This window comes from Burkholderia sp. MSMB1459WGS (assembly GCF_001534535.1).
Lineage (GTDB): Bacteria > Pseudomonadota > Gammaproteobacteria > Burkholderiales > Burkholderiaceae > Burkholderia.
The window spans coordinates 1-54,891 of the sequence record NZ_LPMU01000064.1; the positions used below are offsets into that span (position 1 = coordinate 1).

Annotated in this window: 57 protein-coding genes and 1 tRNA gene (1 of these 58 only partly in view); 22 read left to right on the top strand and 36 right to left on the bottom strand. The window is 67.6% G+C overall.

All coding sequences use genetic code 11. From position 1 onward, the window contains the following. Window positions 1-134: 134 nt before the first annotated feature. The 9 genes from urtE to hemN form a co-directional block, all read right to left on the bottom strand. The gene (urtE, locus tag WT97_RS24740) at window positions 135-827 is read right to left on the bottom strand and encodes an urea ABC transporter ATP-binding subunit UrtE (protein WP_034206609.1); all 693 of its coding nucleotides are present in this window, start codon (window positions 825-827) and stop codon (window positions 135-137) included. A gap of 4 nt (window positions 828-831) precedes the next feature. Beyond that, on the bottom strand, window positions 832-1,689 hold the full coding sequence (urtD, locus tag WT97_RS24745) for an urea ABC transporter ATP-binding protein UrtD (protein WP_034206610.1): 858 nt from the start codon (window positions 1,687-1,689) through the stop codon (window positions 832-834). Continuing rightward, window positions 1,686-2,873: an urea ABC transporter permease subunit UrtC gene (urtC, locus tag WT97_RS24750; protein WP_059791637.1), complete on the bottom strand. Its 1,188-nt coding sequence runs from the start codon at window positions 2,871-2,873 to the stop codon at window positions 1,686-1,688. Before urtC ends, urtD begins: the two co-directional genes overlap by 4 nt. 1 nt (window position 2,874) lies before the next feature. Further along, window positions 2,875-4,494, bottom strand: coding sequence for an urea ABC transporter permease subunit UrtB (gene urtB / locus WT97_RS24755; RefSeq protein ID WP_059791635.1), 1,620 nt, complete (start codon window positions 4,492-4,494; stop codon window positions 2,875-2,877). Between the two features lie 148 nt (window positions 4,495-4,642). Next, window positions 4,643-5,950, bottom strand: coding sequence for an urea ABC transporter substrate-binding protein (gene urtA, locus WT97_RS24760; protein ID WP_034206613.1), 1,308 nt, complete (start codon window positions 5,948-5,950; stop codon window positions 4,643-4,645). A 347-nt stretch (window positions 5,951-6,297) separates the two neighbouring features. After that, window positions 6,298-6,621 carry a rhodanese-like domain-containing protein gene (locus WT97_RS24765; protein WP_006476692.1) on the bottom strand — a complete coding sequence of 108 codons (324 nt, stop codon included), beginning with the start codon at window positions 6,619-6,621 and terminating at the stop codon, window positions 6,298-6,300. A 14-nt stretch (window positions 6,622-6,635) separates the two neighbouring features. Continuing rightward, window positions 6,636-7,292, bottom strand: a complete 657-nt coding sequence (locus WT97_RS24770; RefSeq protein ID WP_059499871.1) for a protein-L-isoaspartate O-methyltransferase — start codon at window positions 7,290-7,292, stop codon at window positions 6,636-6,638. A gap of 104 nt (window positions 7,293-7,396) precedes the next feature. Next, window positions 7,397-7,654 (bottom strand): hypothetical protein, encoded by a 258-nt coding sequence (locus tag WT97_RS24775; protein WP_059499872.1) that lies wholly within the window; start codon window positions 7,652-7,654, stop codon window positions 7,397-7,399. A 97-nt stretch (window positions 7,655-7,751) separates the two neighbouring features. Continuing rightward, entirely contained in the window at window positions 7,752-9,143 is a 1,392-nt protein-coding gene (hemN, locus tag WT97_RS24780) for an oxygen-independent coproporphyrinogen III oxidase (protein WP_059791633.1), read from the bottom strand. A 172-nt stretch (window positions 9,144-9,315) separates the two neighbouring features. Between hemN and WT97_RS24785 the strand changes: the two genes are divergently transcribed. From WT97_RS24785 to WT97_RS24795, 3 genes are all read left to right on the top strand, one after another. After that, window positions 9,316-9,636: a YkgJ family cysteine cluster protein gene (locus tag WT97_RS24785; protein WP_059791950.1), complete on the top strand. Its 321-nt coding sequence runs from the start codon at window positions 9,316-9,318 to the stop codon at window positions 9,634-9,636. Then, window positions 9,633-10,214, top strand: a complete 582-nt coding sequence (locus WT97_RS24790) for a DUF1439 domain-containing protein (RefSeq protein WP_059791631.1) — start codon at window positions 9,633-9,635, stop codon at window positions 10,212-10,214. The genes WT97_RS24785 and WT97_RS24790 overlap by 4 nt, the downstream gene beginning before the upstream one ends. A gap of 79 nt (window positions 10,215-10,293) precedes the next feature. Continuing rightward, window positions 10,294-11,124, top strand: coding sequence for an undecaprenyl-diphosphate phosphatase (locus tag WT97_RS24795; RefSeq protein ID WP_059791629.1), 831 nt, complete (start codon window positions 10,294-10,296; stop codon window positions 11,122-11,124). Between the two features lie 126 nt (window positions 11,125-11,250). Here WT97_RS24795 and trmB read toward each other — a convergent pair whose 3' ends face one another. The 3 genes from trmB to WT97_RS24810 all read right to left on the bottom strand — a co-directional run bounded on the left by trmB (window position 11,251) and on the right by WT97_RS24810 (window position 12,915). Then, window positions 11,251-12,018, bottom strand: coding sequence for a tRNA (guanosine(46)-N7)-methyltransferase TrmB (gene trmB, locus WT97_RS24800; protein ID WP_059791627.1), 768 nt, complete (start codon window positions 12,016-12,018; stop codon window positions 11,251-11,253). 132 nt (window positions 12,019-12,150) lie between these two features. Beyond that, window positions 12,151-12,225, bottom strand: a tRNA-Gly gene (locus WT97_RS24805). A 177-nt stretch (window positions 12,226-12,402) separates the two neighbouring features. Beyond that, window positions 12,403-12,915: a GNAT family N-acetyltransferase gene (locus WT97_RS24810; RefSeq protein WP_059499877.1), complete on the bottom strand. Its 513-nt coding sequence runs from the start codon at window positions 12,913-12,915 to the stop codon at window positions 12,403-12,405. 228 nt (window positions 12,916-13,143) lie between these two features. Between WT97_RS24810 and WT97_RS34320 the strand changes: the two genes are divergently transcribed. Beyond that, the gene (locus tag WT97_RS34320; protein WP_156440323.1) at window positions 13,144-13,308 is read left to right on the top strand and encodes a hypothetical protein; all 165 of its coding nucleotides are present in this window, start codon (window positions 13,144-13,146) and stop codon (window positions 13,306-13,308) included. A 47-nt stretch (window positions 13,309-13,355) separates the two neighbouring features. Here the strand turns inward: WT97_RS34320 and WT97_RS24820 are convergent, their stop codons facing one another. Continuing rightward, entirely contained in the window at window positions 13,356-14,285 is a 930-nt protein-coding gene (locus WT97_RS24820; RefSeq protein ID WP_059791626.1) for a LysR family transcriptional regulator, read from the bottom strand. A 105-nt stretch (window positions 14,286-14,390) separates the two neighbouring features. On the opposite strand from WT97_RS24820, the gene WT97_RS24825 reads away from it, so the two are divergent. The 3 genes from WT97_RS24825 to WT97_RS24835 all read left to right on the top strand — a co-directional run bounded on the left by WT97_RS24825 (window position 14,391) and on the right by WT97_RS24835 (window position 17,276). Next, window positions 14,391-15,260, top strand: a complete 870-nt coding sequence (locus tag WT97_RS24825) for an oxidoreductase (RefSeq protein ID WP_218919462.1) — start codon at window positions 14,391-14,393, stop codon at window positions 15,258-15,260. A 153-nt stretch (window positions 15,261-15,413) separates the two neighbouring features. Then, entirely contained in the window at window positions 15,414-15,758 is a 345-nt protein-coding gene (locus WT97_RS24830; protein ID WP_059448122.1) for a cupin domain-containing protein, read from the top strand. A gap of 345 nt (window positions 15,759-16,103) precedes the next feature. Beyond that, on the top strand, window positions 16,104-17,276 hold the full coding sequence (locus tag WT97_RS24835) for an enolase C-terminal domain-like protein (protein WP_059791624.1): 1,173 nt from the start codon (window positions 16,104-16,106) through the stop codon (window positions 17,274-17,276). Here the strand turns inward: WT97_RS24835 and WT97_RS24840 are convergent. The 3 genes from WT97_RS24840 to WT97_RS24850 all read right to left on the bottom strand — a co-directional run bounded on the left by WT97_RS24840 (window position 17,273) and on the right by WT97_RS24850 (window position 19,391). After that, window positions 17,273-17,899, bottom strand: coding sequence for a LysE/ArgO family amino acid transporter (locus WT97_RS24840; RefSeq protein ID WP_059791623.1), 627 nt, complete (start codon window positions 17,897-17,899; stop codon window positions 17,273-17,275). The genes WT97_RS24835 and WT97_RS24840 overlap by 4 nt on opposite strands. Window positions 17,900-18,008: 109 nt before the next feature. After that, complete coding sequence (locus tag WT97_RS24845; RefSeq protein ID WP_059791622.1) at window positions 18,009-18,350, bottom strand: multidrug efflux SMR transporter; 342 nt, start codon at window positions 18,348-18,350, stop codon at window positions 18,009-18,011. Between the two features lie 111 nt (window positions 18,351-18,461). Further along, entirely contained in the window at window positions 18,462-19,391 is a 930-nt protein-coding gene (locus WT97_RS24850) for a LysR substrate-binding domain-containing protein (protein ID WP_060354595.1), read from the bottom strand. 181 nt (window positions 19,392-19,572) lie between these two features. Between WT97_RS24850 and WT97_RS24855 the strand changes: the two genes are divergently transcribed. The 3 genes from WT97_RS24855 (at window position 19,573) to scpB (ending at window position 22,986) form a co-directional block, all read left to right on the top strand. Continuing rightward, window positions 19,573-20,895 carry an MFS transporter gene (locus WT97_RS24855; protein WP_059791945.1) on the top strand — a complete coding sequence of 441 codons (1,323 nt, stop codon included), beginning with the start codon at window positions 19,573-19,575 and terminating at the stop codon, window positions 20,893-20,895. 61 nt (window positions 20,896-20,956) lie between these two features. After that, the gene (locus WT97_RS24860) at window positions 20,957-22,180 is read left to right on the top strand and encodes a CaiB/BaiF CoA-transferase family protein (protein WP_060354596.1); all 1,224 of its coding nucleotides are present in this window, start codon (window positions 20,957-20,959) and stop codon (window positions 22,178-22,180) included. After that, the gene (gene scpB / locus WT97_RS24865) at window positions 22,177-22,986 is read left to right on the top strand and encodes a methylmalonyl-CoA decarboxylase (RefSeq protein WP_060354597.1); all 810 of its coding nucleotides are present in this window, start codon (window positions 22,177-22,179) and stop codon (window positions 22,984-22,986) included. The genes WT97_RS24860 and scpB overlap by 4 nt, the downstream gene beginning before the upstream one ends. A gap of 38 nt (window positions 22,987-23,024) precedes the next feature. On the opposite strand, the gene WT97_RS24870 is transcribed toward scpB, so the two are convergent. The 3 genes from WT97_RS24870 to WT97_RS24880 all read right to left on the bottom strand — a co-directional run bounded on the left by WT97_RS24870 (window position 23,025) and on the right by WT97_RS24880 (window position 25,058). Then, a complete protein-coding gene (locus WT97_RS24870; RefSeq protein WP_059499884.1) occupies window positions 23,025-23,567 on the bottom strand; it encodes a chromate transporter in 543 nt (180 codons plus the stop codon). Beyond that, window positions 23,564-24,172, bottom strand: a complete 609-nt coding sequence (locus WT97_RS24875) for a chromate transporter (RefSeq protein ID WP_059791618.1) — start codon at window positions 24,170-24,172, stop codon at window positions 23,564-23,566. Before WT97_RS24875 ends, WT97_RS24870 begins: the two co-directional genes overlap by 4 nt. Before the next feature lie 130 nt (window positions 24,173-24,302). Continuing rightward, on the bottom strand, window positions 24,303-25,058 hold the full coding sequence (locus WT97_RS24880; RefSeq protein ID WP_060354598.1) for a DeoR/GlpR family DNA-binding transcription regulator: 756 nt from the start codon (window positions 25,056-25,058) through the stop codon (window positions 24,303-24,305). Window positions 25,059-25,139: 81 nt separating this feature from the next. Here WT97_RS24880 and WT97_RS24885 point away from each other — a divergent pair, with 81 nt between their 5' ends. The 3 genes from WT97_RS24885 (at window position 25,140) to WT97_RS24895 (ending at window position 27,169) form a co-directional block, all read left to right on the top strand. Continuing rightward, window positions 25,140-25,739, top strand: a complete 600-nt coding sequence (locus WT97_RS24885; RefSeq protein ID WP_059499887.1) for an NUDIX domain-containing protein — start codon at window positions 25,140-25,142, stop codon at window positions 25,737-25,739. After that, window positions 25,736-26,116: a hypothetical protein gene (locus WT97_RS24890; RefSeq protein ID WP_059791616.1), complete on the top strand. Its 381-nt coding sequence runs from the start codon at window positions 25,736-25,738 to the stop codon at window positions 26,114-26,116. The genes WT97_RS24885 and WT97_RS24890 overlap by 4 nt, the downstream gene beginning before the upstream one ends. A 183-nt stretch (window positions 26,117-26,299) precedes the next feature. Next, a complete protein-coding gene (locus WT97_RS24895) occupies window positions 26,300-27,169 on the top strand; it encodes a Sir2 family NAD-dependent protein deacetylase (RefSeq protein ID WP_060354599.1) in 870 nt (289 codons plus the stop codon). A 30-nt stretch (window positions 27,170-27,199) separates the two neighbouring features. Here WT97_RS24895 and WT97_RS24900 read toward each other — a convergent pair whose 3' ends face one another. Further along, window positions 27,200-28,411, bottom strand: a complete 1,212-nt coding sequence (locus WT97_RS24900) for a S53 family peptidase (protein ID WP_060354600.1) — start codon at window positions 28,409-28,411, stop codon at window positions 27,200-27,202. A 403-nt stretch (window positions 28,412-28,814) separates the two neighbouring features. Between WT97_RS24900 and crcB the strand changes: the two genes are divergently transcribed. Continuing rightward, window positions 28,815-29,201, top strand: a complete 387-nt coding sequence (gene crcB / locus WT97_RS24905) for a fluoride efflux transporter CrcB (protein ID WP_059791612.1) — start codon at window positions 28,815-28,817, stop codon at window positions 29,199-29,201. Between the two features lie 23 nt (window positions 29,202-29,224). After that, on the top strand, window positions 29,225-29,575 hold the full coding sequence (locus WT97_RS24910; protein WP_059499891.1) for a DUF190 domain-containing protein: 351 nt from the start codon (window positions 29,225-29,227) through the stop codon (window positions 29,573-29,575). Between the two features lie 14 nt (window positions 29,576-29,589). Here the strand turns inward: WT97_RS24910 and WT97_RS24915 are convergent, their stop codons facing one another. Then, entirely contained in the window at window positions 29,590-30,153 is a 564-nt protein-coding gene (locus WT97_RS24915; RefSeq protein ID WP_034206634.1) for a YggT family protein, read from the bottom strand. A 75-nt stretch (window positions 30,154-30,228) separates the two neighbouring features. Further along, window positions 30,229-31,158, bottom strand: a complete 930-nt coding sequence (locus tag WT97_RS24920) for a Rossmann-like and DUF2520 domain-containing protein (protein ID WP_060354601.1) — start codon at window positions 31,156-31,158, stop codon at window positions 30,229-30,231. A 515-nt stretch (window positions 31,159-31,673) separates the two neighbouring features. Here WT97_RS24920 and WT97_RS24925 point away from each other — a divergent pair. Next, on the top strand, window positions 31,674-31,970 hold the full coding sequence (locus tag WT97_RS24925; RefSeq protein WP_006488565.1) for a hypothetical protein: 297 nt from the start codon (window positions 31,674-31,676) through the stop codon (window positions 31,968-31,970). Between the two features lie 117 nt (window positions 31,971-32,087). On the opposite strand, the gene WT97_RS24930 is transcribed toward WT97_RS24925, so the two are convergent. Together WT97_RS24930 and WT97_RS24935 are read right to left on the bottom strand one after the other, a co-directional pair. After that, window positions 32,088-32,756: a LysE family translocator gene (locus tag WT97_RS24930; RefSeq protein ID WP_060354602.1), complete on the bottom strand. Its 669-nt coding sequence runs from the start codon at window positions 32,754-32,756 to the stop codon at window positions 32,088-32,090. 58 nt (window positions 32,757-32,814) lie between these two features. Then, on the bottom strand, window positions 32,815-34,371 hold the full coding sequence (locus WT97_RS24935) for a UbiD family decarboxylase (RefSeq protein WP_059791608.1): 1,557 nt from the start codon (window positions 34,369-34,371) through the stop codon (window positions 32,815-32,817). Between the two features lie 596 nt (window positions 34,372-34,967). Between WT97_RS24935 and WT97_RS24940 the strand changes: the two genes are divergently transcribed. Then, window positions 34,968-36,095, top strand: coding sequence for a transglycosylase SLT domain-containing protein (locus tag WT97_RS24940; protein ID WP_060354603.1), 1,128 nt, complete (start codon window positions 34,968-34,970; stop codon window positions 36,093-36,095). A 107-nt stretch (window positions 36,096-36,202) separates the two neighbouring features. On the opposite strand, the gene WT97_RS24945 is transcribed toward WT97_RS24940, so the two are convergent. From WT97_RS24945 to WT97_RS24985, 9 genes are all read right to left on the bottom strand, one after another. Then, the gene (locus tag WT97_RS24945; protein WP_060354604.1) at window positions 36,203-37,399 is read right to left on the bottom strand and encodes a pyridoxal phosphate-dependent aminotransferase; all 1,197 of its coding nucleotides are present in this window, start codon (window positions 37,397-37,399) and stop codon (window positions 36,203-36,205) included. A 69-nt stretch (window positions 37,400-37,468) separates the two neighbouring features. Then, window positions 37,469-37,906, bottom strand: coding sequence for a transcription antitermination factor NusB (nusB, locus tag WT97_RS24950; protein WP_006476662.1), 438 nt, complete (start codon window positions 37,904-37,906; stop codon window positions 37,469-37,471). Further along, window positions 37,903-38,418, bottom strand: a complete 516-nt coding sequence (ribH, locus tag WT97_RS24955; RefSeq protein WP_006476661.1) for a 6,7-dimethyl-8-ribityllumazine synthase — start codon at window positions 38,416-38,418, stop codon at window positions 37,903-37,905. The genes nusB and ribH overlap by 4 nt, the downstream gene beginning before the upstream one ends. A 53-nt stretch (window positions 38,419-38,471) precedes the next feature. Continuing rightward, a complete protein-coding gene (gene ribBA / locus WT97_RS24960) occupies window positions 38,472-39,614 on the bottom strand; it encodes a bifunctional 3,4-dihydroxy-2-butanone-4-phosphate synthase/GTP cyclohydrolase II (protein WP_059499898.1) in 1,143 nt (380 codons plus the stop codon). 157 nt (window positions 39,615-39,771) lie between these two features. After that, window positions 39,772-40,290 carry a DUF1993 family protein gene (locus tag WT97_RS24965; RefSeq protein WP_059499899.1) on the bottom strand — a complete coding sequence of 173 codons (519 nt, stop codon included), beginning with the start codon at window positions 40,288-40,290 and terminating at the stop codon, window positions 39,772-39,774. Between the two features lie 369 nt (window positions 40,291-40,659). Next, window positions 40,660-41,289, bottom strand: coding sequence for a riboflavin synthase (locus WT97_RS24970; protein ID WP_059499900.1), 630 nt, complete (start codon window positions 41,287-41,289; stop codon window positions 40,660-40,662). 14 nt (window positions 41,290-41,303) lie between these two features. Beyond that, window positions 41,304-42,425, bottom strand: a complete 1,122-nt coding sequence (ribD, locus tag WT97_RS24975; protein WP_060354605.1) for a bifunctional diaminohydroxyphosphoribosylaminopyrimidine deaminase/5-amino-6-(5-phosphoribosylamino)uracil reductase RibD — start codon at window positions 42,423-42,425, stop codon at window positions 41,304-41,306. A 15-nt stretch (window positions 42,426-42,440) separates the two neighbouring features. Continuing rightward, the gene (hemL, locus tag WT97_RS24980) at window positions 42,441-43,724 is read right to left on the bottom strand and encodes a glutamate-1-semialdehyde 2,1-aminomutase (RefSeq protein ID WP_060354606.1); all 1,284 of its coding nucleotides are present in this window, start codon (window positions 43,722-43,724) and stop codon (window positions 42,441-42,443) included. A gap of 178 nt (window positions 43,725-43,902) precedes the next feature. Then, complete coding sequence (locus tag WT97_RS24985) at window positions 43,903-44,355, bottom strand: hypothetical protein (RefSeq protein ID WP_059499903.1); 453 nt, start codon at window positions 44,353-44,355, stop codon at window positions 43,903-43,905. Between the two features lie 247 nt (window positions 44,356-44,602). Between WT97_RS24985 and WT97_RS24990 the strand changes: the two genes are divergently transcribed. After that, on the top strand, window positions 44,603-45,820 hold the full coding sequence (locus tag WT97_RS24990; RefSeq protein ID WP_059499904.1) for a Bcr/CflA family multidrug efflux MFS transporter: 1,218 nt from the start codon (window positions 44,603-44,605) through the stop codon (window positions 45,818-45,820). 104 nt (window positions 45,821-45,924) lie between these two features. On the opposite strand, the gene WT97_RS24995 is transcribed toward WT97_RS24990, so the two are convergent. The 3 genes from WT97_RS24995 to zwf all read right to left on the bottom strand — a co-directional run bounded on the left by WT97_RS24995 (window position 45,925) and on the right by zwf (window position 50,069). Continuing rightward, a complete protein-coding gene (locus WT97_RS24995; RefSeq protein ID WP_059499905.1) occupies window positions 45,925-47,853 on the bottom strand; it encodes a bifunctional transcriptional regulator/glucokinase in 1,929 nt (642 codons plus the stop codon). Continuing rightward, the gene (gene pgl / locus WT97_RS25000) at window positions 47,831-48,511 is read right to left on the bottom strand and encodes a 6-phosphogluconolactonase (RefSeq protein ID WP_059791594.1); all 681 of its coding nucleotides are present in this window, start codon (window positions 48,509-48,511) and stop codon (window positions 47,831-47,833) included. Before pgl ends, WT97_RS24995 begins: the two co-directional genes overlap by 23 nt. A gap of 88 nt (window positions 48,512-48,599) precedes the next feature. Continuing rightward, window positions 48,600-50,069: a glucose-6-phosphate dehydrogenase gene (zwf, locus tag WT97_RS25005; RefSeq protein ID WP_059499907.1), complete on the bottom strand. Its 1,470-nt coding sequence runs from the start codon at window positions 50,067-50,069 to the stop codon at window positions 48,600-48,602. A gap of 427 nt (window positions 50,070-50,496) precedes the next feature. On the opposite strand from zwf, the gene WT97_RS25010 reads away from it, so the two are divergent. The 4 genes from WT97_RS25010 to WT97_RS25025 all read left to right on the top strand — a co-directional run. Continuing rightward, on the top strand, window positions 50,497-51,744 hold the full coding sequence (locus tag WT97_RS25010; RefSeq protein WP_059499908.1) for an ABC transporter substrate-binding protein: 1,248 nt from the start codon (window positions 50,497-50,499) through the stop codon (window positions 51,742-51,744). A 138-nt stretch (window positions 51,745-51,882) separates the two neighbouring features. After that, the gene (locus WT97_RS25015; RefSeq protein ID WP_059499909.1) at window positions 51,883-52,821 is read left to right on the top strand and encodes a carbohydrate ABC transporter permease; all 939 of its coding nucleotides are present in this window, start codon (window positions 51,883-51,885) and stop codon (window positions 52,819-52,821) included. Next, a complete protein-coding gene (locus tag WT97_RS25020) occupies window positions 52,811-53,668 on the top strand; it encodes a carbohydrate ABC transporter permease (protein ID WP_011544828.1) in 858 nt (285 codons plus the stop codon). Before WT97_RS25015 ends, WT97_RS25020 begins: the two co-directional genes overlap by 11 nt. A 112-nt stretch (window positions 53,669-53,780) precedes the next feature. Continuing rightward, window positions 53,781-54,891: the 5' portion of an ABC transporter ATP-binding protein gene (locus WT97_RS25025; protein WP_059499910.1), read on the top strand. Its footprint extends 8 nt past the window's final position; the window shows 1,111 of its 1,119 coding nt (coding positions 1-1,111); its start codon is at window positions 53,781-53,783; the stop codon falls past the right edge of the window.

Sequence of the window (54,891 nt, forward strand, 5' to 3'; positions counted from 1 at the left end):
AACGCCAACCGCCAAACGCCGAACGCCAAACGCCAAACGCCAAACGCCAAACGCCAAACGCCAAACGCCAAACGCCAAACGCCAAACGCCAAACGCCACTCACCGCCATCGCGCGGCCCCTACCGCGTTGCCCGCTACACCGCGATCAGCTCCCGCACGCCGTTCGTCTCCATATCGCGCGCATCGCCCCCCGCGACGATCTCGCCGCGGCTCATCACCCAGTAGCGATCGGCGATCGATCGCGCGAAATCGTAATACTGTTCGACGAGCAGCACGGTCATCTTCGATTCGTCGACGAGCTGGCGCAGCGTGCGACCGATGTCCTGGATGATCGACGGCTGGATGCCCTCGGTCGGCTCGTCGAGGATCAGCAACTGCGGCTCGCTCATCAGCGCGCGGCCGATCGCGAGTTGTTGCTGCTGGCCGCCCGACAGGTCGCCGCCGCGCCGCGCGCGCATGTCCTTCAGCACCGGGAACAGGTCGTAGATGCGATCGGGCACCTTCGAGGGCGCCTTGCGGCTCGCCGCGCCGACGAGCAGGTTCTCCTCGACGGTGAGCCGCGGAAAGATGTCGCGGCCCTGCGGCACGTACGCGAGCCCGGCTGCGACGCGCGCATACGGCGGCAGTGCGCCGAGCGCGGTGCCGCGCCACGACACGCTGCCGCTCTTCGCGGCGACCACGCCCATCAGGCAGCGCAGCAGCGTGCTCTTGCCGACGCCGTTGCGGCCGAGCAGCACGGTGAGCTTGCCGTCGTCGGCGGCGAGGTTCACGTTGCGCAGGATATGGCTGCCGCCGTAGTACTGGTTCAGCGCTTCGATTTTCAGCATCGCATCATCGTCCGAGGTAAGACTCGATCACCGCGTCGTCGCGCTTGACCTGGTCGAGCGTGCCGTGCGCGAGCACCGCGCCTTCGGCCATCACCGTCACGCGCCCCGTGTCGCCCGCGAGCGCCGCGACGAATTCCATGTCGTGCTCGACGACCATCATCGAGCAGGTGCCGCGCAGCGTGTTCAGCAGCTCGGCGAGCTCCATCGTCTCGTGGTCGGTCATCCCGGCCGCCGGCTCGTCGAGCAGCAGCAGCGCGGGGCGCTGCATCAGCAGCATGCCGATTTCGAGCCGTTGCTTCTGCCCGTGCGACAGCTCGCCGGCGGCGCGATACGCGTGGCTTTCGAGTCCGATCAGCGCGAGCGTCTCCTCGATCTTCGCCTGCGCGGTGCGGTCGAGCCGCGCGCGCAGCGACGCGAGCCAGCCCTTGTCGGTCTGCATCGCGAGTTCGAGGTTTTCCCACACCGGGTGCTGTTCGAACACCGTCGGCTTCTGAAACTTGCGGCCGATGCCCGCACGCGCGATCTCGGGCTCGTTCATCCGTGCGAGGTCGATCGTCTGGCCGAGAAACACCTTGCCCGCATCGGGCCGCGTCTTGCCGGTGATCACGTCCATCATCGTCGTCTTGCCCGCGCCGTTCGGGCCGATCACGCAGCGCAGCTCGCCCGCGTCGATCGCGAGCGACAGCTTCTTCAGCGCGCGAAAACCGTCGAAGCTCACCTCGATATCCTCGAGATACAGGATCGTGCCGTGCGACGTGTCGATGCCGGGCGGCACGACGCGCCCCATCGACGCGCTGCCGCTGACGGCGAGCAGCTCGTCCTCGGGCGGCGGCGTGAACTGGTAGAGCGCCGTTCCGTTCATGCGCGTTTCCCCTTTGCGAGCACGGTTTCGACGAGGCCCATGATTCCGCGCGGCAGCAACAGCGGCACGAGCACGAAGATCAGGCCGAGGAAGAACAGCCAGTATTCGGCGAAGTACGCGGTGAAGAAACTCTTCGCGCCGTTCACCGCGAACGCGCCGACGATCGGCCCGATCAGCGTGCCGCGCCCGCCCACCGCGACCCAGATCGCCATTTCGATCGAGTTGCCCGGCGACATCTCGCCGGGATTGATGATGCCGACCTGCGGCACGTACAGCGCGCCGGCGATGCCGCACAGCACGGCCGACACGGTCCACACGAACAGCTTGTACGCGAGCGGGCTGTAGCCGAGGAACATCAGCCGCGTCTCGCCGTCGCGCACCGCGGTCACCACGCGCCCGAGCTTGCTCGTGACGATCGCGCGCGCGGCGATGAACGCGAGCACGAGCGTCGCGAACGTCAGCAGCAACAGCACCGTGCGCGTGCCCGGCGACGTGATCGCGAAGCCGGCGATGCGCTTGAAATCCGTGAAGCCGTTGTTGCCGCCGAAGCCCGTCTCGTTGCGATAGAACAGCAGCATCGCGGCGAACGTCAGCGCCTGCGTGATGATCGACAGGTACACGCCTTTCACGCGCGAGCGGAACGTGAAGAAGCCGAACACCCACGCGAGCACGGCCGGCACGAGCACGACGAGCGCGAGCGCCCATGCGAGATGCTGCGTGCCGCTCCAGTACCACGGCAACTGGTGCCAGTCGAGAAACACCATGAAGTCGGGCAGGTCGCTGCCGTACTTGCCGTCGCGGCCGATCTCGCGCATCAGGTACATGCCGATCGCATAGCCGCCGAGCGCGAAGAACAACCCGTGGCCGAGGCTCAGGATCCCGCAGTAGCCCCACACGAGATCGAGCGCGAGCGCGGCGATCGCGTAGCACATCAGCTTGCCGGCGAGCGTCATCGTGTACGCGGACAGATGGAGCGCGCTGGCTTCCGGCACGACGAGCGCGGCGAGCGGCACGCCGATGCCGATCGCCACGCACAGCGCGACGAGCGCGAGCCATGCGCGGCGCGACAGCAGCGCAGGGCGGGGCGGCAGGCCGAGCGCGAAGCCGTCCGCCGCGCGCGCGGCGGCGGCGGACTGGGACGTACCGGCGACCGGGTTCGGTATCGAATCGGTGAATGAAGTCACGTCAAGCCTCCGCGCTGCGGCCCTTCGGCGCGAACATGCCCTGCGGGCGTTTCTGGATGAACAGCACGATCATCACGAGCACCGCGATCTTCGCGAGCACGGCGCCCCAGAACGGCTCGATCGCCTTGCTCGCGAGGCCGAGCCCGAAGCCGCCGAGCACGGTGCCGGCGATCTGCCCCACGCCGCCGAGCACGACGGCCATGAACGAATCGATGATGTAGTTCTGGCCGAGATCGGGGCCCACGTTGCCGATCTGCGACAGCGCGCAACCGCCGAGGCCCGCGATGCCCGCGCCGAATGCGAACGCATACGCGTCGACGCGTGCGGTCTTCACGCCGACGCAGGCGGCCATCCGGCGGTTCTGCGTGACCGCGCGCACGAACAGGCCGAGCCGCGTCTTCGTCAGCACGGCCCACGCTACGAACACCACCGCGAGCGCGAACGCGAGGATCGCGAGCCGGTTGTACGGCAGGATCAGGTTCTGCATCACCGTCACGCCGCCGCTCATCCACGACGGGTTCACGACCTGCACGTTCTGCGCACCGAACAGCATGCGCGTCGCCTGGATCAGGATCAGGCTCACGCCGAAGGTCGCGAGCAGCGTTTCGAGCGGGCGGCCGTACAGGTGCCGCAGCACGAGCCGCTCGAGCACGATGCCGACGAGCGCGGCCGCCGCGAACGACACGGGCACGGCGACGAGCGGATACCAGTCGAATGCGCCGGGCGCGTAGCGCTGGATCAGCGTCTGCACGACATAGGTTGCGTACGCACCGATCATCAGGAATTCGCCGTGCGCCATGTTGATCACGCCGATCAGCCCGTACGTGATCGCGAGACCGAGCGCGGCGAGCAGCAGCACGCTGCCGAGCGACAGGCCGGCGAACAGCGTGCCGGCGATTTCGCCGCGGCGCTGCAGCGCGTCGAGCGCGTCGAGTCCCTGTTGCGCGGCGGCGCGGACCTGCGCATCGGGTTCCGCGTAGCTGCCGTCGGCGTTCTTCGCGACCAGCGGGCGCAGTTGTTCGATCATGTCGAGATCGCTGCGCGCGGCCACCACCTGCACGGCTTCGAGGCGCCTGGCCGGATCGGCGTCGTGCAGCGCGGCGATCGCCCACAGCGCGTCGAGCCGACGTTTCAATGCCGGATCGGTTTCCTTTGCACGGGCGCGGTCGATCATCGGCTTGAGCGCCGGGTCGGGCGATTTCAGCAGCGCGTCGATCGCGTCGCGGCGCGCGGCGACGTCGGGCGACGCGAGCGCGAGGCCCGACAGCGCGCCGGCGATCTTCGTGCGCAGCAGGTTGTTCAGCATCACCGGCTGCGCGTCGCCGGCCGGCGTCGCGGCCTGCGTGAGCGCGTCGTGCGCGGTGTCGCCTGCCTGGATCAGCAGGCGGCCGTCGCCGGTCGCGAGTGCATCGCCGCTCGACAACGCATTGAGCACCGCAACGGCGCGCGGATCGGTGTCGACGGCGAGCCGTTCGATCGCGGCCGTCTTCGCGTCGAAGTCGTCGCCGGCGAGCGCGGCGGTATCGGCCGCCGTCAGCGCGAACGCGGCGTGCGGCAGCATGCCCGCGAGGGCGGCGCATGCCGCGATCGCGCGGGCGGCTCGGCGAAAGCGTGTAGGCATCGGGAAGTCCTGTCGGGCGTGGGGAAGCGCAGTGGTGCGGCGGCGCGGCGCCGGCGCGGGCGGTTCGTCACGGCAAGCGCGTGCCGGCGCATCGGCAGCGGGCGTGCGGGCGGCACGCCGCACACGAAGCACGACGTGCCGCACCGCATCAGGCCAGCGCCGCGCGTTGCCGGCGCAGGAACGCCGGAATCGAGCTGACGACGTCCGGCTTGCCCTGGTTGCCCGCGATGAACGGGCTCCACGGCTGCGCGCGCACGGCCGTCTTCGTCTTCCACACGACGTTGAACTGCCCGTCGCCGCGGATCTCGCCGATCATCACCGGCTTGTGCAGGTGATGGTTGCCGTCCATCGCGAGCGTGAAGCCCGACGGCGCGGCCACCGTCTGGCCGATCATCGCGACGCGCACCTTGTCGACATCGGTGCTCTTCGCTTTCTCGACGGCCTGCTTCCACATATGGATGCCGACGTAGGTGGCTTCCATCGGATCGTTGGTCACGCGTTTCGCGCCGCCCGGCAGGTTGTTCGCCTTCACCCACGCGGCGAACTGGTCCTTGAACTTCGTGTTGGTCGGGTTCTTCACCGACATGAAGTAGTTCCACGCGGCGAGGTGGCCGACGAGCGGCTTCGTGTCGATCCCGCGCAGCTCTTCCTCGCCGACCGAGAACGCGACGACCGGCACATCGGTCGCCTTGATCCCCTGGTTGCCCAGCTCCTTGTAGAACGGCACGTTCGAGTCGCCGTTGATCGTCGAGACCACGGTCGTCTTGCCGCCTTGCGAGAAGGTCTTGATGTTCGCGACGATGGTCTGGTAATCGCTGTGGCCGAACGGCGTGTAGACCTCCTGAATGTCGGCGTCCTTCACGCCCTTCGATTTCAGGAACGCGCGCAGGATCTTGTTGGTCGTGCGCGGATACACGTAGTCGGTGCCGAGCAGGAAGAAGCGCTTCGCGCCGCCGCCTTCCGCGCTCATCAGGTACTCGACGGCCGGAATGGCCTGCTGGTTCGGCGCGGCGCCCGTGTAGAACACGTTGCGCGACATTTCCTCGCCTTCGTACTGCACCGGGTAGTAGAGCAGCCCGTTCAGTTCCTCGAACACCGGCAGCACGGACTTGCGCGACACCGACGTCCAGCAGCCGAACACGCACGCGACCTTGTCCTGCGTGAGCAGCTGGCGCGCCTTCTCCGCGAACAGCGGCCAGTTCGACGCGGGATCGACCACCACCGGTTCGAGCTTGCGGCCCATCACGCCGCCGCTCTTGTTGATGTCGGCGATCGTCATCAGTGCGGTGTCCTTCAGCGACGTCTCCGAGATCGCCATCGTGCCCGACAGCGAATGCAGGATGCCGACCTTGATCGGGCCGGTGCCCGCATCGGCCGCGTGCGCGAACGGGCTCTTGCCCGCCAGCGCGAGTGCGCCGGCCATCGAACCGAACTTCAACAGACTGCGACGTTTCATCGGGATCCCCTTGTCGTGTTGGATGTGCGTGCGCCGTGGCGGCGCCGGCCATCGTGTAACGCAAGGCATGTGCCAGTCGTGCGGATGCACGCCCGGCGTGCCTGCGAGGGGTGCGGGCGAGCATCGGGACGGTGCGGATGACGCGCCGTGCAGCATGCACGGTCCGTTGCGGTGCAGACGCGCGAGCGCAAATGGTGCACGGCGGTGCTGCGGCGTCGCCACGCAGGAAACGGAGGAGCGGAAAAGAGAAACGGGCGCGCAGTGCGCGCCCGTTCGGCGATTTCGTGTGGCCGGCGGCAGGGTGCCGGGCGGCGCGGCGGCGCACGATGCGCCGCCGGGAGGATCGATCAGTAGCGCGGCACCGACGGATCGACGTCGCGCGACCACGCGTCGATCCCGCCTTGCAGGTTGTACAGCTTCGTGAAGCCGCGCGATTCGAGGAACATCGCGACCTGTGCGCTGCGCATCCCGTGATGGCACACGCAGACGATTTCCGCTTCGTCGTCGAGCTCTTCGCTGCGCGCGGGAATCTGCTGCATCGGAATCGCCACGCTGCCGGCGATCTGCGCGGTCGCGATTTCCCACGGCTCGCGCACGTCGAGCACGACCGGCGCGGGGCGCGCCGTGTCGCCGAGCCATTCCGCGAGCATCGCGGGCGTCAGGATCTGCATGGAGGCTCCGCCGCTCAGAATTTGAAGCGCGACGGCTCGATCGCGTTGACGAGGTGATCGATGTACGTTTCGAACACGTCGGCGACGCGGTACTGCTTGTCGTCGATCCGCGTGATGATCTGCGCCTTCATCACCGGACGGCCGCCGACGAACGCCGACAGGCGGCCGCCGATCTTGAGCTGTTCGAGCATTTCCTGCGGCACGACCGGCAGGCCGCCCGCGACGCAGATCACGTCGTACGGCGCCTTCGCGGCCCAGCCGCGCGAACCGTCGCCGAGCACGACTTCGGCGTTGGTCACGCCGTCGTTGCGCAGGTTGTCTTCCGCGAACTTCGCGATCGTCGGATCGATCTCGACGGCCGTCACATGCTGCGCGCGGTGCGCGAACAGCGCGGCCAGGTAACCCGAACCCGCGCCGATCAGGAGCACGTTCTCGTGCTTCTTGACAGCCAGTTCCTGCAGCACGCGTGCTTCGACGCGCGGGAACAGCATCTTGCTGGCGCCGCCGGGCAGCGGGAGTTCGAGATCGGCGAACGCGAGATCGCGGTATTCGGCCGGCACGTAGTTTTCACGCTTGACGATCGACAGCAGGCCCAGGACATCCAGATCCAGCACGTCCCACGGACGGATCTGCTGTTCGATCATGTTGAAACGCGCGTTTTCGATATTCATGGTGTGGTCACGCAGCCTGGTCGGCCATCAGCGGGGATAGAGAAACTTCGTGATTGTACCAAACGGCACGGCAGCGAAGCCTTCAGGCGGCCTGCAACAGACCTTTACCCTTTGCTCTTCTTGATCTGCGCCTCGAAGGCGAGGTCGAGCTTGCTCGCCTTGCGCGGCTTTTTGGGGCCGAATTCGTCGACGAACTTGACGAACGCGTCGAGCGGCAGCGGCTCGCAGCACTTCTCGGCGGTGCCGCCCGAGCGGTCGACGAGATAGAACAGGCCGCCCGCCATCGCGACGGCCGCGAATTGCGGGTTGCCGGAGCGGGTCTTCAGGCGTTCGACCGCGTGGGTCGCTTTGGTGGTGCGCATCTTGGGGGGCTGGCGAAGCGGATGTAAGCCTCACACTCTATCAAACCGGCCGCCCGTGTGCGGCGGGCGCCCGCGAGGCACCCGCGCGAACCGCACCCTAGACCGTGCGCGAGTAGCGCTGCCGCGGCGTCTGGTCGAGGTACGCATCGAACGCCATCGCGATGTTGCGCACGACCATCCGGCCGGCCGGATGGATCGTCAGCCGATCGCGTGCGATCGTCAGCAGGCCGTCGCGCTCGAACGGGCGCAACGCGTCGAGCTCGCGCGCGAAATGATCGGCGAAGCGGATGCCGTGCGCGGCCTCGACATGCGAGAACGGCAGTTCGAGGTTGCACATCAGTTGCGTGATCACGTCGCGGCGTAGCCGGTCGTCCGGTGTGAGCCTTACGCCGCGCGCGATCGGCAGCCGGCCCGCGTCGAGCGCGGCGCCGTATGCGGGCAGGTCCTTCGCGTTCTGCGCGTAGACGTCGCCGACCTTGCCGATCGACGACACGCCGAAGCCGATCAGGTCGGTATCCGCGCGCGTGCTGTAGCCCTGGAAATTGCGCTGCAGCGTGCTGTTGCGCTGCGCGCGCACGAGTTCGTCGGACGGCCGCGCGAAGTGGTCCATCCCGATGTACACGTAGCCGGCCGACGTCAGCATGTCGATCGCGAGGCCGAGCAGCGCGATGCGCGTTTCCGGCGGCGGCAGCGCCGCATCGTCGATCTGCCGCTGCATCTTGAACAGGTGCGGCATGTGCGCGTAGCCGAACACCGACAGGCGGTCGGGCGCCAGCTCGATCATCGTCTCGAGCGTGCGCGCGAACCCGGCGACCGTCTGGTGCGGCAGCCCGTAGATCAGGTCGACGCTCACCGAATGGAAGCCGGTCGCCCGTGCGGCGGCGAGCAGGTCGGCGGTCATCGCGCGCGGCTGGATGCGGTTGATCGCCTGCTGCACGATCGGATCGAAATCCTGCACGCCGAGGCTCAGCCGGTTGAAGCCGATCGTGCGCAGGTGGACGAGCGTCGCCGGCGTGACGGTGCGCGGATCGATCTCGATCGAGAACTCGGCGTCGGCGTCCGGCGCCAGCACGAAATGCTCGCGCGTGGCCGCCATCAGCTCGGCCGTTTCGTCGTCGGACAGGAAGGTCGGCGTGCCGCCGCCCCAGTGCAGTTGCGTGACGGGGCGGGACGGATCGAACAGCGCGGCCTGCAGCGCCATGTCGCGCTTGAGCTGGTCGAGATACGGGCGCGCGCGGCGGTGGTTGTTGGTCGCGATCTTGTTGCAGCCGCAGTAGAAGCACGCGGTGTTGCAGAACGGGATGTGGAAGTACAGCGACAGGTCGCTCGACGATGCGCCGGGGTCGCCGGCTGCGCGTACGTAGTCGGCCGGATCGAAATCGTCGCGAAATTGCAGCGCGGTCGGGTACGACGTGTAGCGCGGCCCGTTCGCGCCGTATTTCGCGAGTAAATCGGGACGGAACATCGTGTCGGCAGAACCAGAACGCATGACGGTCTCGCGTTTTTTAGATGCTTTCGAGTATATGAACGCCCGATCGGGCTGCATTGTGTAATAACGTCGCAGCCGGCGATGGCACAATGCGGGGTGGGGCTGCCGGATGCCGCGTCCGGTTGCCGCACCGTTTTTCGTTGTTCGTCGAGAGAGCCGAGTGTCCGTCGAAATGCCTGTTGTTCGCCCGGCGCCCGCCGAAGTCCCGCCGCCGCACGCGTGCCGCGAGGGCTGCGGCGCGTGCTGCATCGCGCCGTCGATTTCCAGCCCGATTCCGGGCATGCCCGACGGCAAGCCGGCCGGCGTGCGCTGCGCGCAGCTCGGCGACGACCTCCGCTGCATGATTTTCGGCCGGCCCGAGCGTCCTGCGTGCTGTTCCGGGCTGCAGCCGTCCGCCGACATGTGCGGCGCGTCGCGCGACGACGCGCTCGCGTGGCTCACGCGCCTCGAGGTCGCGACGCGGCCGGCGCATCCAGGAGAGAGTTCAGCATGACCGTCCCTCGCGCGCCCGGCCGGCGCCGTTTTCTCGCTGCCGCTGTCGGCGCCATCGGTGTGTGCGTATCGCTTGCCGCGTGCGCATCGACGTTCCCGTTCATTCCCGATCACTACACGTTCTCGCGCGGCGACGTGCAGAAGGCCGTCGCGCGCAAGTTTCCGTACCAGAAGACGGTCGCGCAGGTGGTCGACGTGTCGCTCGCGAACCCGGCCGTCAACCTGCTGCCCGACCAGAACCGCGTCGCCGTGCAGCTCGATGCCCATTTCGCGAGCCCGTTCCTGCGCGAGCCCGTCAGCGGCAAGTTCACCGTGTCGGGCCAGCTCGCGTACGACGCGCCGAGCCGCTCGGTCGTGCTGAAGGCGCCGGCCGTCGACAGCCTCGTGCTCGACGGCGACGCGCAGATGTACGCGCAGCAGGTCGGCGCGGCCGCCGGCCTGCTCGCGACGCAGCTGCTGACCAACTATCCGATCTACACGTTCAAGCCGGAACAACTCCAATTTGCCGGGGTGAACTACGAACCCGGTACAATTACGATCCTTACAAACGGCATACGCGTGGCGATCGTCGAGAAGTGACGACGGGGCGCGCACGGCCGGGCGGGCCGCGCGCGCAAGAGTGGCCTTTTCTTTCGACCATTTCGGAGTTGGGCCACGGATGGACTGGATCCTGATCTGCAAGGCATTGATCCTCGGCGTCGTCGAGGGGCTGACGGAATTCCTGCCGGTGTCGAGCACCGGTCACCTGATCGTCGCGGGCAGCTTCCTGAATTTCAACGATTCGCACGCGAAGACGTTCGACGTCGTGATCCAGTTCGGCGCGATCCTCGCCGTCTGCTGGGAATACCGGCAACGGATCGTGTCCGTCGTGTCCGGGCTGCCGAGCCGGCCGGACGCGCAGCGCTTCACGCTCAACGTCGTGATCGCGACGATTCCCGCGATCGCGCTTGGCCTCCTGTTCGAGAAGAAGATCAAGGCCGTGCTGTTCTCGCCGGTGCCCGTCGCGTTCGCGCTCGTCGTCGGCGGTGCGATCATCCTGTGGGCCGAGGCGCGGCAGCGCGAACGCAGCGAGCCGCCGCGCGTGATGTCGGTCGATGCGCTGACGCCGCTCGACGCGCTCAAGGTCGGCATCGCGCAGTGCTTCGCGCTCGTGCCCGGCATGTCGCGTTCGGGCTCGACGATCATCGGCGGGATGCTGTTCGGTCTCGACCGGCGCGTGGCCACCGAATTCTCGTTTTTTCTCGCGATTCCGATCATCTTCGGCGCGACGCTCTACGAAACTGTCAAGGACTGGCAGGCGTTCACCGTCGATTCGTTCGGGCTGTTCGCGCTCGGGCTCGTCTCGGCATTCGTCAGCGCGTTCGTGTGCGTGCGCTGGCTGCTGCGCTACGTCGCGACGCACGACTTCACGGTGTTCGCGTGGTACCGGATCGCGTTTGGGCTGTTCGTGCTGCTGGTGGGATACAGCGGGTGGCTGAACTGGGCGTGATGCCGGGCGGACACGCCGGTCGGGTCCGGCGCGCATCGCGGGCGTCATGAAAAACGGCCTGATCGGCAATTGCCGATCAGGCCGTTTCATTTGGCGGGGTCGCCGGGTAGTGCGCCGGCCGGGCGCTCAGCCTGCGCGCTTGCGGAACACCAGATCCCACACGCCGTGGCCGAGCCGCAGCCCGCGCCGCTCGAACTTCGTCACAGGGCGGTAGTCGGGGCGCGGCGCGTAGTCGGCGGCCGTGTTTTCGAGCGTCGGTTCCGCGCCGAGCACTTCCAGCATCTGTTCCGCGTAGTTCTGCCAGTCGGTCGCGCAGTGAATGTACGCGCCGGGCTTCAGGCGCGACGCGAGATGCGCGACGAGCGGCGGCTGGATCAGCCGGCGCTTGTGGTGACGCGCCTTGTGCCACGGATCGGGGAAGAAGATGTGCACGCCGTCGAGGCTTTCCGGCGCGATCATGTGCTCGAGCACCTCGACCGCGTCGTGCTGGATGATGCGGATGTTCGTCAGATCCTGCTCGCCGATCAGCTTCAGCAGCGCGCCGACGCCCGGCTCGTGCACCTCGACGCCGAGGAAATCGTCGCCCGGGCGGTTTGCGGCGATTTCTGCGGTCGATGCGCCCATCCCGAAGCCGATCTCGAGGATGCGCGGCGCGCTGCGGCCGAAGATCGCGTCCCAGTCGGGCAGTGCCGGCGCATACGGGACGACGAAGCGCGGGCCGAATTCGTCGAGCGCACGGCGCTGGCCGGTCGACACGCGGCCGGCGCGCGTCACGAAGCTGCGGATGCGGCGGTGGTGCAGCGGGTTGACTGCGTCGGCGCCTTCGGGCGCTTCGTCGGAAATGGCGTCGTCGCGTGGCGGCAGGCCGGCTTCGTTCGGATCGTCGTGCATCATCGGTACAGAGAATGGCGTTGTTGCGGGCTTGGGGCCCGTTGCGCGCAGCAGTGCGCCGGGAACCGGCACATGGTACAAAAAAGCCGCCTTCGACGAGGCGGCTTTTGCGCAGGCTGCCGTGCAGCCGGAAAGTGGAGCGGGCGATGGGAATCGAACCCACGTCATCAGCTTGGGAAGCTGAGGTAATGGCCATTATACGACGCCCGCAGAACGGGTGATTGTACAGGGGTTGGGGTAGAGATGGCAAGCGAGGCGTTTTGGCCGCTGGCATCGAAACGGGCACTGCTCGATGCTGGAGCGGTGGTGTCGCCGGCAGTGGTTGTCGGAAATCGGCCAATCGCGGTCTCATTCTGCGGCGCCGTGGGCGGTCGTTCGATGCTCGAGTCAAGCAGCACGTGTAACCAACTCGCGTTCCATCACGATCGCCAGTCCAGAGTAATCTATCGCCGGCTTGCGAAGTAGTTCGATGAACCCCTCGCGCTTCCAGAATTGGAGCGCTCGCGGGTTTGTGTCGATGACGGCAATACGCAATGCGCGGCATTGCCAATCCGTGCAGATTGCTTCAGCTAGTTGCAGAACCTGTGGACCGAATCCGCGGCCCTGCGATTCTTCCCGGAACAACAAGAGACCGATGAACGCGATGTCGGTTTCCGGGTAGCCTCTCACCATCTCAAGACATCCGACCGCCTCGCCGTCGTGGGCGATTTCGTAAACGAACTTGTCCACGTAGTCCTTATCTGGCGGTAGCGCATCAAGCACCTCAATCGCAGCGCCAGGTCCGGGCAATTTTCCTTCGACGGCCAGACTATAACCGGGGGCACCCTCTAACACGGTTTGCAATCGTTCTATGTCGCTCGAAAGCTGACGGTCGATGAGGCGTAGCGTAGGCGTGGACATGATCTTGGTGATTCGGACAAGGCGTGTGGCATCGATTGTCGACTACCGAAGTGCCGATGTCGAATGGCCGCTACGGTTTGCGTCGATCGTCGAACTTCAGCGGTTTGCCGCCGTTGTGCGTGCGGTGGGATGGCAGGGATAGTCGCCGCACGGACGACACTCAACACCGCAACGAATTTCCGCCACTGACCGCCGACCAGATACCGGCACTGGTGGAATTCATTCAAGATGGCTACGCCAAACCTGATCCGCAGTCCGCAACGCGATTCGATCGCGGGGCTGTGCGGTGCTGGTCACGACCTGCGGATGATCCTGAGGAAGCTGCGGCTTTTTCACGCCCTTATTCTCGTCGCTTGGCTCACCCGCCCGGTTGAAGCTGTCTCGGCGGCATAACGTCGAGCGGCCGGCAAAACGAATTGTTCAGGGTGACTGATTAGCGTTCAGGTACGGAGCCTGTGGGGCGGTATCGCTGAAGCAGGAGACGCTTCCCGAACGGCAGCCAGAAATGCGGCGAGCACCGGCCGCATCTGTCGTCGCGATGCGTAATACACGAAGAAGCCGGGAAAAGGCGGCGTCCAGTCGGGCAAGATCCGCTTCAATCTTCCCGCTTCGACGTAGGGTGCCGCTTCGCGTTCCAGGACATAGGCGATGCCGAGGCCGTCGAGCGCGCATTCAAGCATCAAGTCGGGATCGTTGAAAGTGAGGGGCCCCGGCGCGCGTACTTCCAGACGGCTGCCGTCGCGCTCGAATTCCCATGCATAGATTGTTCCTGCCGTGACCATCCGGTAATTGATGCAACGGTGCCGCGTGAGTTCGTGCGGATGAAGCGGTGTGCCGTGGCGCGCGAGATACGCGGGTGTGGCGACCACCGACATACGCAGATCCGGGCCGACCTTCGCCGCAATCATGTCCCGCTCGATTTTCTCACCGAGGCGAATGCCCGCGTCGAATCGATCGGCGACGATGTCGCGGAACGCATATTCGATCAGCACTTCGACCGTCGCGTCGGGGTGCGCTTCGGTGAACGCCGGCAGTACCGGGCGAATGATCATGTCGTAGGCCTGGCGGGTGGCCGTCAGACGGAGCGTCCCCGACACGCTGTCGCTGCCTCGCTGAAGCGCGTCGAGCGCGCCGTCTATGCTCTCGAGAGCGGGGTCGAGCGTCGCGAGCAGCGCTTCGCCCGCTGCGCTGAGCGACACACTGCGGCTATTGCGCTGGAGCAGTTGCACACCGAGGCGCGTCTCCAGCCGCCTGATCGTGTGGCTGAGGTTCGACGTCGAGGTGTCGAGTGCGGCCGCGGCGCGCGTGAAACTACGCAAGCGCGCCACGCACGCGAAAGCGGCAAGGTCGTCGAGGTTTCCTCGTGTCATCGTTCGATCCTGTTCAACGGCCCTTCCAATGTATCGGTCTTGTTGTGCGGTCGTACCGACGCAAGAATCTTCCCTATCGACATTAGAGATAGGTTGGGAGCGTGAATGATGATTGGGAAAAACGATGTCTGGTTCATCACGGGCTGTTCGAGAGGGCTCGGCCGCGCGCTGGCCGTGCAGGCGCTGCGCTCCGGCTACCGTGTCGTGGCGACCGCCCGGCGCAAGGATGATCTCGCCGATCTCGCCGACGGGCAAGGCAAGCTGCTTGCGGTTGAGCTCGATGTTACCAAGCCGGACGAGATAGCGGCGGCCATCGCGGCGGCCGAGGAGCGTTTCGGCAGCGTCGATGTGCTTGTCAACAATGCCGGCTATGGCTACTTCGCGTCGATCGAGGAAGGCGTGGACGCCGAGGTTCGCGATCTGATGGAAACCGATGTGTTTGGCCCGCTGAACCTCGTCAAGGCCGTATTGCCGGGAATGCGCGAGCGCGGTCACGGATACGTCATCAACATCAGCTCGATCGGCGGTTTCGTCACCTTTCCGTCGGTCGGCTACTATCACATGGCCAAGTTCGCGCTCGAGGGCATGACGGAAACGCTGGCGAAGGAAGTCAGGCCATTCGGGATCGGCGTCACCATCGTGGCGCCCGGCGCATTCCGGACAGACTTTCGCAGACTCGAGTCGGCCAAGCAGTCGTCCGTACGGATTCCCGCCTATGCGGAAACCGCAGGCAAGGCCCGCGGCGGAATTTTTGCCGCCCACGGCCAGCAACGGGGTGATCCGATGCGCGGCGCCCGCGCGATCATCGCCGCGGTAGAAGCGGAGGATCCTCCGACGCGCTTCATCATAGGCGGCGATGCGCTCGATCAGGCGCGCGAGAAAATCGCGCAATTGCAGCGCGAATTCGACGCGTGGGAAGCGCTCAGCCGCGACACCGACTTTCAAGATCGCACGCAAACTGACCATGCGGGTTGATCTGGCAACGGACGAACTAATCGCGACGGCAGCGTGCCTGCCCACCAGCCGATGTCGAAAATTGACGAGTCGGTGTCGGACGCATACAAGTCGCGACAACGCTTTCGAACTAACGTGACAGGCCTCTCATACGATCGTTAGCCTGGAGCCGACATGTCCGATTTCATCACCGTTCTGCGCAAAACCTGCCCGACGCCCGTCGTTGACGCGACCAAATGGAAGCGCATTGGCGGCGATCCGCACACCGTGAACCTCAACGCGTACGTCTCGAAGGACGGCAGCAAGATCATGGGCACGTGGATCTGCACGCCGGGAAAGTTCGAGGTGAATTACGAAAAATGGGAGTACTGCCACTTCCTCGACGGTTACTGCATCATCACGCCGGAAGGCGAGGAGCCGGTGCACCTGAAAGCCGGCGACGTGTTCGTGATCGAGCCCGGCATGAAGGGGACGTGGGAAGTGGTGGAGACGGTGCGCAAGTACTTCGTGTTCGCCTGAGCGGGCGATCGATTCGACCCAATCCGCGTCAGGCATACCCTCATCGACCACATCCTTCCGGTTCACGAAGCCAGGAGGGGCAAACGAGGATTCCGGTTCGATAAAAGTCGACCGGTTCGGAAACAGCGCGCCGAGCGTGGTGACAGGCTCGGCGCGCTCCGCTATCCGACTGCAACCCGCGACATAACGTATGCGACACGCGGTTGTCCGGCGACGACACGATGACGCGCGCCGTCGGTCCTGCACGCTGCCGCGCAAACCCCTAAGATGCAGCGATCCGCCCATCGTTTCCGCTGCAGCGCACGACCCTTCCGCCTGCGCCGGACACCCCTCCGGAGCCCGACCATGCGCATCACCGCGATTCACGAACGTGCGATTCCCGTGTCCCGCTATGCCGATCCGGCGATTGCGTCCGGTGGCCTGACGACGAGCGTCGTCGCGGTCGTCACCGACGTCGTGCGCGACGGCCGCCCGGTGACGGGCTACGGCTACGCGTCGATCGGCCGCTTCGCGCAGGGCGGCCTGATCCGCGAACGGTTCGCGCCGCGCCTGGTGGCCGCTGCCGACACGCTCGCCGACGAAGCCGGCACGAACCTCGACCCGTTCCGCGCATGGCGCGCGATGATGGCCGGCGAGAAGCCGGGCGGACATGGCGAACGTTGCGTCGCGGTCGGCACGATCGACATGGCGATCTGGGACGCCGCCGCGAAGATCGCCGGCCTGCCGCTGCACGGCTTTCTCGCCGACCGCCTCCAGCGGGCGACAGCACCACGCGTGCGCGTGTACGCGGGCGGCGGCTATCGCTATCCGCATGACGATCTCGCGCGCCTGTCGGACGAGATGCGCCGGATCGTCGATCTCGGCTACACGCACGCGAAGATCAAGATCGGCGGCGCGAATCTCGATCAGGACCGGCGCCGCATCGAAGCCGCGGCCGCGCATCTTGCCGGTTCATCGCACCTCGCGGTCGACGCGATGAACACGTACGACGCGACGACCGCTTGCCAGGCCGTCGACATGCTCGCGCCGTTCGGTCTCTGGTGGTTCGAGGACATCTGCGACCCGCTCGACCTGCCGCTCCAGGCAGACGTCGCTACGCGGTACGCACCGCCGATCGCGGCCGGCGAAGCGCTGTTCTCGCTTGCGGAGGCGAAGCTGCTCGACCGTTACGGCGGCCTGCGCGCCGACCGCGACGTGCTGGTGTTCGATCCGGTGCACAGCTACGGGCTGCCGGGCTATTTGCAGATCGTCGATCACTTCGTGTCGCGCGGCTGGCGGCGCGACGCGTTCTGGCCGCATGGCGGCCATCTGTTCTCGCTGCACGTCGTCGCGGCGCTCGGGCTCGGCGGCGCGGAAGTCAGCCCGTTCGCATTCCATCCGTTCAGCGGCCTCGCCGACGGCGAAATCGTCGACGCGGGATACGCGCGCGTGCCGCAGGCGCCGGGCATCGGCTTTGAACTGCATGCCCACGCGCACGACGCATTCCGCACGGTTTCAGCGTCGGCCGCTGACGCCTAAAGCGCGTCGATCGCGAGACGCACCGCGAAGCCGAGCATCATCACCGCGACGAAACCATCGAGCACGCGCCATGCGAGCGTCTGAGCGAACCACGCACGGCACGCGCGTGCGCCGTACGCGAGCATCAGGAACCACGCCAGCGAAGCAGTCATCGCGCCGATCGCAAACGGCTCGCGCGCGGACGGCGTGTGGCTCGCGATCACGGTTCCGAGCAGCAGCACCGTATCGATCCATGCATACGGATTGAGCAGCGAAACCGCGGCGGCCGCGAGCACCGTGCGCGACCGAGTGGGTTCGCTGCGAGCGGGAGCGCCGTCGACGTGCGCGGGCTGCCGCCCGACGATCGCCGCGCGCAGCGCAAGCAGCCCGTAACCGGCGAGATACGCGATGCCGGCCCACAGTGCGGCCGCCACCACGCCGGGATGGCGCGACAGCAACGACGACAGCCCGTGCGCGCCGAGCGCGATCAGCAGCGCGTCGCTGCCCGCGCAGACGAGGGCGATGGAGAGCAGGTGAGGGCCCGAAATCGAGCGCTTGATGACGAAGGCGTCCTTCGGACCGACCGACGTGAACAGGCCGGCGCCAAGCAGCAGGCCTTCGAGGAAGGCGGAGGTGTCGAGCACGAGCGGGCCGACAACCTCTTAAGCTGAACCGGTGATGGTTACGATGAGGGAAACGTTAAGGGGTGGCGGTGAGCGTTGTCAATGCCCCCGCCGGATGCGTGCGTATGGATCATCGTGCCGCCGCATCGCCGAGATTGAGTGCGACGAGTGCGCAGACGGTCAGCGCGATGCCGACGAGCTTCAGCGACGACACCGATTCGTCGAAGCAGACGATGCCGATCATGGCCGTGGCCGCCGTGCTGGCAGCGGCCCAGCTCGCATACGCGAGCCCCATTTCGATTCGCTTCGTCGCGAGCGCCATCAGCCATACCGCACATGCATAGCAGACGATCGCGATCGCGGACGGCAACGGGCGGGACAAACCGGCCGAGCACTTCAGGCCAACGGAGCCGAGCACTTCGGCGAGGACACTGACGCCCAGCAGAAGCCAGGCAAACTGGAACGGGGACACGAACGGCCTCCTTCCCCCGACGCTTATACCGAGCGGCGAGGAGAAGTGGGGTGTCAGCGGTACCCAGGATGAAACGAGCTTAGTACGCGCGGCGGGGCGGCACAAGGTCCGTCACGCGCGACCGGCGTGTCCGGCCGCCCACTCCGGCCGCTGCCCGAGCGTGTCGAACAGCCGGACGATTTCGGCTTTCACCTTCTGCACCGCGTTGCTGACGAGCGCCGTGTCGTGCCAGCACAGCGACAGGTCGCGCACGAACAACCGGTGCGCGACCGTCGACAGCTTGAGCTTGCGCTCCTCGATCTCGACGTGCGCGGCCGTCCACGGCAGGATCGTCACGCCGAGCTGCGCCATCACGGCCGCGAACAGCAGCCCGGTCGAGCTCGCCTCGAAGCCGATCTCGTACGACAGCCCGGCCTCGCGCATCGCCCAGTCGACGCGGTTGCGGATCGTGTTCGGCGCGCTCGGCAGCACGAGCGGCATTCGCGCGATCGCGTCGAGCGGCACGGGGGCGTCCGGCACCGGGAATCCGGGCCACGTGATCAGGTACAGCGTTTCCGTCAGCAGCCGATGGATCGCGATGCCGCGCGTGTCGACCGCATCGACGACGATCGCGAGATCGAGGCGTGCGCGTTCGAGCAGCGTGTCGAGATCGGCACTCGGCGCCTCGATCAGCTCCAGCATGATGCCGGGAAAGCGGTCGCGCACTGCGCGGGCGAGCGGAATGGCCAGCACGCGCGCGGTGCTCGACGGCATGCCGACGGTCACACGGCCTTGCGGCGTGTCGGCGTCGCGGCGCAGCAGCTCGTGCGTGCCGTCGGCCTGGCGCAGCAGTTCGAGCGCGTGCCGGTACAGCGTGCGGCCGGCGGCGGTCGGCGCGACGCCGCGCACGCTTCGTTCGAGCAGTTGCATCCCGAGATCCTGCTCGAGATTGCGCATCTGCTGGCTCACGGCCGGTTGCGCGACGTGCAGCGCCTCGCTCGCATGCGTGACGTTGCCGTATTCGACGACCTTCACGAAATAGCGCAACTGTCTCAAGTCCATCGCCGCCGTCTCCCGATTCGCGCTTGATTCGAGCCATAAGCTAATCCGATCGAGCAAGATGAATATCATATTTTTCGGCGATCGATCGCGTTTCTATACTCGTCTCACAAAAGAGCCCGACTGCCGGCCATCCCGGACCGGACGCGGCGAAAGCGCCGGCCCCGCCGGCAAGGAGACGAAGATGTTCAAGGCGATCGACGCGCCGGCGGCCGGCGCGAAGCCGCGGCGCACGCCGCTTACGCGCGAGCAGGTCAAGGGCTTCTGGGCCGTGTACGCGGGCTGGGTGCTCGACGGCGTGGATTCGGTGATCTACGCGCTCGTGCTGATTCCCGCGCTGACCGAACTGCTGCCGGCCTCCGGCATCGCGGCGACGCCCGCGAATCTGGGGATGTACGGCTCGATCCTGTTCGCGCTGTTCCTGATCGGCTGGGGGCTGTCGTTCGTCTGGGGGCCGCTCGCCGACCGCTTCGGCCGCGTGCGCACGCTCGCGGCGAGCATCCTGATCTATTCGGTGTTCACCGGCGCGGCCGCGTTCGTGCACGACGTATGGGCGCTGGCCGCGTGCCGGCTGATCGCCGGGATCGGCGTCGGCGGCGAATGGGCGCTCGCGGGCACCTACGTCGCCGAAAGCTGGCCGGAGGACCGCCGCAAGATGGGCGCCGGCTACCTGCAGACGGGCTATTACTTCGGCTTCTTCATCGCGGCCTGCCTGAACTACACGATCGGCGCGACCTACGGCTGGCGTGCGATGTTCCTGTGCGGGCTGGCGCCCGCGTTGCTCGCGGTGTTTACGGTCATGCGCGTGAAGGAGCCGGGGCAGTGGCGTCGGCACGGCGCGCGCGACGGCGACGTGGCCGACGCGCGCCGCGCGCATCCGCTGCGCGAGATCTTCGCGCCGGCGTTCCTGCGCCGCACGCTGACGAGCGCGAGCCTCGTCGGCGTCGCGATCGTCGGGTTGTGGGCCGGCTCCGTCTACGAGGCGAGCGCGGTCACCACGCTGGCGACACGCGCGGGCATCGATCACGTCGGCGCGCTGCGGCTGGCGTCGATCGGTGCGGCGATCCTGTCGTGCGCAACGATTGCCGGCTGTCTGGCGGCGCCGTGGCTGTCGGAGCGGCTCGGCCGGCGTACCGCGCTCGGCGTGTATTTCGCGGGGATGGCCGGCTCGATCGTGTTCGCGTTCGGCTGGGCGTTCTACCAGCCGAACGGGCTCGCCGCGTTCATGGTGTCGCTCGCGTTCCTCGGCTTCTTCGGCGGCAACTTCGCGATCTTCTCGCTGTGGCTGCCCGAGCAATATCCGACGCGCGTGCGGGCCACCGCGTTCGCGTTCAACGCATCGGTCGGCCGCTTCATCGGCGCGGGCGTGAACTTCCTGCTCGGCGCCGCGATTCACGGTTACGGATCGCTCGGCGTGCCGGTCGCATGGACCGCGGCCGTGTTCGGGCTCGGCATCCTGATCCTGCCGTTCGCGGTCGAAACGCGCCACCAGACACTGCCCGAATGAGCGGTACGCCGCAGTCGTTCGCGAACACGCCACACCCCATCATCAATATCAGGAGTCCGGAATGAAGGCATTAACGGGAATCAGGGTCGTCGATCTCAGTCGCGCGCTGTCGGGGCCGTTCTGCTCGATGGTGCTCGCCGATCTCGGCGCCGACGTGATCAAGGTCGAGTCGGGGCCGCACGGCGACATGAGCCGCGCCTGGGGGCCGTTCGATCGCGGCGTGAGCACGTACTACCTGTCCTGCAACCGCAACAAGCGCGGCGTCTGTGTGGACTTCCGGCAGCCGGCCGGCCTCGACGTCGTGCGGCGCCTGATCGCGCAGGCCGACATCGTGATCGAGAATTTCAAGGCCGGCACGATGGACGCGATGGGGCTCGGCTATGCCGCGCTGAGCGCGAGTAACCCGCGGCTCGTGATGGGCAGCGTCACCGCGTTCGGCCCGCGCGGCCCGCTGCGCGACTGGCCGGGCTTCGACCAGATCGCGCAGGGCTACGCGGGGCTGATGAGCCTCACCGGTTTCCCGGACGGCGAGCCGACCCGCACGGGCACCGCGATCGGCGATCTCAGCTCGGGGATGTGGGTCGCGACCGGCGTGATGGCTGCGCTGTTCGAGCGCGAGCGCACCGGGCGCGGCCAGCATGTCGGCACGTCGCTGCTCGAAAGCCTCGTTGCGCTGTTGAGCGTGCACGGGCAACGCTACCTGAGCCTCGGCGACGTGCCGCGCCGCACCGGCAACGCGCATGCGGTGATCGCGCCGTACGGCGTGTTCGAGACGGCCGACGGCCCGCTGAACCTCGCACCGATCACGACCGACATGTGGGTGCGGCTGTGCCGGTTGCTCGATCTGCCCGAACTGCCGGCCGATCCGCGCTTCGCGACCAACGATGCGCGCGTCGCCCATCGCGACGAACTGAAGGCGCTGCTCGAAAGCCGGCTGCGCACGCGCGGCAAGCGCGAATGGACGCAACGGTTCGTCGACGCCGGGCTGCCGGCCGGGCCGATCCATACGCTCGACGAAGTATTCGACGATCCGCAGCTCGCGCATTGCGGGCTGGTCGAGCCGGTCGCGCATCCGACGCTCGGTACGCTGCGTCAGGTCGTCACGCCGCTCGGCGGGATGGGCGACGAACTGCCGGCGCCGCGCACGCGCCATGCGCCGCCGCTACTCGGCGAGCATACGGTCGACGTGCTCCGCGAAGCCGGCTACGGCGACGATGCGATCGACGCGCTGCTGGCGGAGCGCGCGATCTTCCAGGCGGATGCGGTGGCGGAGGCCGTGCAATGACCGACACGACGAAACGGGACGGGGCGTCGACCGTGACGGTCGACCTGATCGGCGAGCGGATCGCGCGCGTGCGGTTCGCGAACCCGACGCGACGGCATGCGCTCGACGCGCCGCTGCTCGATGCCCTCGTTGCACATCTCGATGCGTTGGCCGGACATCGTCCGCCGCCGGTCGTGATTCTGTCGAACGACGGCAGCGGCGACGTGTGGAGCGCGGGGCACGACCTGCGCGAACTGGCCGACGATCGCGATCCGCTCGCATACGGCAAGCCGCTCGAACGCGCGCTGCGGCGCGTGCGAACCTATCCGGGCGCGGTGATCGCGGCGGTGTCCGGATCGGCGTGGGGCGGGGCGGTCGATCTCGCGATGAGCTGCGATCTCGTCGTGGCGGCGCGCGACGCGCGTTTCGCGATGACGCCCGCGAACATCGGCCTGCCGTATTCGACGAGCGGCTTGCTGCGCTTCTACGACAACCTGCCGATCCACGTGCTGAAGGAGATGTTCGTCTGCGCGCAGCCGCTCGATGCGGAACGCGCCGCGCACCACGGGCTCGTGAACCGGCTGGCCGACGCCGGTGAGGTCGACGACGCGGCGCTCGACGTCGCGCGCACGATCGCCGCGAAGGCGCCGCTCGCGGTGCACGCGGTGAAGGAGCAGTTGCGCGTGCTGCAGGACGCGCGGCCATTGCCGGCCGATGCGTTCGAACGCATCGCCGAGTTGCGCCGGCAGGCGTGCGAAGGCGCGGATTTCGACGAAGGGTTGCGCGCGTTCGCGGAGCGGCGCGCGCCGGTGTTTCGCGGGATTTAGGCGGACAGCGGAGGTTTCGATGTGACGATGGCCGCGCGTCATGCGCCGCCGAGCGCATGTATGCCGACGAGCAGCAGCGCGCCGATGGCGATCAGCAGCAGCGCATGAACGCGCGTGTAGATCACGCACAACGTCGATGCGACGGCGATCGCGCGCGCGGGCCAGCCGCCGTCGAGCGCCTGCAGCAGCACCCACACCGACGCGAGAATCATGCCGGCCGCGACCGGGCGCAGGCCGGCTTCGAGCGCGATCTGCCAGCGCGCGCCTCGATGTCGCCGCCATAGATGCGCGACACCGTAGATCAGGAACGCGGTCGGCCCGAACAGCGCGAGCGTCGCGATCACCGCGCCCCAGAAGCCGGCCACCTGCCAGCCGATCAGCGTCGCCAGCAGCGAGCCGGGACCCGGCGCCATCCGTGCGATCGCGAAGTCGTTCACGAATTGCGCGGCGCTCATCCAGTGATGGACGTCGACGACCTGCCGCTGGATGTCCGCGATGACCGCCTGCCCGCCGCCGATCGTCGCGATCGACAGCGGCGCGAACACGCCGAACAGCGCGGCGTAACGTGCGGACGCGTTCATCGCGCGTCGCTCCCGCCCGGTGCCGCGGCCGCACGGCGGTATTCGAGCGCGACGCTCAGCGTGCCGCCGATCAGCACGGTCCACACTAGCGGCCAGTGCAGCACCGCGACCGACACGAAGACGAGCGTCATGACCGCGAACGGCAGCGCGCGGCGCGGCAGGCGGCGCACCGCGGTGATCGCCATCGAGATCGACAGCCCGATCGCCGCGGCCGCCGCGCCGGCGAGCGCGACATGCGTGAGCGGGAAGCGCGTGAGGGTCGAGAACGCGACGCCGAACAGCACGATCAGCACCGCGGGCGGCGCGATGATGCCGGTGAAGCCCGCCACCGCGCCGCGCCATCCGGCGAGACGGTAGCCGATCCAGATCGCGAGATTCTTCACGTTGACGCCCGGCAACGCCTGCGACAGCGCAAGGCCGTTGAGGAACGCCTCTTCGTCGAGCCATCGCCGCTCGTGCACGAAGTCGCGCATCATCCGTCCGCTGAGTCCGCCGCCGAAGCTGGTCAGGCCGATCTGCGCGAACGCGACGAACAGTGCGAGGACGCCTGGCGGCGCGTCGCTTGCCGGAGGGGCCGGGGGAGTCGGGGTGGAGGCGGGAGGCATCGGGCGGGTAGCACGTGGGGATCGGGCGATCGCCCATGTTAGCAAGCAGTGCCTGTCAGCACGCTGACATTGGCGCGGCGCCCGTACCCCCGGCTTCGCTATCGGTTCGACGCGGCCGGGCCGCCGCGCGTCATGCGCGCACCACCGTCACGCCGGCGGCCTCGATCGGCTCCGTCAGCGCGGCGTCGGTTTCCTTTTCGACGACGATCGCCTGCGCCAGCGCGATATCGCCGATCACGAACTGCGACGCCGCGCGCAGCTTCGACTGCGACGCGAGCACGACCGTCTCGGCCGCGCGTTCGGCTAGCGCGCGCTTGATCGCCGCTTCCTCGAAATCGCCGGTGCTCAGCCCCGCGACCGGATGCACGCCCGTGACCCCCATGAAGTACAGGTCCGCATGGATGCGCGCGATGCCTTCCATCGCCGCCGCACCGACCGCGACGATCGAATGCTTGTAGAGCCGCCCGCCGATCAGGATCACGTCGATCGACGGATGCGCGGCCAGCGCGACCGCGACGCTCGGGCTATGCGTGACGATCGTCGCGCGCAGGTCGACCGGCAACTGGCCGACGAGCAGCGCGGAGGTCGTGCCGCCGTCGACGATCGCGACTTGCCCGGGCGCGATCATCTGCGCGGCGCGCCGCGCGATGCGCCGCTTCTCCGCGGTTTCGAGCGCTTCGCGCTGCGCGAACGGCGCGACGGCCGGCGACGCCGGCAGCGCGCCGCCATGCACGCGCTGCAACAGCCCTTCGGCCGCGAGTTCGCGCAGGTCGCGGCGCACCGTGTCTTCGGACACGCCGAATTGCACGCTCAGCTCGGCAGCCAGCACCTGGCCGTCGCGCGAGAGCGCATCGAGGATCGCTTTCTTGCGTTGCGTCGTCAGCATCGTGTTTGCACGAAAATTCTTGAAATTGCACGAATGTGCACGTTACCATGAGCGCCGTCCTTTGTCGAACCGGAGGCTGCAATGGCTGCAACGCGGGAGCGGGTCCGCATCGTCGATACGACGGTGCTGTCCGATGACTGGTATGTGCTGCGCAAGGTGACGTTCGATTTCCTGCGCCGCGACGGCACGTGGCAACGCCTGAGCCGCGAGACCTACGATCGCGGCAACGGCGCGACGATCCTGCTGCGTCATGCCGAGACGGGCGACGTGCTGCTGACGCGGCAGTTCCGGATGCCGGCGTTCGTGAGCGGGCACGACGGCATGCTGCTCGAAGCGGCCGCCGGCCTGCTCGACGACGAAACGCCCGAAGCGCGCATCCGCGCGGAGGCCGAGGAGGAGACCGGCTATCGCGTGCGCGGCGTGCGCAAGGTGTTCGAGGCGTTCATGAGCCCGGGTTCCGTGACGGAGAAGCTGCATTTCTTCGTCGGCGAATACGATGCGTCGCTGCGCACCGGCGCGGGCGGCGGCGTCGCGGAAGAGGGCGAGGATCTCGAGGTCGTCGAGATGCCGCTGCAGGCGGCGCTGGACGCGGTCGAGCGCGGCGAGATCGTCGATGCGAAGACGATCATGCTGCTCCAGTACGTCGCGCTGCGGGAAACCGCGGGCGGGCGCGCCGCATGACGCCGCGGCTCGTGCTGGTCGCCGGCCCCTATCGCAGCGGCACGCACGGCGACCCCGCGCGCATCGCCGCGAACCTGCATCGGCTGGAAGCGGCGGCGCTCGCCGTGTATCGCCGCGGGCACGTGCCGATGATCGGCGAATGGGTGTCGCTGCCGCTCGCGGCCGCGGCCGGGTCGACGCAGGTCGGCGACGCGATCGGCGAAGCCTTCCTGTATCCGGCCGCGCACCGGCTGCTGCGATGCTGCGACGCGGTGCTGCGCATCGGCGGCGCGTCGCGCGGAGCGGATGCGGACGTGGCGCTTGCGCGGCAACTCGGCAAGCCGGTCTATTTCGCGGTTGACGAGATGCCGGTCGCGCAGGACGATTCGACCGATTGAGCAAGCATGAGCGCCGGGTTGCGGCATCGCCGGCGCGACACTTGCGGACAGCCGGTATTCGCGTTGCCGGTATCCGCACACGCGCAGCAGCCCGCAGTGGCGTCGCCGAGGCGGCGCGACGCCCGAACCGGCGTATGATCGCGACGCCATTCGCGCAACGTTCGACTTCACCGCTTTCCCATCATGCCGCTTTCCGACTCCGCCGATCCATCCGACTCCGCCGCCGCGCCGCTTCCCGCCGGTCTCGTGGCATCCGCCGTCGATGCACTCGCGCGCGCCGACGCATTGCTCGTCACGGCCGGCGCGGGCATCGGCGTCGATTCCGGCCTGCCCGATTTTCGCGGTACGGACGGCTTCTGGCGCGCGTATCCGGCGCTGCGCCACGAGCGTTTCGAATTCCACGAGATCGCGTCGCCGCACGCGTTTCGTGCGCGTGCGTCGCTCGCATGGGGCTTCTACGGGCATCGTCTCGCGCTCTACCGCGCCACCGCGCCGCACGCGGGCTTCGCGATCCTGCGCCGCTGGATCGACGCGATGCCGAACGGCGGTTTCGTGCTGACGAGCAACGTCGACGGCCAGTTCCAGAAAGCCGGCTTCGATCCGGCGCGCATCGTCGAGATCCACGGTTCGATTCATGCGATGCAATGCCTGCGCCCGTGCACGGACGAGACGTGGGACGCGGCGCCGTTCATGCCGGAGGTCGACGAAACGACGTGCCGCCTGGTGGGCGACATGCCGCGCTGCCCGCACTGCGGCGGGCTCGCGCGGCCGAACATCCTGATGTTCGGCGACACCGGCTGGCTCGGCGCGCGCTACGACGCTCAGGAGCGCGCGCTTGAAGACTGGATCGCGCGGGCCGGGCGCGTCGCCGTGGTCGAGATCGGCGCGGGCACCGCGATTCCGACCGTGCGCCTGTTGAGCGAGCGGTTCGGTGCCGACGTGATTCGCATCAACGCGCGCGAAGCGCATGCGCGCCGGGCGGACGTGATCGGGCTGAAGGGCGGTGCGCTGGCGACGTTGAACGCGCTCGAGCGCGCGTGGCGCGGCGGCTGAGCCCGCGCCGACCGGCCGCGGCCGCGCCGGTTACGGCCGGGCGACGAGCGCCTGCACGAGCGCCGGCGCGATCGGCGAACCGAGGCCCGTCACGTAGTCGTAGCCGCCCGCCGCGTTGCAGATGCTGCCGCAATTGCCGTTGGAGCCGGTCGTCACGTCGTGGAAGTCGCTGCCGTACGCGGTTTTGCCGACCGTATAGAGCGTGTCGTAGGTGCCGCTCAACGACTTCTTGCCGGCCGCCGTGCGCAGCGAGTTCGCGATCGCGACGAGCGCCGACCATTGCGGCGCACCCGCGCTCGTGCCGCCAACCTGGAACCAGCCGGCCTGTCCTTGATAGGTGACCGAGTCGTACACCGCGAAACCGCTGGACGGATTCGCGTCGTAGCTGACGTCGGGCACGCCGCGCTTGCCGGCCACCGGAATCGGCCAGGCAGCCTGGCCGGCCGGCTCGGCCTCGACGCTGCTCACGCCCCCGCCGCTGCCGCTCCACGCCGCCTCGCCGATGTAGTTGCCGGCCGTATCGGACGACAGCGTCGTGCCGCCGACGGACACCACATAGGGCGACGCGGCCGGGTATTCGGTACCGGTGCCGCTGTCGCCGGACGATGCGACGAACGTCACGCCCGGTACGTTGAAGTGGCTGTCGAAGCTCGTCTCGCTGCTGAATTCGTTGCCGCCGAAACTCATCGACACCACCGACGCGCCGCGCTTGACCGCGACGTCGACTGCGCCCATCAGGTCGCTGAAGCTGGCCGATGCGGCTTCGACGAGCACGATCTTCGCCTTCGGCGCGATCGCATGCACCCATTCGACGTCGAGCGAGATCTCGAGCGACCAGCCCGAATCGGGTTTGGGCCGCGCACCGTGCGCGTACACCTTGGTGAAACAGCCGTTCGACGACGTGCAGGCCGGCAACGAGAACGCATTGCTGAACACGCCGAGATCGGACTCGATCTTCGGGTCGTCGTACGCGTCGACGATCGCGACGACCATCCCGTCGCCCTGGTTCGCGATCGCATCGAACCCGTATGCATGCCGGGTGAGTGCCGGCGTGAGGCCGGCGATCGTGGCCGTGCTCGCACGCGGCTTCGTGTGGAACGGCGGGCGCGCGAATCCTGCCGGTGCACGATGGCCTTCGACGTAGGGCGGCGGCCCGTTGCCGTCGGCGAGCACGGCGCCCGACGCGAGCAGCGACGCGCACAGCGCCGGAATCAACATGGACGACGGGCGGATATTGTTCATTTTTCGAGTCTCCATGTCGATGGAGTGGAGTGGCGAATCAATTTTACGAAATCGACGACGGTAACTACATCGAATATCGACTGAATAAGGGAATGTCTGATAAGGGAAAGTACGCGGGATCCCTTATGGATTGGTGCTGTGCTGGGATAGCCCGCGCCGGATCGAACTGCTTTATCGATTTTCGAAAAATCCGATAAATAATCGGTCGATTCAAAATCGATTCGTAATGTCCGATGTAATTGTTCGGTAAATGTCCACTGCGGCGCGCGCGTGGAAATCGTGAAAGGCGTCGTGCGTTCGCGACACGATCCGCCGCCCGTCGGCATTGCCGGCGTGGCGCGATTGCGCATACAGTTCGGCGTAGGCCGCGTGCGCCGCGCGGCGGCGTCAGAGAGGAGTGCCCTTGTTCTATTCGATCGTCGCGATCTTCGTCGGCGCCGGGCTCGGCGCGTTGCTGCGCTGGTTCCTGAGCCTCGCGCTCAACGCGTTCTTTCCCGCGGTGCCGCTCGGCACGCTCGCGTCGAACCTGATCGGCGGCTATGTGATCGGCGTGGCCGCCGTCATGTTTACCGCTCGCGTCGGGTTGCCGCCCGAGTGGCGGCTGTTCGTGATCACGGGCTTTCTCGGCGGCCTCACGACGTTCTCGACCTTTTCGGTCGAAGTGATGACGCACGCGCTCGAGGGCGAATTCGGATGGGCGTTGGCGGTGGCTGCCCTACACTTGACTGGATCGTTCGCGCTGACGGCGCTCGGCATGTGGACCGCGCGCGCGTGGCTCGCGGCGGCCTGAGCGGGCCGCCATCGGAGGGAGCGATGGACAGGGTCTTTTTGCGTTTCTACGTGCACGAGCAGCACCGGCTGCACTGGAAGCCGCTGTGGGAATGGCTGCTGGAAGAGGCGAACCGGATGGGCGTCGCGGGCGGTTCCGCGTTTCGCGCGATGGCTGGTTTCGGCCAGCATCGCGTGCTGCACGAGGATCGCTTCTTCGAACTGCAGGGCTCGGTCGCGATCGAGGTCGAATTCATCGTCACCGAGGACGAAGCGCAACGGCTGCTCGAGCGGCTATCGCACGAGAAAGTGCGTGTGTGCTACGCGATGATGCCCGCGCGGTTCGGCGTGATCGACACGCTCGGCGCACCGCCGGCGCAGGGGCCGGCGGCGTAGGGCGTCGCGCCGGATCAGATGCCGAACATCGTCAGCGACACGGCCGCGCGCGTGACGATCATCAGCAGCACCTGCACGATCACGAACAGCAGGATCGGCGACAGGTCGATGCCGCCGAGGTTCGGGATCACGCGGCGCAGCGGGTTCAGGAACGGCGCGGTGAGCTGGTAGAGGATCGGCATCGCCGGCGAGTGCGGGTTGAGCCACGACAGCAGCGCCATCAGGATCGTCATCCAGATCACGAGATTGAGCGCCCACTTCACGACGGTGAGCAGCGCGACCACGACGAGCGTCGCGATCACGGCGGCCGGATCGAAGCCGGCCATCACGACCATCAGCACGACGTAGACGAGCGCGGTGAGCAGCGCGGCGACGACGCTGGCCCAGTCGATGCCGCGTACGCCCGCGATCACGCGGCGCAGCGGCAGCACGAGCCAGTTGGTCGCCTGCAGCACGGCTTGCGTGACGGGGTTGTACGGCGGCACGCGGACGGCCTGCATCCAGACGCGCAGGATCAGTGCGGCGCCGAATAGCGTGAAGACGGTATTGAGCAGAAAACGGGCGATCTCGCCGAACATCGTTGGCATCCTTTTTATACAGTCAGTAGCGTGCGGCCGCCAACGCCGGTTGGCGGCGCATCGGCCGACACCTTATCACGCCTCGTCTCGCGACGGGGAGGGGCGCGCGGCCGCGCGCGCGAGCGACGTTTCGACGGCTTCGGCCAGCGCCGGCAGCGAGACCGGCGGCGTCGCGCGCTTCGCCGCGAGCGCGATCGCGCGGCGCGTCAGCAGCGCGTACAGTGCCGCATGATCGCCGCCGCGCGCCTCGAGCAGCGCGAGTTGCCGCTCGACGATACCCGTGTCGCCGCGCGACACCGGCCCGGACAGCGCATTCGCGAGCCCCTTGTCGCGGGCGGTCTCGATCGTGCCGGCGAGCATCGGCAACAGCGCGCGTAGCGCAGCGTCCTCGTCGAAACCGAGGCCGCGCCACAGCTCGACCGCTTCCGACAGCCCGCACAGCGCGAAGCTCGCCGCGTAGTGGGCGGCCGCGTGATACAGCATCCGGCCGTCGGCCGGAATCGACAGCGGATGGCAGCCGAGTGCGGCGGCAAGTCGCAGCAGCGTCGCGTGCAGCGCACCGTCCGCTTCGATCGTGACCGAGCAGCCGTCGATGCGCGCGAGGTCGGCATCGGTGCCGCCGAACAGATAAAGAGGATGGAAGCCGCCGGTGGCCACGCCTTGCTGCTTCGCCGGGTCGAGCAGCGCGACCGCCGATGCGCCGCTGCAATGGACGAGCGCCTGGCGGGCGGCGCGCGAGGCGTCGAAGCGCAACGCCGCGGCGCTCGACGCGAGATGATCGTCGGGCGTCGTCACGAAGATCAGGTCGGCGGCGTCGGCCACTTGCTGCGGGGTATCGACCGCGCGGCAGCCGTCGATGCGCGCGGCAAGGCCGGCGGCCGATGCGGGTGTGCGGCTCGCGATCGCGACGACGGGAAAGCCGGCCTGCGCGAAACGCTGCGCGACACAGCGCGCGAGGCGGCCGGCGCCGATGAAGCCGAGGCGGGGTGTGTCGGGAAGCGGCATGGCAGCGGATGTAAGCGAAAACGAAGCAGCCGCCAGTATCGCAGGAATGACGGCGATGTCGCGGAAGGCAGCATGCGAGGCGGCCGCACGTATGAATTACCGATGCGCGGCGCGATCGATGCGTGGGTGGGCATCCGGTATCGTGGCGGGATCACGACTGCGGAATCCGTCCCCGAAACTCCATGCGGCTGCGTCCCGCTTGAAATGTCGGCATGTTGTCTCGAATTTGTAATCGTTCATTACGTACGCGCGCTAGCTGCGCGCGCCGGATCCGGTAAGACTGACCGATCGTCGTGTCGCGCCCCGACTCCTCGGATGGAATCGCGCGACCCGCAAGGGTTGGCGCCCGTGCGAGGCCCCGCGCCGGACGGCGGCTCCGGCCGCGGACAATTGCAATTTGCAACAAATGCACGATACGCGCGGGGCGGGTTTTCGCTACATTGCTTGCATGCGACGTGCATGCCCGCCGTTGCCGACAGGAGCGCCTAAAATACCGCTCCAGCAGGAGAATCGAAGTGAAAAAGCTCATTCCGTTCATCGCCGCCGCCGCGCTGGGCCTGGGTGCCGCAAGCGCCGCGCAGGCTCACGTGTCGATCGGGGTCGGCATCGGTATCCCGGTCGCACCCGCATATCCCGTCTATGCACCGCCGCCGCCCGTCTACTACGCGCCGCCGCCTCCGCCCGTGTACTACGCGCCGGCACCGGCCTACTATGCGCCGCCGCCCGCTGTGGTCGTCGGCGGCTACTACGGTCGCCCGTACTGGCGCCACGGCTACGGCGGCTGGGGCCATCACGGCTACTGGCGTCGCTGATTCGTCCCGCGCGGCCTGACCGCGCGCGGCAAAACGGCGCAACGTCCCGCGAGGGGCGCTGCGCCGTTTTTCATTGGGGCCGCCATTTCGGCGCGCGGCTCGGCAGGGCGGTCGCGATTACGTCGCGTGCACGATCAGGTCGCGGTAGCCGCCGACGATCACGCTGTACGAGAAATACGCGAACAGCAGCGCCGACGCGACACGGCACGCACGCATCAGCCCGGCGCCCGCACGCTTGCGGCCTTGGCTCGCGAGCGTGCACATGAAGAGCGTCCACGCGAGACCGCCGAGGAAAAAGCCCGACAGGAACACCGACGCGGTGGCCGGGGTGGTCGCGCCGGCTTTCGCGATCAGCGCGCCGCCGACCGCCGCGAACCACAGGATCGCGCTCGGCGACGACATCGCGAGCAGCATCCCGCGCGCGAAACTGCGCCGCGCGCTCGCCCGCGGCGGCGGTTCATCGTCCGCGTCGTCGTCGGCTGCCTTGACGGGCGCCAGCGCTTCGCGCGCCATCTTCCACGTGAGGAACAGCAGCACTGCGCCGCCGCCGATCCACACGATCCAGCGCACGGGTTCGAACTGCAGCAGCACGGCCATCCCCGCGAGCGCGAGCGCCGCGTAAACGAGATCGCCGACGCACGAGCCGACGCCGAGCCAGAAGCCCGGCCGGAAGCCGTGCGACAGCGTCAGCGACAGCATCGCCACGTTCACGAGGCCGATGTCGAGACACAACGATAGCGACAGAAAGAATCCGTCGGACAGCATGGAGGCAGGCGGAAAGTTCATCTTCGGGGTGCGTGCGGCGATTGCGATGCGCGGGCCGGCGGGTGCCGGCCGCGTGGCGTCAGAGGCCGATCTCCTGCCACAGCCGGTCGACGCGCGCCTTCACGGCCGCGTCCATCTCGATCGGGCGGCCCCATTCGCGATTCGTTTCGCCCGGCCACTTGTTGGTCGCGTCGAGCCCCATCTTCGAGCCGAGGCCGGCCACCGGCGATGCGAAGTCGAGATAGTCGATCGGCGTGCTGTCGACCATCACCGTGTCGCGCACGGGGTCGACGCGCGTCGTGATCGCCCAGATCACTTCCTTCCAGTCGCGGATGTTCACGTCCTCGTCGACGACCACGATGAACTTCGTATACATGAACTGCCGCAGGAAGCTCCACACGCCGAACATCACGCGCTTTGCGTGGCCCGCGTAGCTCTTCTTCATCTGGACGATGGCCATCCGGTAACTGCAGCCTTCGGGCGGCAGGTAGAAGTCGGTGATTTCCGTGAACTGCTTCTGCAGCAGCGGCACGAACACCTCGTTGAGCGCGACGCCGAGCACGGCGGGCTCGTCGGGCGGCTTGCCCGTGTAGGTCGAATGGTAGATCGCGTCGCGGCGCATCGTGATGCGCTCGACGGTGAACACCGGAAACCACTCCTGCTCGTTGTAGTAGCCGGTATGGTCGCCGTACGGCCCTTCGAGCGCGTGTTCGTACGCGGCCGCCGCGTTGCCCGCCGGTCGCGGCGGCGCGCCGGCCGGCGCAGGGGCGGGGGCGCCTTCCTGCGGATGAATGAAGCCTTCCAGCACGATTTCCGCGCGCGCGGGCACCTGCAGCGTGTCGACGCCGGGCGTCAGGCACTTCGCGAGCTCCGTGCGGCTGCCGCGCAGCAGGCCGGCGAACTGATACTCGGACAGCGAATCGGGCACGGGCGTCACCGCACCGAGTGTCGTGGCCGGATCGGCGCCGAGCACGACCGCGACCGGATAGGGCTTGCCCGGGTTCCGCAGCGCGAACTCGCGGAAGTCGAGCGCGCCGCCGCGATGCGCGAGCCAGCGCATGATCAGCTTGTTGCGGCCGATCAATTGCTGACGGTAGATGCCGAGGTTCTGGCGCGGCTTGTTCGGCCCGCGCGTGACCGTCAGGCCCCACGTGACGAGCGGCCCCGCATCGCCGGGCCAGCAGGTCTGGATCGGCAGCTTGTTCAAGTCGACGTCGGCGCCTTCCCAGACGATTTCCTGGCACGGCGGCGACGACACCGACTTCGGCGCCATGTCCCACACCGCCTTCGCGAGCGACAGCAGCTTGCCGGCGTCCTTCAGGCTCTTCGGCGGATCGGGTTCCTTCAGCGCGGACAGCAGGCGCCCGAGATCGCGCAGCGAACCGAGCGCGGCATCGTCGCCCGCATCGACGCCCATCCCGAGCGCGACGCGGCGCGGCGTGCCGAACAGGTTGCCGAGCACCGGGAACGCATGGCCGGGCGGCGCGTTGAACAGCAGCGCCGGGCCGCCTGCGCGCAACACGCGGTCGCACAGCTCGGTCATTTCGAGCACGGGCGACACGGGCTGGGTGACGCGCCGCAGTTCGCCGAGCGCCTCGAGGCGTTGAATGAAATCGCGTAAGTCTTTGTATTTCATGAAAAAGGTCCGGGCTGCCCGCAGGGCGGGCAGCGGTGGGCGGGGGCAGCGGCCGGCTGCGACCCCGAATCGACCGACGATTTTACCCGGGTCGCCGTGCGGCCGCCCGGCGCAGAAAAAAGTCGATCGAGCGCAAACCCCTTACGGCACGGGGATTGCGTTCTGAAGAGCGGTTTTAAATTACTTTTTGTTATGATTTGAAAGTTTTATAGTGTTGACGATCTATAAAACCCTGCTAGAATCCGCTCACATTGGTTGCAGGGTAAAAGGCTTCGAGCCGCCAATCACCGATCTTTGACGCAGCGCGTCACCGTCCGCCGAATCCTGCACGGCGTTTTCGACGGCCTTTGTCGTAGTCCCAGCCAGCGCCACCAGACGCTGGTTTTTTGCGTGGGTGCCACCGCGTATGCCCGCCTCGCCCAGTGTGCGAAGGCGCCGGCCTTCTTACACCGTGGCCTCGAACGGTACTTATACCGTTTCCCCGATGCTTGCGCGTCCCAACCAAGGCGTGCGGCGTCGTGATTCCGCGGCGCGTTTTCCGTCTCGCCATCGAGCTGAGCGAGCCGCACGAGTCATGTTCATGGGAGATGATCTGAATGAACGCTTGGTTATCGTGGCGTCCCACCGAGCAGCATGCGCAAATCGTGCGCAATTTGCTGCGTCGCGGGACGCGTGTCAGTCACCATCTATTCAGCGTTGTCGGCTGTTTCGCTGTCGCGGTCGCGCTTGCACTGTGGTTGCTGCCAACCGTGCGCGGCACGCTCGCCGCGAAGCTGATGCCGGTCGTGTCCGCGGCCGTGCAGGCCGGTCCGGCGCGCCTGCTGTCCGGCCATCCGCTGCCGAACTTCGCGCCTGCTGGCGCGCAGCCGCAGCAGGAAGAGAGTCCGGAAACGGATGCGCTTGCAGTCGGCCTCGACGTCGCACCGGAAGCCGGCGCTCAGGGCGTCCCGGGCGATGCGTCCGATCCGGCCCGTAACGGCCCGTCGCCCGTCGCGCTTGCGAAACTGATCCCGATTCAGCGCGTGGCGGCCGATGCCCGCGACGATCGCGCGCTCGCGTCGAACCGCGAACAGGCGCTCGTCGCCACCTATCTGTCGCGCCGTTACCGCGTCGCCCAGGAGCCGCTCGGCCAGCTCGTCAAGGCGGCGTTCCAGACCGGTCGTGACGTCGGCCTCGATCCGCTGCTGCTGCTGTCCGTGATGGCGATCGAATCGGGCTTCAACCCGTACGCCGAAAGCGGCGTCGGCGCGAAGGGGCTGATGCAGGTCATGTCGAAGGTGCATTCCGACAAGTTCGAGTATTTCGGCGGCACCGACACCGCGCTGCAGCCGCTCGCGAACCTGCAGGTCGGCGCACTGGTGCTGAAGGACTGTATCGCGCGCGGCGGTTCGCTCGCGAACGGCCTGCGCCTGTACAACGGCTCGACGAATCCCGACGATAACGGCTACGGTTCGAAGGTGATGGCCGAACGCAGCCGCCTGCGCGACGTCGCGCGTGGCCGCAGCGTGCCGATCAACGCGCCGCAGGCACCCGCGCAACCCGCGAAGCCGATCGTCACTGCCGCTGCCGTGACGGCCGCGGCAGGCGGCGCGAAGCGCGTGCATGCGACGCTCGACGGCACGACCTCGATCAAGGCGGCGCCGAAGGAAGCCGCCCCGCAGGACGACGCGAGCGTCGATACCGCGAAGCAGTCGCACGGCGATCATTCGGAGCTCGGCGCGTAACGGTCGCGTTTCGGCGGCTCCGGCCGGCACGACATGAAAAAAGCACCCGACTCGGGTGCTTTTTCTTTTTGCGATGCGTGAAGCGGCGGTACGCCCCGGCCGCGGGGTTAGTGCTGGCCGAACAGCGCCGCGAGCCGGCCGACGGCCTCTTCGAGCCGAGAGTAGGCCGTCGCATAGGACAGGCGGATATAGTCGCGCGGCGCATGGACACCGAAGTCCATGCCCGGCACCAGCACCACGCCTGCGTCGTGCAGCATCGCCTGCGTGAGTGCGGCACTGTCGCCGGCCGCCGGGTGGGCGACGCCGCCGCAATGCGCATACACGTAGAACGCGCCGTCCGGCATCACCGGCACCGTGAAGCCGAGCCGTTCGAGCGCCGGTGCGATGAAATCGCGGCGGCGCTTGAATTCGAGCCGGCGTGTTTCGTAGATGTCGAGCGTCGCGGGTTCGAAGCAGGCGAGCGCCGCGTGTTGCGCGAGCGCGGAGGGGCAGATGAACAGGTTCTGCGAGAGCTTCTCGAACGAGCCGACGAGCGCGGGCGGCACGACGAGCCAGCCGAGCCGCCAGCCCGTCATGCTGAAATACTTCGAGAAGCTGTTCACGGTGATGACGTCGTCGCCGAACGACAGCGCCGATACGGGCGCGGCGTCGTAGCTGAGCCCTTGGTAGATCTCGTCGACGATCGTGAAGCCGTGGCGTGCGCGCACCGCTTCGACGATCCGCTTCAGTTCGTCCGGTTCGAGCGACGTGCCGGTCGGGTTCGACGGCGACGCGAGCAGCACGCCGCGCGTGCGCGCGTTCCAGTGTGTGCGGACGTCGTTTTCGGTGAGCTGGAAGCGTGCGTCCGGGCCGCTCGGCACGAGCACCGGGCGACCTTCGGCCGCCGCGACGAAGTGCCGGTTGCACGGATACGACGGGTCGGGCATCAGTACTTCGTCGTCGCGGCCGACCAGCGCGAGGCACGCGAGCAGCAGCGCGGCCGATGCGCCGGCCGTCACGACGATCCGCTCGGGCGCGATCGCGAGGCCGTACGCGCGCGCATAGTGCGCGGCGATCGCCTCGCGCAGCGGCGCGAGGCCGAGCGCGCTCGTGTACTGCGTGACGCCGCGGCGCAGCGCGGCCGCGGCAGCCTCGACGACCGGCTCCGGCGCGGTGAAATCCGGCTCGCCGATGCCCATGTGGATAACGTCGCGCCCCAAGGACTCGAGCCGCTGTGCCTCCTTCATCAGTTCCATCACGTGGAAGGGCTGGATCGCGTCGACGCGTGCGGCGAGCGTGACGAGCGAATCGGCGGTGGTATTCATCGGCGGGCGGGACGGAGGGGAAAAGAATGAAAAACGGGCGCTTGCGCGCCCGTGGACCAACCAACGGTATCAGCCGTTGCGACGCGCCTGCGTTTCGGCGGGGCGCAGCTTCGCGGCCAGCTTGTCGAGCACGCCGTTCACGTACTTGTAGCCGTCGGAGCCGCCGAACGTCTTCGCGAGTTCGACGGCTTCGTTGATGATCACGCGATACGGCGTTTCGACGTGGTGCGTGAGCTCGAACGTCGCGATCAACAGCACCGCGCGTTCGACCGGCGACAGCTGATCGATCGGACGGTCCAGCGACGGCGCCAGCGCTTCGACGAGCGTCGCATGTTCGCGGATCACGCCGTGCAGGATCGCTTCGAGCAGTTCCTTGTCAGCCTTGTCGTAACCGAGCGCGCCGCGCAGTTGCGCGTCGATCTCGCCGGAGGGCGCGTTCGACAGCAGCCACTGGTACAGGCCCTGCGTCGCCAGCTCGCGCGATTGTCGGCGGGCGCTCTTCTTCATGCGCGCTCCTCTTCGTCGTCTTCGTCTTCCTCTTCGTCCTCGTCGTCGCCGAGCTGGTCGAGCGCCATCGTCAGGTTGGCCATCTCGACGGCGACGCGTGCGGCGTCACGACCCTTTTCGGTCATGCGCGCGACGGCCTGCTCGTCGTTTTCGGTCGTCAGGACCGCATTCGCGATCGGCAGGTTGAAGTCGAGGCCGATGCGGGTGATGCCCGCGCCGCTCTCGTTCGACACGAGTTCGAAATGGTAGGTCTCGCCGCGGATCACCGCTCCGAGCGCGATCAGTGCGTCGAACTGGCCGCTTTCGGCGAGCTTCTGCAGCGCGAGCGGGATTTCCAGCGCGCCGGGCACCGACACGAGCAGCACGTCTTCACCGGTGACGCCGAGGCGCTCCAGTTCTTCGACGCACGCGTCGGCGAGGCCGTTGCACACGGGTTCGTTGAAGCGCGATTGCACGATGCCGATACGCAGGCCGTCGCCTTCGAGATTCGGTTGGTATTGTCCGATTTCCATGATCTGGTCCGTGGTGTGGATGAACGGTTATAGGGCGAAAGCGCCGTGGCGGGTTACGCGTGGGACGCCGGGCAGGACTTGGCCTCGCCGCCGGGCATCGGAATGAAGCCCGTGACTTCGAGGCCGTAGCCGGACATGCTGCCCAGCTTGCGCGGATTCGACAGCACCTGCATCTTGCCGACGCCGACATCGCGCAGGATCTGCGCGCCGATGCCGAACGTCTTGAAATCGACCGGCCGGCGCTTGAGCGCAGCGGCCTTTTCTTCCTCGTCGAACGCCTTGAAGACGTCGATCAGGTGTTCCTTCGTATCGCCGCAGTTGAGCAGCACGATCACGCCGAGGTCGCGTTCCGCGATCTCGCGCATCGCCGCGTCGAGCGTCCACGAGTGGGTCGAGATGCCCGTCTCGAGCAGGTCGAGCACGGACAGCGGCTCGTGCACGCGCACCGGCGTATCGACGTCGGGCGACGGCATGCCGCGCACCAGCGCGATGTGCGGCGAGCCGCTCGGCTGGTCGCGGTACAGCACCGCGCGGAACGTGCCGTGCGCGGTCTGCATCGTGCGCTCGGCGATCCGCTCGATGATCGATTCGGTGCGGCTGCGGTACTGGATCAGGTCGGCGATCGTGCCGATCTTCAGGTTGTGTTCCTTCGCGAATTCGATCAGGTCCGGCAGGCGCGCCATCGTGCCGTCGTCCTTGATGATCTCGCAGATCACCGCGGCCGGTGTGAGGCCCGCGAGCGCGGTGAAGTCGCAGCCGGCCTCGGTGTGGCCCGCGCGCACGAGCACGCCGCCCGGTTGCGCCATGATCGGGAACACGTGGCCCGGCTGCACGATATGCTCGGGGCGCACGTCGTGCGCGACCGCCGTGGCGATCGTGTGCGCGCGGTCGGCGGCCGAGATGCCGGTCGTCACGCCTTCGGCCGCTTCGATGCTGACCGTGAACGCGGTGCCGTACTGCGTGCCGTTGCGATAGGTCATCAGCGGCAGGTGCAGCTGCTTGCAGCGTTCCTGCGTCAACGTCAGACAAATCAGGCCGCGGCCGTACCTGGCCATGAAGTTGATCGCTTCCGGCGTGACGAATTCGGCGGCGATCACGAGGTCGCCCTCGTTTTCGCGGTCTTCTTCGTCGACCAGGATCACCATCCGGCCGGCTTTCAGCTCGGCGATGATGTCGAGCGTGGAGGCGAGCGTCATAAGGGGGCGAGAAAGAGGAAAGTGCGTATTTTACGCCAGCCGGGCGGCGTTTCGGCTGGCGCAGGCCGGGCGGGGCCGGCTTGCGCTCCGGAAAGCGCTGCGGCCGGCCTGCGCGCGGGTGCGGACGGCTGCGGGCCGGGCGTTGCGCGACCGCGCGTCACGCGTGCTCGTTGCGCCCGCCGAGGTAGTCCAGCTTGCCGAGTTCGACGCCGCTATGGCGCAGGATGTCGTACGCGGTCGTCACGTGGAAGAAGAAGTTGGGGAGCACGAAATTCAGCAGGTACGACTGGCCGGTGAATTCGATCGGCCCGACGCGCATCTTCAGCACGACCTGGCGCGTCTCGCTGCCGTCGATCTGTGCGGCGTCGAAGCTTTCGAGGTAGTCGATCGTCTTCTGGATGCGCGCATGCAGCTCGTCGAAGGTCTGCTCGACGTCCGGGTAGCTCGGGATGTCGACGCCGGCGAGCCGCGCAGCGCAGCCCTTGGCCGTGTCGGTCGCGATGTAGACCTGGCGGACGAGCGGCAGCATGTCCGGATAGAGGCGTGCGCCGACGAACACCGACGGATCGATCTGCTTTTCGGCCGCATGGGCCTGCGCCTTGCCGAGGATGTGCTGCAGGTTGGTGAGGCCGCGGATCAGGACGGGCAGCGAAGCCTGGTACATCGAGATGGACATGGGGACGACTCCTGTGGGAAGAGAGGCGCCGCGGTGCGCGGCACGTCGTGCGTTGCGGCGTTGAAACCGCTGTCGACGCATCTTAGCGCGACGGCATGACCCGTGCGCGTCGTTGGCCGTTTGGCCAGGTGTCGGCTGGCCAAACGGCCAACGACCGAACGCGATCCGATGGCGGCGTATCGGATGGCCGGCGACGGCGCGGCCCGGCACGAAGTAGGGTGGGAGCAAAGCGCGGCGAAGCCCGCTCGGCCCACGCACACGATCGGGCGGGCGGCCGGCGAGCGGTTGAGCGAGGAGGAGGCGGCGACGCCTGAACCATGCCGGGCGAACCGCCAGCCGTCATTTCCCGCACCGGACGGCGCCGGCCGATCAGTCCTGATGCACGCCCTGCGACGACGACAGCATCCGCTCCACGTACCGCGCGATCATGTCGACTTCGAGATTGACCTTGTCGCCGGCCTTCACGTGACGCAGCGTCGTGACTTCGACCGTATGCGGAATCAGGTTGATCGAGAATTCGCAGCCGTCCGCGCGATCGTCGACCGTATTGACGGTCAGGCTCACGCCGTTCACCGTGATCGAGCCCTTGTACGCGAGATAGCGGCCGAGTTCGCGCGGCGCGACGATCCGCAGTTCGTGCGACTCGCCGACCGGCGCGAAGCGCGACACGGTACCGAGGCCGTCCACGTGGCCCGACACGATATGCCCGCCGAGGCGATCATGCGCGCGCAGCGCCTTCTCGAGATTCACTTCGCCGGGCTGCGCGAGGCCGACCGTCCGGTTCAGGCTTTCGCGCGACACGTCGACGTCGAAGGCGGTGTCGGTCTTTTCGATCACCGTCATGCACGCGCCCTGGATCGCGATGCTGTCGCCGAGTGCGACATCGGCCAGGTCGAGCCCGCCGGCCTGCACGGTCAGGCGTACGCCGGCGTCGGCCGACGTGCCGAGCGGGGCGATCGATTCGATGCGGCCGACAGCCGCGACAATTCCGGTAAACATCGTGACGATTCCGTTCAGTGAGCGGCGTCGGGCGGCGCGAGCCGCGCGAGGATCCGCAAGTCGTCGCCGATCCGCTCGATACCGTGGAACGACAGCCGGGTGCGCGCATCGAGGCTCGCCGGCGCGGCGAGATCGAACATGCCGGCCGCGTCGGCGCCCAGCAGGCTCGGCGCCAGATACACCAGCAATTCGTCGACGCACCGTTCGCGCAGCAGCGAACCGTTCAGCTTGTGGCCGGCCTCGACGTGCAGCTCGTTGACGCCGCGCGCGCCGAGCGCCGCCAGCATCGCGGGCAGGTCGACCTTGCCGTGCGCATTCGCGAGCGGCACGACTTCCGCGCCGCGCGACTTCAGCACGTTTGCGCGGATTTCGCCGGCGGCGTCGAGCCGGCCGCAGAAGATCAGCAGCGGCGCGCCTTCGAGCAGCCGCGCGTCGAGCGGCAGGTCGAGGCGGCTGTCCACGAGGATGCGTTGCGGTTGACGCGGCGTGTCGATGCCGCGCACGGTCAGCAGCGGATTGTCCTCGCGCACGGTGCCGATGCCGGTGAGGATCGCGCACGCGCGTGCGCGCCACGCGTGCCCGTCGAGGCGCGCGGCCTCGCCGGTGATCCACTGGCTTTCGCCGGACGGCAGCGCGGTGCGGCCGTCGAGCGACGCGGCGGTCTTCATCCGTACCCACGGGCGGCCGCGCGTCATCCGCGACACGAAGCCGATGTTCATCTCGCCGGCCTCGTGCGCGAGCAGCCCGCAGCGCACGTCGATGCCCGCGTCGCGCAGCATCCCGAGGCCGCGGCCCGACACTTGCGGGTTCGGGTCTTCCATCGCCGCGACGACCTTCGCGACGCGCGCGTCGATCAGCGCGTTCGCACACGGCGGCGTGCGGCCGAAATGACTGCATGGTTCGAGCGTCACGTACACGGTCGAACCCGCGACGTCGTGGCCGCGCGAACGCGCGTCCTTCAGCGCCTGCACTTCCGCGTGATCCTGGCCGGCCGGCTGCGTGAAGCCTTCGCCGATCACGTCGCCGTGCTTGACGATCACGCAGCCGACGCGCGGATTCGGCGCGGTCGTGTACATGCCGTGCGCGGCGAGCGCGAGCGCGCGCTGCATGTGGGCGAAATCGGTATCCGAGAACATGCGCGCGGCCCCGGCTCAGGCGGCGAGTGCCGCGAACGCGCGGCGCGCGGCCGCGAGCGTCGCGTCGATCACCGCGTTGTCGTGGGTGCTCGACACGAAACCCGCCTCGTAGGCCGACGGCGCGAAGTACACGCCCTCGTCGAGCATCAGGTGGAAGAAGCGGTTGAAACGCGCGATGTCGCTCTTCGTGACTTCCGCGAAGCTGCCCGGCACGCGCTCGGCGAAGTACAGGCCGAACATCGCGCCGATCGAGTCGGCCGCGAACGGCACGCCGGCCGCGCGCGCTTCGGCCGCGAGGCCGTCGGCGAGCCGCTTCGTCTGCGCGGTGAGCGCGTCGTAGAAGCCCGGCGCCTGGATCAGCTGCAGCGTCTTCAGGCCCGCGGCGACCGCGATCGGGTTGCCCGACAGCGTGCCGGCCTGGTACACGCCGCCGAGCGGCGCGAGGTGGGCCATGATGTCGCGGCGGCCGCCGAACGCGGCGGCCGGCATCCCGCCGCCGATCACCTTGCCGAGGCAGGTGAGGTCCGCCGCGATCCCGTAGTACGCCTGCGCGCCGCCGAGCGCGACGCGGAACCCGCACATCACCTCGTCGAAGATCAGCACGGCGCCGTGCTTCGTGCACAGCGCGCGCAGCGCGTTCAGGAATTCGGGCGTGCCGCGCACGAGGTTCATGTTGCCGGCCACCGGCTCGACGATCACCGCGGCGATGTCGTCGCCGAACGCGCCGAACGCTTCCTCGAGCGCGGCGACGTTGTTGTATTCGAGGACGGTCGTGTGCTTCGCGATGTCGGCGGGCACGCCTGCCGACGTCGGATTGCCGAACGTCAGCAGGCCCGAGCCGGCCTTGACCAGCAGGCTGTCCGCGTGGCCGTGGTAGCAGCCCTCGAACTTGACGATGCGGCTGCGGCCCGTGAAGCCGCGCGCGAGACGCAGCGCGCTCATCGTGGCCTCGGTGCCGCTCGACACCATCCGCACCTGCTCGATCGACGGCACGAGCTTGCAGATTTCCTCGGCGATCTCGATCTCGGCTTCGGTCGGCGCGCCGAACGAGAAGCCGTCGGCGAGCACGTTCTGCACGGCCGACAGCACTTCCGGATGGACGTGGCCGACGATCATCGGGCCCCACGAACCGATGTAGTCGATGTACTGCTTGCCGTCGGCATCCCAGAAATACGGGCCCTGCGCGCGCGCGACGAAGCGCGGCGTGCCGCCGACCGAACGGAACGCGCGCACCGGCGAGTTGACGCCGCCCGGAATGGTCTTCTGGGCGCGTTCGAAGAGGATCTGATTGTTGGACATGAGCGAAACCTGCGAGAGAACGGCGCGGGGGCCTGTGCACGGGCCGCGGCGCCTGGGCGGAACGATCGTCCGATTGTACCGGAGACACGCGAGGCAGGCCCGCCGCCGGTCCGCGGCCTTTCGGCGCGCAGGGAATTGCCGGGCCGGCAATGCGGGCCAGATTCGACCCGGTTTTCGGTTATCGCGGCGGCTTGCGTTTGCCGGTCAGCTCGGCCCAGCGCTTTTCGAGCGGACCTTCGACCATTGGCTTGATCGACGTGCCGGAAGTCTGCGCATCCCAGGTCTGCACCGAATACGGATGGACGCGCAGCGCGTCGCGCGGAATCACGACGTCCTGATGCGCGTCGACCAGCCAGTCGTACACGAAGTCGATGCACAGCCGGTAGCCGCGCCTGGTCGATGGATCGGGCACCTCGTACGGTGCGCGTGTCACGTAGCCGGAGCCGAACACGCCCTTGGGCTCCTTCGCGACGCGGTGCAGGAACACGCGGTCGCCCGGCAGGATGCCGCGCGCGAAGCCGCAGCCCCACACGTCATGCACGGCCTCGCCGGCCTTCACGCGTGCGGCGACGTCGGGCAGTTCGGGCCACGGCCATTTCTTGGGGCTCCAGATCAGCAGGAAAGCGGTCATCGGTTCGGTCGTACGTCGAATGGATCGGACAAGCGCGGCGGGAAGCCGCAAGCTTAATCGAATCCGCCCGTGTGCTCGCGGGTGCACGCGACGCGCGTGGGCGGCTCCCCGGCCGCCGCACGCGGTCCGAGGCACGCAAAAAAGTTGCGCGTACAATCATGGGCCTGAACGCGCCGCTTGCGGTGCGGCTTCCCGTCTTCACCGTCACGCGCGCCCCGATGCACGCGGACTCCCATTCCGGATACCCATGTCCCACGTCGTCCGGCGCCGGCCCGATGCCCGGCTGATCCTGTTGCTCGGCGCGCTCGCGGCCTGCGGGCCGATCGCCACCGACATGTACCTGCCGAGCCTGCCGTCGATCGCCGCCGGCTTCTCCGTCAGCCCCGGCGCTGCGCAGCGCACGCTGACCAGCTTCATGGCCGGCTTCTCGATCGGGATGCTGCTGTACGGCCCGCTGTCCGACACGTGGGGCCGCCGGCCCGTGCTGCTCGGCGGCATCGCGCTGTTCACGCTCGCGAGCGTCGGCTGCTTCGTGTCGGGCTCGATCGACATGCTGATCGTCGTGCGCTTCCTGCAGGCGCTCGGCGCCGGCGCCGCGTCGGTGCTCGCGCGTGCGATCGCACGCGACGCGCACGAGCCGAGCGACGCGGCGAAGGTGCTGTCGATGGTCGCGATCGTCACCGCGGTCGGGCCGCTGCTCGCGCCGCTGATCGGCGGCCAGATCCTGCGTTTCTCCGGCTGGCGCGGCGTGTTCGTCGTGCTGGCCGCGTTCGGCGCGATCTGCGCGACGACCGCGTATCTGCGGGTGCCCGAAACCTGGCCGAAGGAGCGGCGCAAGAGCGCGGCCGTGCTCGCGTCGTTCGCATCGTACGGGCGCATCCTGTCCGACCCCGTCGCATGGGGGCACATGCTGTGCGGCGGGATGGCGTTCGCGTCGATGTTCTCGTACATCACCGCGACGCCGTTCGTGTACATCGAGTATTTCCACGTGTCGCCGCAGCACTACGGGCTGCTGTTCGGCCTGAACGTCGTCGGGATCATGATCGGCAACTTCGCGAACACGCGCCTCGTCGGCCGCATCGGTTCGCTGCGCATCATCGCGGCCGCGTCGCTCGTGAGCTGCATCGCGTCGCTCGCGGTCGCGCTCGTCGCGCTGACGGGGTGGGGCGGGCTGTGGTCGATCGTCGTGTGCCTGTTCTTCGTCGTCGGCGTGGTCGGGATCCTGTCCGCGAACTGCACGACCGACCTCATGCACCGCTATCCGCACAACGCGGGCGCGTCGGCGGCCGTGTTCGGCGCGATGCAGCTCGCGCTCGGCGCGCTGGCGAGCGTCGCGATCGGCGCGCTCGCGGACGGCACGCCGTTCGCGATGGGCGTGACGATCGGCGTGTCGGGCCTGCTGTGTTTCGCCGGGCGCTGCCTCGTGCTGCGCTGGCACGGCCGGCCGGTGAAAGCGGGCGCCTGAGCTGCCCCGCCAGCCGGGCCGCGCAATGAAGAACGCCACCGCGCGCGATGCGCCGGTGGCGTTTTTCGTCGGGACGCGGGCAGCGGCGGCTGCCGTGCCGCGCGTCAGTCCCGCGCGACGTCCTTCGCCGCCGGCGACGCGCCGTGGCTCAGCCAGTCGAGCACGTCGGCCGTTTCGTCGTCGGTGGCGCGCGCCTTCGCCTGCGCGACGGCCTCGGGCAGTTCGCCGTTGGTCGACGCGCGACGGATCGCGACACCGACCGCGAGGATGTCGATCATCAGCAGATGCAGGATCCGCGAGATCATCGACAGCTGCGATTCGCGCATCTCGATGTGGTCGGTCTCGAGCGCGACGGTCGCGCGCTTCGCGAGCGGCGTGTTGCTCGACGTGATCGCGATCACCTTCGCGCCGGCCTGCATCGCGACGTCGAGCACGCGCAGCAGCTCGGGCGCGCGCCCCGACTTCGACACCGCGACGATCACGTCGCCCTTGCCGAGCAGCGCGGCCGACGCGGCCTGCATGTACAGGTCGCCGTACGCGATCGTCGGAATCCCGAAGCGGAAGAACTTGTAGTGCGCGTCCTGCGCGACGATGTTCGAATTGCCGAGCCCGTAGAACTCGATACGCCGCGCGCCGTTCAGGATCTCGATCGCGTTTTCGACGTGCTCGAAATTCAGGTGCTCGCGCAGTTGCAGGATCGCGGACACCGTGTTGTCGAGCACCTTCGCGCCGAAGTCGGTGGCCGTGTCGCCAAGATGCACCTGGCTGTGGCTCATCGGAATCGTGCCGGTGAGACCGGTCGCGAGCTTCAGCTTGAAGTCCGACAGACCCTGGCAGCCGAGCGAGCGGCAGAAGCGGATCACCGTCGGCTGGCTCACGTCGGCCTTGCGCGCGATGTCGACGATCGGGTCGTTGATGATCGAGCGCGGATGGTTCAGCGCGAGATCGGCGACGCGGCGCTCGGCCGGCGTCAGCGCGTCGCGCATCTGGCGGATCCGCTCGAACACGGCAGACGACGCGCCGCCCGAACGATTCGACAACTGCTCCGCGAGAATCGCCGACACGCCGAGGAACGCCGGGTATTCGGCGGTGATCAGGTAGGTCGGGATGTTCGCGAGATAGTGCGCGAAGCGGCCCTTCGCCTCGAAGCGCGCACGGAACGACGAGCGGGTGAACAGCTCGCCGAGCTTCAGTGCGACACCGCCGCCGATATAGACGCCGCCGAGCGCGCCGAGCGTCAGCGCGACGCTGCCGGCGAACGAGCCGAGAATCCCGCAGAAGCATTCGACCGTCTCGAGCGCGAGCGCGTCGCCCGCATGCGCGCGCTCGACGATCTCCACCGTATCGACGGACGCGGCGACGCGCTTCTTGTCGCGCGCGGCGAGCGCCCGGTAGATGATCTCCATGCCGGGGCCCGCGCACACGCGTTCGAACGATACGTGCGGAAATTTCTTGCGCGCGTATTGCAGCACCAGATCCTCGCGCTCGTCCTGCGGCGCGAACGACGCATGACCGCCTTCGCTGCCGAGCGCGATCCAGCGGTCGTCCGCCGGAATCAGGCCCGACACGCCGAGCCCGGTGCCGGGCCCGAGCAGCCCGATCACGCTGTTCTGGCGGCGCGTGCCGCCGCCGATCTGTACGCGCTGCGCATCGGTCAGGCCGGGCAGCGCCATCGCGAGCGCGGTGAAGTCGTTGACGACCAGCAGCGTGTCGAAGCCGAGCGCGCGGCGCGTCGCCTCGATCGAGAAGCGCCAGTCGTGATTGGTCATCGTGACCTGATCGCCGTCGACCGGGTTCGCGATCGCGATTGCCGCGTGGTTCACGCGGCTGATCTTCACATCCTTCAGATACTTGCGGATCGCGTCGGTGATCGTCGGATAGTCGGCGCCGGGATACACGCGGATTTGCGTGATCTCGCCCGGGCCGGTTTCCAGCGCGAAACGCGCGTTGGTGCCGCCGACGTCCGCGAGCAGGCGCGGGCCGTCGGCATGCTGACCCGCGACGACCGCCTTACTTTGCGCACCAGTAGACATCGAGCTGGGTCCCCTTGTCGTTGGCCAGTTGGGAAATCGCGTTCTTCTGCAGCGACGCGGCCGCGGCGTCGAGCACGTCGCGCTTGCGGGCACCCGCGATCAGCAGGAACAGCCGCTCGACGCGCTTGAGCGCATCGAGCGAATAGCTCACGCGTGCATGGGGCGCCGCGCCCGGATGCACGGCGACGAAACGCTCGGGCGTCGTGATCGCGTGGTCCCATTCGGGCGCGTCGGCGAAGATCGACGCGGTGTGGCCGTCCTCGCCCATGCCGAGCACCGCGACGGTCGGCACGCGGTAATCGGCGTTCGCGTTGAGCGCGGCGACCTGCGCGTCGAGCGTGGTGCGCGTGTCGACGAGCGGCAGGAAGCGGGCAGGGGCCGCCGCGTGCTGCAGCAGCGTGTCGCGCACGAGTTGCGCGTTGCTCGCCGCGTCGTCGTCCGGCACCCAGCGGTCGTCGACCAGCGTGACGTCGACGCCGGCCCAGTCGAGCGCCGCATGCGACAGCGTGTGCAGGAACGGGCGCGGGCTGGTGCCGCCGGACACCGCGAGCGTCGGGCGCGCGGGGCCGGCGAGCGCCGCGCGCAGCGCGTCGCCGACGGCGCGCGCGAGCGCTTCGCTTTGCGCTTCCTGGGTGTCGAAAGCGTGGATCTCGATCACATCTCCTCCGGACTGCTTTGTCTGTTCAAATCATACGAATCGTGAAGCGTGTTGCCGCGTACGGTGGCGTACGCGGCAACGGGTTGCATCAGTTTTCTTCTTCGAGCCAGCAGGTGTCGTGCTGCGCGAGCATCGCGCTCGACGCGGCCGGCCCCCACGTGCCCGCCGCGTACGGCTTCGGCGGCTTCAGCGTGCGCGCCCATTCGTTCAGGATCGGCTCGACCCACTGCCATGCGGCTTCCTGTTCGTCGCGACGCACGAAGAGGGCGAGCCGGCCGTTGATCACGTCGAGCAGCAGGCGCTGGTACGCCTCCATCTGCCCTTCCTTGAAGAACTGGTCGAACGCGAGGTCGAGGTGCACGCTCGCGAGATTCATCCCTTCGCCCGGCTGCTTCGCGAGGCAGTACAGGCGGATCGTCTCGTTCGGCTGCAGCCGGATCACGAGACGGTTCGCACCGGGGCGCAGCGCGGAGGCTCCAAGCGCCGAGTGCGGCACCGGGCGGAAGTTGACGACGATCTCCGCGACGCGGTCGGCCAGACGCTTGCCGGTGCGCAGGAAGAACGGCACGCCGGCCCAGCGCCAGTTCTCGATCTCGACCTTCAGCGCGACGAAGGTTTCGGTCTGGCTGTCGGGCTTCACGCCCGGCTCGGTCGCGTAGGCCGGCACCTGCACGCCCTTGATCACGCCCGCATGATACTGGCCGCGCACCGCGACCTTGCCGATATCGCGCGGATCGACCGGCTTCAGCGCGCGCAGCACGCGCAGCTTCTCGTCGCGCACCGAGTCGGAATCCATCGAATGCGGCGGCTCCATCGCGACGATCGACAGCAACTGCAACAGGTGGTTCTGCACCATGTCGCGCAGCGCGCCCGTATTGTCGTAGAAATCGCCGCGCGCTTCGACGCCGAGCTCCTCGGCGATCGTGATCTGGATGCTCTCGACCCATTCGCGGCGCCACAGCGGCTCGAACAGCGCGTTGCCGAAGCGCAGCGCGAGCAGGTTCTGTACCGGCTCCTTGCCGAGGTAGTGGTCGATCCGGTAGATCTGGCCTTCCGCGAAGATCTCGCCGACCGCGTCGTTGATCGCGTTCGACGACTTCAGGTCGTAGCCGAGCGGCTTCTCGAGCACGATGCGCGAGCCTTCGTTCAGGCCGACCGACGCGAGCGCCTTGCAGATCGGCACGAACAGCGACGGGCCCGTCGCGAGGTAGAACACGCGGATGCCGGGCAGATGCGCGATCGCGTCGCGCAGCACGACGTAGTCCTCCGCGCGGCCGAGATCGAGGTTCACGTATTCGATGCGCTCGAGGAATGACTTCCAGGCGCTTTCGTCGAACGCGTTGCCGGCTGCCTTCGCCGCATGCGGTTTCACGTGCGTGTCGACCCACTCGAGATAGTGGGCCCGGTCCGATTCGTGTCGCGCGACGGCGATGATCCGGCCGCCTTCCGCGAGCATGTTGCCGCGGTGCGCTTCGAACAGCGCGGGCAGGATCTTGCGCATCGACAAATCGCCGGTGCCGCCGAAAAGTACGAAGGTAAAGCTGGAATCGGTATGCATGTGTCTCCGCCGTGTTGGGGTGCTGGGAAGCGATCCGTAGTGCGATAAAAATATTTTTGACACTGAATTGTAGTTTAACTACAATCCGCCGCAAGGGGTAGCACCTGGGTGAAGAAAAAAAGAAGTGCGGTCGATGAGCTGCGCGAGCTTCGCTTCCGGGAACGCCTTGTGCCGAATGTTATCGGACATTGACGAAGCGCATCGTCCGCGCGCCGTCGAGCCCCGGGCTCGTGCTGCATCGCGGCGGGCCAGAAACACAAAGAGGAGACACGCCGTTGAATCTCGATTCACGCTTTCTGTAAGAGCCCGGCCGGTCATCGGCCCGTACGCTGCATGCGTCCCGCGGCTCGATTTCCCCGTCGTTATCAAGAAGCCGGTTCCCGGTCAGGGAACTTCACGAGTTGATTCAGTCTGGAGGAGATAAGTAATGAAAGTTCGCTCGATCATGGGCGCGCTCTGCGCCGCAGGCCTGATGGCTGGCGCCGTGGCGGCGCAGGCAGCCGAAAACGTAACCGTGCTGCACTGGTGGACCTCGGGCGGCGAGTCGAAGGCCGTCGGCGTGCTGAAGGACGACGTGCAGAAGCAGGGCTACGTGTGGAAGGACTTCGCGGTCGCGGGCGGCGCCGGCGCCGCGGCGATGACCGCGCTGAAGACCAAGGTGATCAGCGGCGACGCGCCGTCGGCCGCGCAGATCAAGGGCCCGCTGATCCAGGACTGGGCCGACCAGGGCGTGCTCGTCAACATCGACTCGGCCGCCGGCGACTGGAAGCAGAACCTGCCGCCGGAAATCGACAAGATCATCAAGTACAAGGGCCACACCGTCGCCGCGCCGTTCTCGGTGCACCGCGTCAACTGGCTGTACATCAACAAGGCCGCGCTCGACAAGGTCGGCGCGAAGGTGCCGACCACCTGGCCCGAATTCTTCGCGGTGGCCGACAAGCTGAAGGCCGCGGGCATCCAGCCGATCGCGATGGGCGGCCAGCCGTGGCAGGACCTGACGCTGTGGGAAGACGTCGTGCTGTCGCAGGGCCCGGCGTTCTACAAGAAGGCGCTGGTCGATCTCGACCAGGCGACGCTGACGTCGCCGCAGATGCTGTCGGTGTTCGACACGGTGCGCAAGATCCAGGGCTACTTCGACACCGGCCGTAACGGCCGCGACTGGAACCTCGCGACCGCGATGGTCATCAACGGCAAGGCCGGCATGCAGTTCATGGGCGACTGGGCGAAGGGCGAGTTCGAGAACGCCGGCAAGAAGTCGGGCAAAGACTATATCTGCGCGCCGGTGCCGGGCACGGCGAACGCATACACGTTCAACGTCGATTCGTTCGTGTTCTTCCAGCAGAAGGGCGAGAAGAACGCGACGCCGGGCCAGCTCGCGCTCGCGAAGACGATTATGACGCCGGACTTCCAGGAGCAGTTCAGCCTGCTGAAGGGCTCGGTGCCGGTGCGTCTCGGCGTGAAGATGGACAAGTTCGACGACTGCGCGAAGAAGTCGTATGCCGACGAGCAGACCGCGATCAAGTCGGGCGGTTTCGTACCGTCGCTCGCGCACGGCATGGCGCAAGGCGATGCGACCGCCGGCGCGATCACGGACGTCGTGACGAAGTTCATGAACTCGCAGCAGGATTCGAAGAGCGCGGTCGCCGCGCTCGCGAAGGCCGCGAAGGTCAAGTAACGCGCGCCAGGCGCCCGGCCGGAAACGCTTCATCGGCCGGGCGTTTTTGCATGTGCAGCAAACGGGCTCGCCCGCGGGCTCGTGCCGTACCCGGCGCCGGCCCGGCCTGCGCCGCCCTCGTTCCAGGAGTCGAATCAAGTGGCTGCCCCTCTTAGCGGAAACGGATCCGGCGCTGCCGCCGCACGGCGTACGTCGCCGATGTCGGCCTTCGCCGATCGCTGGATCCCGAAGCTCGTGCTCGCGCCGAGCGTCGCGATCGCCGTGGTGTTCATCTACGGCTTCATCCTGATTACCGGCTATCTGTCGCTGACCAATTCGCGGCTGTTGCCCAACTACGAATTCGACGGCTTCGGCCGTTACACGGACCTGTTCCAGAACGACGTGTGGTGGACTTCCGCCGCGAACCTCGGCTGGTTCGGGATTCCGTTCATCGCGATCTGCGTCGCGCTCGGGCTGTTCCTCGCGATCCTGCTCGATCAGCGGATCCGCAACGAAGGCGCGCTGCGCGCGATCTTCCTGTACCCGATGGCGCTGTCGTTCATCGTCACCGGCACCGCGTGGCAGTGGATCCTGAACCCGGGGCTCGGCCTCGAGAAGGTGATGCACGACTGGGGCTGGACGAGCTTCTCGTTCGGCTGGCTCGACGATCCGGACAAGGCGATCTTCTGCGTGGTGATCGCGGCCGTGTGGCAGTCGACCGGCTTCGTGATGGCGCTGTTCCTCGCGGGGCTGCGCGGCGTCGACGGCGAGATCTTCAAGGCCGCGCAGGTCGACGGCGCGACGCTGCCGACCATCTACCGCAAGATCGTGATCCCGAGCATGCGGCCGGTGTTCTTCTCGGTGCTGCTGATCCTCTGCCACATCACGATCAAGACCTTCGACCTCGTCGTCGCGCTGACGGCAGGCGGCCCGGGCACGTCGTCGTCGCTGCCGGCCATGTTCATGTACACGTTTTCGTTCAATCGCGGCCAGCTGGGCTTGGGCGCAGCGTCCTCGGTGATGATGCTCGCGACCGTGGTCGCGGTGCTGGTGCCGCTGATGTATATGGAATCGAGGAGCACCCGCAATGCAGCCTAAGATGACGATCAGCCGGGCGGTGATCTATGCGGCACTGATCCTGTTCGCGCTGTATTTCCTGTTCCCGATCTACGTGATGCTGTCGACGTCGTTCAAGGACCTCGACCAGCTGCGCACCGGCAACCTGCTGACGCCGCCCACCACGTGGACCGTCGACCCGTGGGTGAAGGCATGGAGCGGCGCCTGCACCGGCGTGCGCTGCGACGGGATGAAGCCGTTCTTCCTGAACTCGCTGCAGATGGTGATTCCGGCCGTGCTGATCTCGTCGCTGATCGGCGCGTTCAACGGCTACGTGCTCACCCACTGGCGCTTTCGCGGCGCGGACGCGCTGTTCACGATGATGCTGGTCGGCTGCTTCATCCCGTTCCAGGTGATCCTGCTGCCGATGGCGCGCCTGCAGGGGATGCTCGGCCTCGCCAACACGATTCCGGGCCTCGTGTTCGTGCACGTCGTGTACGGGATCGCGTTCACGACGATGTTCTTCCGCAACTTCTACGTGAGCGTGCCGGCCGAACTCGTGAAGGCCGCGCGCATCGACGGCGCGGGCTTCTTCACGATCTTCACGAAGATCCTGCTGCCGGTGTCGCTGCCGATCTTCATGGTGTGCCTGATCTGGCAATTCACGCAGATCTGGAACGACTTCCTGTTCGGGATCGTGTTCTCCGGCGTCGATTCGATGCCGATCACGGTGGCGCTGAACAACCTCGTCAACACGTCGACGGGCGTGAAGGAATACAACGTCGACATGGCCGGCGCGATCATCGCCGCGCTGCCGACGCTGCTCGTCTACATCGTCGCCGGCCGCTACTTCGTGCGCGGGCTGACGGCGGGCGCGGTGAAGGGGTAAGCGCGGCTTTATCCGATACGACGAACCGGCCGCGCAGGACGCGCGGCGCATCGAAACGAACCCGACGCGGCGCCGGAGCGCGCCGCGCGAGACGAGACAGAGGATTCACAGCATGGCAAGCCTTTCCATCCGTGACGTGTACAAGACCTACCCGAACGGGGTGCCGGTCCTGAAGGGTGTCGACATCGAGATCGAGGACGGACAGTTCCTGATCCTGGTCGGCGGCTCGGGCTGCGGGAAGTCGACGCTGCTCAACATGATCGCCGGCCTCGAGACCGTGACGAGCGGCGAGATCTGCATCGACGGCAAGGTCGTCAACGACCTGTCGCCGAAGGATCGCGACATCGCGATGGTGTTCCAGTCGTACGCGCTGTATCCGTCGATGACGGTGCGCGAGAACATCTCGTTCGGGCTGAACATCCGCAAGGTACCGAAGAACGAGCAGCAGCAGATCGTCGAGCGCGTGTCGCAGATGCTGCAGATCCAGCATCTGCTCGACCGCAAGCCGGGGCAACTGTCGGGCGGCCAGCGCCAGCGCGTCGCGATGGGCCGCGCGCTCGCACGCGATCCGTCGCTGTTCCTGTTCGACGAACCGCTGTCGAACCTCGACGCGAAGCTGCGCATCGAGATGCGCGCGGAAATCAAGCTGCTGCACCAGCGCCTCGGCACGACGATCGTCTACGTGACGCACGACCAGATCGAGGCGATGACGCTCGGCGATCGCATCGCGGTGATGAAGGACGGTGTCGTCCAGCAGTTCGGCGCGCCGCAGGAGATCTACGATTCGCCGTCGAACCTGTTCGTCGCGGGCTTCATCGGTGCGCCGCCGATGAACTTCATCAACGGCCGCCTGGTCGAGCAGGGCAGCGGGATCGCGCTCGAGATCGACACGGGCCTCGCGCGCAGCGCGCTGCTCCTGCCGTTCGACGCGGCGAAGCTGAAGTCGCACGTCGGCCGCGAAGTGATTCTCGGGCTGCGTCCGGAGCGCATCACCGATGCGCGCAGCGCGCACAACGGCGAGGCGTCGCGGCTGCAGCCGATCGACGTGCGCGTCGACGTGACCGAGCCGACCGGCCCCGACACGCACGTGTTCGCGCAAGTGAACGGCAAGCGGATCGTGAGCCGCGTGCATCCGGCCGCGAACCCGCAGCCGGGGCAGACGCAGTCGCTGCTGTTCGACGTGTCGAAGGCGGTGCTGTTCGATCCGGCGTCGGAAGAGCGGA

Bases quoted from the DNA above. Each gene is read 5' to 3' on its own strand.
- urtE (WP_034206609.1), bottom strand. From the start codon at position 827: ATGCTGAAAATCGAAGCGCTGAACCAGTACTACGGCGGCAGCCATATC.
- urtD (WP_034206610.1), bottom strand. From the start codon at position 1,689: ATGAACGGAACGGCGCTCTACCAGTTCACGCCGCCGCCCGAGGACGAG.
- urtB (WP_059791635.1), bottom strand. From the start codon at position 4,494: ATGCCTACACGCTTTCGCCGAGCCGCCCGCGCGATCGCGGCATGCGCC.
- urtA (WP_034206613.1), bottom strand. From the start codon at position 5,950: ATGAAACGTCGCAGTCTGTTGAAGTTCGGTTCGATGGCCGGCGCACTC.
- WT97_RS24765 (WP_006476692.1), bottom strand. From the start codon at position 6,621: ATGCAGATCCTGACGCCCGCGATGCTCGCGGAATGGCTCGGCGACACG.
- WT97_RS24770 (WP_059499871.1), bottom strand. From the start codon at position 7,292: ATGAATATCGAAAACGCGCGTTTCAACATGATCGAACAGCAGATCCGT.
- WT97_RS24775 (WP_059499872.1), bottom strand. From the start codon at position 7,654: ATGCGCACCACCAAAGCGACCCACGCGGTCGAACGCCTGAAGACCCGC.
- hemN (WP_059791633.1), bottom strand. From the start codon at position 9,143: ATGCGTTCTGGTTCTGCCGACACGATGTTCCGTCCCGATTTACTCGCG.
- WT97_RS24785 (WP_059791950.1), top strand. From the start codon at position 9,316: ATGCCTGTTGTTCGCCCGGCGCCCGCCGAAGTCCCGCCGCCGCACGCG.
- WT97_RS24790 (WP_059791631.1), top strand. From the start codon at position 9,633: ATGACCGTCCCTCGCGCGCCCGGCCGGCGCCGTTTTCTCGCTGCCGCT.
- WT97_RS24795 (WP_059791629.1), top strand. From the start codon at position 10,294: ATGGACTGGATCCTGATCTGCAAGGCATTGATCCTCGGCGTCGTCGAG.
- trmB (WP_059791627.1), bottom strand. From the start codon at position 12,018: ATGATGCACGACGATCCGAACGAAGCCGGCCTGCCGCCACGCGACGAC.
- WT97_RS24810 (WP_059499877.1), bottom strand. From the start codon at position 12,915: ATGTCCACGCCTACGCTACGCCTCATCGACCGTCAGCTTTCGAGCGAC.
- WT97_RS34320 (WP_156440323.1), top strand. From the start codon at position 13,144: ATGGCTACGCCAAACCTGATCCGCAGTCCGCAACGCGATTCGATCGCG.
- WT97_RS24820 (WP_059791626.1), bottom strand. From the start codon at position 14,285: ATGACACGAGGAAACCTCGACGACCTTGCCGCTTTCGCGTGCGTGGCG.
- WT97_RS24825 (WP_218919462.1), top strand. From the start codon at position 14,391: ATGATGATTGGGAAAAACGATGTCTGGTTCATCACGGGCTGTTCGAGA.
- WT97_RS24830 (WP_059448122.1), top strand. From the start codon at position 15,414: ATGTCCGATTTCATCACCGTTCTGCGCAAAACCTGCCCGACGCCCGTC.
- WT97_RS24835 (WP_059791624.1), top strand. From the start codon at position 16,104: ATGCGCATCACCGCGATTCACGAACGTGCGATTCCCGTGTCCCGCTAT.
- WT97_RS24850 (WP_060354595.1), bottom strand. From the start codon at position 19,391: ATGGACTTGAGACAGTTGCGCTATTTCGTGAAGGTCGTCGAATACGGC.
- WT97_RS24855 (WP_059791945.1), top strand. From the start codon at position 19,573: ATGTTCAAGGCGATCGACGCGCCGGCGGCCGGCGCGAAGCCGCGGCGC.
- WT97_RS24860 (WP_060354596.1), top strand. From the start codon at position 20,957: ATGAAGGCATTAACGGGAATCAGGGTCGTCGATCTCAGTCGCGCGCTG.
- scpB (WP_060354597.1), top strand. From the start codon at position 22,177: ATGACCGACACGACGAAACGGGACGGGGCGTCGACCGTGACGGTCGAC.
- WT97_RS24870 (WP_059499884.1), bottom strand. From the start codon at position 23,567: ATGAACGCGTCCGCACGTTACGCCGCGCTGTTCGGCGTGTTCGCGCCG.
- WT97_RS24875 (WP_059791618.1), bottom strand. From the start codon at position 24,172: ATGCCTCCCGCCTCCACCCCGACTCCCCCGGCCCCTCCGGCAAGCGAC.
- WT97_RS24880 (WP_060354598.1), bottom strand. From the start codon at position 25,058: ATGCTGACGACGCAACGCAAGAAAGCGATCCTCGATGCGCTCTCGCGC.
- WT97_RS24885 (WP_059499887.1), top strand. From the start codon at position 25,140: ATGGCTGCAACGCGGGAGCGGGTCCGCATCGTCGATACGACGGTGCTG.
- WT97_RS24890 (WP_059791616.1), top strand. From the start codon at position 25,736: ATGACGCCGCGGCTCGTGCTGGTCGCCGGCCCCTATCGCAGCGGCACG.
- WT97_RS24895 (WP_060354599.1), top strand. From the start codon at position 26,300: ATGCCGCTTTCCGACTCCGCCGATCCATCCGACTCCGCCGCCGCGCCG.
- WT97_RS24900 (WP_060354600.1), bottom strand. From the start codon at position 28,411: ATGAACAATATCCGCCCGTCGTCCATGTTGATTCCGGCGCTGTGCGCG.
- WT97_RS24910 (WP_059499891.1), top strand. From the start codon at position 29,225: ATGGACAGGGTCTTTTTGCGTTTCTACGTGCACGAGCAGCACCGGCTG.
- WT97_RS24915 (WP_034206634.1), bottom strand. From the start codon at position 30,153: ATGTTCGGCGAGATCGCCCGTTTTCTGCTCAATACCGTCTTCACGCTA.
- WT97_RS24920 (WP_060354601.1), bottom strand. From the start codon at position 31,158: ATGCCGCTTCCCGACACACCCCGCCTCGGCTTCATCGGCGCCGGCCGC.
- WT97_RS24930 (WP_060354602.1), bottom strand. From the start codon at position 32,756: ATGAACTTTCCGCCTGCCTCCATGCTGTCCGACGGATTCTTTCTGTCG.
- WT97_RS24935 (WP_059791608.1), bottom strand. From the start codon at position 34,371: ATGAAATACAAAGACTTACGCGATTTCATTCAACGCCTCGAGGCGCTC.
- WT97_RS24940 (WP_060354603.1), top strand. From the start codon at position 34,968: ATGAACGCTTGGTTATCGTGGCGTCCCACCGAGCAGCATGCGCAAATC.
- WT97_RS24945 (WP_060354604.1), bottom strand. From the start codon at position 37,399: ATGAATACCACCGCCGATTCGCTCGTCACGCTCGCCGCACGCGTCGAC.
- nusB (WP_006476662.1), bottom strand. From the start codon at position 37,906: ATGAAGAAGAGCGCCCGCCGACAATCGCGCGAGCTGGCGACGCAGGGC.
- ribH (WP_006476661.1), bottom strand. From the start codon at position 38,418: ATGGAAATCGGACAATACCAACCGAATCTCGAAGGCGACGGCCTGCGT.
- ribBA (WP_059499898.1), bottom strand. From the start codon at position 39,614: ATGACGCTCGCCTCCACGCTCGACATCATCGCCGAGCTGAAAGCCGGC.
- WT97_RS24965 (WP_059499899.1), bottom strand. From the start codon at position 40,290: ATGTCCATCTCGATGTACCAGGCTTCGCTGCCCGTCCTGATCCGCGGC.
- WT97_RS24970 (WP_059499900.1), bottom strand. From the start codon at position 41,289: ATGTTTACCGGAATTGTCGCGGCTGTCGGCCGCATCGAATCGATCGCC.
- ribD (WP_060354605.1), bottom strand. From the start codon at position 42,425: ATGTTCTCGGATACCGATTTCGCCCACATGCAGCGCGCGCTCGCGCTC.
- hemL (WP_060354606.1), bottom strand. From the start codon at position 43,724: ATGTCCAACAATCAGATCCTCTTCGAACGCGCCCAGAAGACCATTCCG.
- WT97_RS24985 (WP_059499903.1), bottom strand. From the start codon at position 44,355: ATGACCGCTTTCCTGCTGATCTGGAGCCCCAAGAAATGGCCGTGGCCC.
- WT97_RS24990 (WP_059499904.1), top strand. From the start codon at position 44,603: ATGTCCCACGTCGTCCGGCGCCGGCCCGATGCCCGGCTGATCCTGTTG.
- WT97_RS24995 (WP_059499905.1), bottom strand. From the start codon at position 47,853: ATGTCTACTGGTGCGCAAAGTAAGGCGGTCGTCGCGGGTCAGCATGCC.
- zwf (WP_059499907.1), bottom strand. From the start codon at position 50,069: ATGCATACCGATTCCAGCTTTACCTTCGTACTTTTCGGCGGCACCGGC.
- WT97_RS25010 (WP_059499908.1), top strand. From the start codon at position 50,497: ATGAAAGTTCGCTCGATCATGGGCGCGCTCTGCGCCGCAGGCCTGATG.
- WT97_RS25020 (WP_011544828.1), top strand. From the start codon at position 52,811: ATGCAGCCTAAGATGACGATCAGCCGGGCGGTGATCTATGCGGCACTG.